Annotated in this window: 57 protein-coding genes and 1 pseudogene (2 of these 58 only partly in view); 28 read left to right on the forward strand and 30 right to left on the reverse strand. The window is 72.7% G+C overall.

Annotated features, from left to right (window positions below):
• On the forward strand, positions 1-269 hold the 3' portion of the coding sequence (locus ACZ3TI_RS23605) for a hypothetical protein (RefSeq protein ID WP_465729257.1). Its footprint begins 304 nt before the window's first position; only the last 269 of its 573 coding nucleotides appear in the window; its start codon lies beyond the left edge, outside the window; it ends in the stop codon at positions 267-269.
• The gene (locus ACZ3TI_RS23610; RefSeq protein ID WP_465729259.1) at positions 266-661 is read left to right on the forward strand and encodes a hypothetical protein; all 396 of its coding nucleotides are present in this window, start codon (positions 266-268) and stop codon (positions 659-661) included. Before ACZ3TI_RS23605 ends, ACZ3TI_RS23610 begins: the two co-directional genes overlap by 4 nt.
• A 2-nt stretch (positions 662-663) precedes the next feature.
• Here ACZ3TI_RS23610 and ACZ3TI_RS23615 read toward each other — a convergent pair whose 3' ends face one another.
• Positions 664-1,575 carry a helix-turn-helix transcriptional regulator gene (locus ACZ3TI_RS23615; protein ID WP_465729261.1) on the reverse strand — a complete coding sequence of 304 codons (912 nt, stop codon included), beginning with the start codon at positions 1,573-1,575 and terminating at the stop codon, positions 664-666.
• Between the two features lie 102 nt (positions 1,576-1,677).
• Here ACZ3TI_RS23615 and ACZ3TI_RS23620 point away from each other — a divergent pair, with 102 nt between their 5' ends.
• Positions 1,678-3,147, forward strand: coding sequence for an MFS transporter (locus ACZ3TI_RS23620; RefSeq protein WP_465729263.1), 1,470 nt, complete (start codon positions 1,678-1,680; stop codon positions 3,145-3,147).
• Between the two features lie 99 nt (positions 3,148-3,246).
• Here ACZ3TI_RS23620 and ACZ3TI_RS23625 read toward each other — a convergent pair whose 3' ends face one another.
• Complete coding sequence (locus tag ACZ3TI_RS23625; protein ID WP_465729264.1) at positions 3,247-3,843, reverse strand: alpha/beta hydrolase; 597 nt, start codon at positions 3,841-3,843, stop codon at positions 3,247-3,249.
• 107 nt (positions 3,844-3,950) lie between these two features.
• On the opposite strand from ACZ3TI_RS23625, the gene ACZ3TI_RS23630 reads away from it, so the two are divergent.
• Positions 3,951-4,433 carry a MarR family winged helix-turn-helix transcriptional regulator gene (locus tag ACZ3TI_RS23630; RefSeq protein WP_465729266.1) on the forward strand — a complete coding sequence of 161 codons (483 nt, stop codon included), beginning with the start codon at positions 3,951-3,953 and terminating at the stop codon, positions 4,431-4,433.
• Positions 4,430-4,873 carry a MarR family transcriptional regulator gene (locus ACZ3TI_RS23635; protein WP_465729268.1) on the forward strand — a complete coding sequence of 148 codons (444 nt, stop codon included), beginning with the start codon at positions 4,430-4,432 and terminating at the stop codon, positions 4,871-4,873. The genes ACZ3TI_RS23630 and ACZ3TI_RS23635 overlap by 4 nt, the downstream gene beginning before the upstream one ends.
• Positions 4,874-4,917: 44 nt before the next feature.
• Here the strand turns inward: ACZ3TI_RS23635 and ACZ3TI_RS23640 are convergent.
• Positions 4,918-5,779: pseudogene (locus tag ACZ3TI_RS23640) on the reverse strand (phosphotransferase).
• Between ACZ3TI_RS23640 and ACZ3TI_RS23645 the strand changes: the two are divergent.
• Positions 5,702-5,860 carry a hypothetical protein gene (locus ACZ3TI_RS23645; protein ID WP_465729505.1) on the forward strand — a complete coding sequence of 53 codons (159 nt, stop codon included), beginning with the start codon at positions 5,702-5,704 and terminating at the stop codon, positions 5,858-5,860. The pseudogene ACZ3TI_RS23640 and the gene ACZ3TI_RS23645 overlap by 78 nt on opposite strands.
• Positions 5,861-5,902: 42 nt before the next feature.
• The gene (locus ACZ3TI_RS23650) at positions 5,903-6,136 is read left to right on the forward strand and encodes a hypothetical protein (RefSeq protein WP_465729270.1); all 234 of its coding nucleotides are present in this window, start codon (positions 5,903-5,905) and stop codon (positions 6,134-6,136) included.
• A 42-nt stretch (positions 6,137-6,178) separates the two neighbouring features.
• Here the strand turns inward: ACZ3TI_RS23650 and ACZ3TI_RS23655 are convergent, their stop codons facing one another.
• Positions 6,179-6,625: an Lrp/AsnC family transcriptional regulator gene (locus ACZ3TI_RS23655; RefSeq protein WP_465729272.1), complete on the reverse strand. Its 447-nt coding sequence runs from the start codon at positions 6,623-6,625 to the stop codon at positions 6,179-6,181.
• 93 nt (positions 6,626-6,718) lie between these two features.
• On the opposite strand from ACZ3TI_RS23655, the gene ACZ3TI_RS23660 reads away from it, so the two are divergent.
• From ACZ3TI_RS23660 to ACZ3TI_RS23675, 4 genes are all read left to right on the forward strand, one after another.
• Entirely contained in the window at positions 6,719-7,528 is an 810-nt protein-coding gene (locus ACZ3TI_RS23660; RefSeq protein WP_465729274.1) for an LLM class flavin-dependent oxidoreductase, read from the forward strand.
• Positions 7,525-7,989, forward strand: coding sequence for a nucleoside deaminase (locus ACZ3TI_RS23665; protein WP_465729276.1), 465 nt, complete (start codon positions 7,525-7,527; stop codon positions 7,987-7,989). The genes ACZ3TI_RS23660 and ACZ3TI_RS23665 overlap by 4 nt, the downstream gene beginning before the upstream one ends.
• 124 nt (positions 7,990-8,113) lie before the next feature.
• A complete protein-coding gene (locus tag ACZ3TI_RS23670) occupies positions 8,114-8,695 on the forward strand; it encodes an NADAR family protein (protein ID WP_465729278.1) in 582 nt (193 codons plus the stop codon).
• A 244-nt stretch (positions 8,696-8,939) separates the two neighbouring features.
• Positions 8,940-10,100 (forward strand): hypothetical protein, encoded by a 1,161-nt coding sequence (locus tag ACZ3TI_RS23675; protein ID WP_465729280.1) that lies wholly within the window; start codon positions 8,940-8,942, stop codon positions 10,098-10,100.
• A 93-nt stretch (positions 10,101-10,193) separates the two neighbouring features.
• Here the strand turns inward: ACZ3TI_RS23675 and ACZ3TI_RS23680 are convergent, their stop codons facing one another.
• Positions 10,194-11,576, reverse strand: coding sequence for a glycine--tRNA ligase (locus ACZ3TI_RS23680; protein WP_465729282.1), 1,383 nt, complete (start codon positions 11,574-11,576; stop codon positions 10,194-10,196).
• Positions 11,577-11,767: 191 nt separating this feature from the next.
• Here ACZ3TI_RS23680 and ACZ3TI_RS23685 point away from each other — a divergent pair, with 191 nt between their 5' ends.
• The 4 genes from ACZ3TI_RS23685 (at position 11,768) to ACZ3TI_RS23700 (ending at position 14,937) form a co-directional block, all read left to right on the forward strand.
• The gene (locus ACZ3TI_RS23685) at positions 11,768-12,784 is read left to right on the forward strand and encodes a metal ABC transporter substrate-binding protein (protein ID WP_465729284.1); all 1,017 of its coding nucleotides are present in this window, start codon (positions 11,768-11,770) and stop codon (positions 12,782-12,784) included.
• A gap of 14 nt (positions 12,785-12,798) precedes the next feature.
• Entirely contained in the window at positions 12,799-13,563 is a 765-nt protein-coding gene (locus tag ACZ3TI_RS23690) for a metal ABC transporter ATP-binding protein (RefSeq protein ID WP_465729286.1), read from the forward strand.
• Positions 13,560-14,456, forward strand: a complete 897-nt coding sequence (locus tag ACZ3TI_RS23695; protein WP_465729288.1) for a metal ABC transporter permease — start codon at positions 13,560-13,562, stop codon at positions 14,454-14,456. The genes ACZ3TI_RS23690 and ACZ3TI_RS23695 overlap by 4 nt, the downstream gene beginning before the upstream one ends.
• A gap of 70 nt (positions 14,457-14,526) precedes the next feature.
• A complete protein-coding gene (locus ACZ3TI_RS23700) occupies positions 14,527-14,937 on the forward strand; it encodes a Fur family transcriptional regulator (RefSeq protein ID WP_465729290.1) in 411 nt (136 codons plus the stop codon).
• A gap of 76 nt (positions 14,938-15,013) precedes the next feature.
• On the opposite strand, the gene ACZ3TI_RS23705 is transcribed toward ACZ3TI_RS23700, so the two are convergent.
• The 4 genes from ACZ3TI_RS23705 to leuA form a co-directional block, all read right to left on the reverse strand.
• Positions 15,014-15,847 carry an isoprenyl transferase gene (locus ACZ3TI_RS23705; protein ID WP_465729292.1) on the reverse strand — a complete coding sequence of 278 codons (834 nt, stop codon included), beginning with the start codon at positions 15,845-15,847 and terminating at the stop codon, positions 15,014-15,016.
• Positions 15,848-15,851: 4 nt separating this feature from the next.
• The gene (gene recO, locus ACZ3TI_RS23710) at positions 15,852-16,598 is read right to left on the reverse strand and encodes a DNA repair protein RecO (protein WP_387624323.1); all 747 of its coding nucleotides are present in this window, start codon (positions 16,596-16,598) and stop codon (positions 15,852-15,854) included.
• Between the two features lie 252 nt (positions 16,599-16,850).
• Positions 16,851-17,546, reverse strand: coding sequence for a TerB family tellurite resistance protein (locus ACZ3TI_RS23715; RefSeq protein ID WP_465729294.1), 696 nt, complete (start codon positions 17,544-17,546; stop codon positions 16,851-16,853).
• Between the two features lie 238 nt (positions 17,547-17,784).
• A complete protein-coding gene (gene leuA, locus ACZ3TI_RS23720; protein WP_465729296.1) occupies positions 17,785-19,581 on the reverse strand; it encodes a 2-isopropylmalate synthase in 1,797 nt (598 codons plus the stop codon).
• A gap of 334 nt (positions 19,582-19,915) precedes the next feature.
• Here leuA and ACZ3TI_RS23725 point away from each other — a divergent pair, with 334 nt between their 5' ends.
• Positions 19,916-20,935: a M4 family metallopeptidase gene (locus ACZ3TI_RS23725; protein WP_465729298.1), complete on the forward strand. Its 1,020-nt coding sequence runs from the start codon at positions 19,916-19,918 to the stop codon at positions 20,933-20,935.
• 109 nt (positions 20,936-21,044) lie between these two features.
• Entirely contained in the window at positions 21,045-21,311 is a 267-nt protein-coding gene (locus ACZ3TI_RS23730) for a protealysin inhibitor emfourin (protein ID WP_465729300.1), read from the forward strand.
• A 109-nt stretch (positions 21,312-21,420) separates the two neighbouring features.
• Here the strand turns inward: ACZ3TI_RS23730 and era are convergent, their stop codons facing one another.
• The 15 genes from era to hrcA all read right to left on the reverse strand — a co-directional run bounded on the left by era (position 21,421) and on the right by hrcA (position 35,650).
• Positions 21,421-22,350: a GTPase Era gene (era, locus tag ACZ3TI_RS23735; RefSeq protein WP_270147040.1), complete on the reverse strand. Its 930-nt coding sequence runs from the start codon at positions 22,348-22,350 to the stop codon at positions 21,421-21,423.
• A 64-nt stretch (positions 22,351-22,414) separates the two neighbouring features.
• The gene (locus tag ACZ3TI_RS23740; RefSeq protein ID WP_465729302.1) at positions 22,415-22,576 is read right to left on the reverse strand and encodes a hypothetical protein; all 162 of its coding nucleotides are present in this window, start codon (positions 22,574-22,576) and stop codon (positions 22,415-22,417) included.
• A 115-nt stretch (positions 22,577-22,691) separates the two neighbouring features.
• Complete coding sequence (locus ACZ3TI_RS23745; protein ID WP_465729304.1) at positions 22,692-23,045, reverse strand: cytidine deaminase; 354 nt, start codon at positions 23,043-23,045, stop codon at positions 22,692-22,694.
• Between the two features lie 23 nt (positions 23,046-23,068).
• Entirely contained in the window at positions 23,069-23,614 is a 546-nt protein-coding gene (locus tag ACZ3TI_RS23750; RefSeq protein ID WP_465729306.1) for a DUF4383 domain-containing protein, read from the reverse strand.
• Between the two features lie 26 nt (positions 23,615-23,640).
• Positions 23,641-23,877, reverse strand: a complete 237-nt coding sequence (locus ACZ3TI_RS23755) for a hypothetical protein (protein ID WP_030061264.1) — start codon at positions 23,875-23,877, stop codon at positions 23,641-23,643.
• 33 nt (positions 23,878-23,910) lie between these two features.
• Positions 23,911-25,236 (reverse strand): hemolysin family protein, encoded by a 1,326-nt coding sequence (locus tag ACZ3TI_RS23760; protein WP_465729308.1) that lies wholly within the window; start codon positions 25,234-25,236, stop codon positions 23,911-23,913.
• Positions 25,237-25,255: 19 nt separating this feature from the next.
• Entirely contained in the window at positions 25,256-25,750 is a 495-nt protein-coding gene (gene ybeY, locus ACZ3TI_RS23765) for an rRNA maturation RNase YbeY (protein WP_030061268.1), read from the reverse strand.
• Positions 25,751-25,764: 14 nt separating this feature from the next.
• Complete coding sequence (locus ACZ3TI_RS23770) at positions 25,765-26,796, reverse strand: PhoH family protein (protein ID WP_465729495.1); 1,032 nt, start codon at positions 26,794-26,796, stop codon at positions 25,765-25,767.
• A 287-nt stretch (positions 26,797-27,083) separates the two neighbouring features.
• Entirely contained in the window at positions 27,084-28,007 is a 924-nt protein-coding gene (locus ACZ3TI_RS23775) for a ribonuclease Z (RefSeq protein ID WP_465729310.1), read from the reverse strand.
• Between the two features lie 6 nt (positions 28,008-28,013).
• A complete protein-coding gene (locus ACZ3TI_RS23780) occupies positions 28,014-28,367 on the reverse strand; it encodes a histidine triad nucleotide-binding protein (protein WP_465729312.1) in 354 nt (117 codons plus the stop codon).
• A gap of 57 nt (positions 28,368-28,424) precedes the next feature.
• Positions 28,425-29,108, reverse strand: coding sequence for an RDD family protein (locus tag ACZ3TI_RS23785; RefSeq protein WP_465729314.1), 684 nt, complete (start codon positions 29,106-29,108; stop codon positions 28,425-28,427).
• Positions 29,109-29,220: 112 nt separating this feature from the next.
• A complete protein-coding gene (locus ACZ3TI_RS23790) occupies positions 29,221-32,454 on the reverse strand; it encodes a S41 family peptidase (RefSeq protein ID WP_465729316.1) in 3,234 nt (1,077 codons plus the stop codon).
• Between the two features lie 117 nt (positions 32,455-32,571).
• Positions 32,572-33,321: a 16S rRNA (uracil(1498)-N(3))-methyltransferase gene (locus ACZ3TI_RS23795; protein ID WP_465729318.1), complete on the reverse strand. Its 750-nt coding sequence runs from the start codon at positions 33,319-33,321 to the stop codon at positions 32,572-32,574.
• A gap of 78 nt (positions 33,322-33,399) precedes the next feature.
• On the reverse strand, positions 33,400-34,542 hold the full coding sequence (gene dnaJ, locus ACZ3TI_RS23800) for a molecular chaperone DnaJ (protein WP_465729320.1): 1,143 nt from the start codon (positions 34,540-34,542) through the stop codon (positions 33,400-33,402).
• A 73-nt stretch (positions 34,543-34,615) separates the two neighbouring features.
• On the reverse strand, positions 34,616-35,650 hold the full coding sequence (gene hrcA, locus ACZ3TI_RS23805) for a heat-inducible transcriptional repressor HrcA (RefSeq protein WP_465729322.1): 1,035 nt from the start codon (positions 35,648-35,650) through the stop codon (positions 34,616-34,618).
• Positions 35,651-35,963: 313 nt separating this feature from the next.
• On the opposite strand from hrcA, the gene htpX reads away from it, so the two are divergent.
• From htpX to ACZ3TI_RS23820, 3 genes are read left to right on the forward strand one after another with little or no spacing between them, the layout of a single operon-like run.
• Positions 35,964-36,881, forward strand: coding sequence for a zinc metalloprotease HtpX (gene htpX / locus ACZ3TI_RS23810; protein ID WP_465729324.1), 918 nt, complete (start codon positions 35,964-35,966; stop codon positions 36,879-36,881).
• A gap of 26 nt (positions 36,882-36,907) precedes the next feature.
• Positions 36,908-37,492 (forward strand): PspA-associated protein PspAB, encoded by a 585-nt coding sequence (gene pspAB / locus ACZ3TI_RS23815; protein WP_465729326.1) that lies wholly within the window; start codon positions 36,908-36,910, stop codon positions 37,490-37,492.
• A gap of 31 nt (positions 37,493-37,523) precedes the next feature.
• Positions 37,524-38,357, forward strand: a complete 834-nt coding sequence (locus ACZ3TI_RS23820) for a DUF3097 domain-containing protein (protein ID WP_465729328.1) — start codon at positions 37,524-37,526, stop codon at positions 38,355-38,357.
• On the opposite strand, the gene ACZ3TI_RS23825 is transcribed toward ACZ3TI_RS23820, so the two are convergent.
• The 3 genes from ACZ3TI_RS23825 to ACZ3TI_RS23835 are packed head-to-tail and all read right to left on the reverse strand — an operon-like array spanning position 38,348 to position 42,156.
• Positions 38,348-38,905 carry a Uma2 family endonuclease gene (locus ACZ3TI_RS23825; RefSeq protein WP_465729330.1) on the reverse strand — a complete coding sequence of 186 codons (558 nt, stop codon included), beginning with the start codon at positions 38,903-38,905 and terminating at the stop codon, positions 38,348-38,350. The genes ACZ3TI_RS23820 and ACZ3TI_RS23825 overlap by 10 nt on opposite strands.
• Positions 38,906-38,945: 40 nt before the next feature.
• Positions 38,946-40,175 carry a radical SAM family heme chaperone HemW gene (gene hemW, locus ACZ3TI_RS23830; protein ID WP_465729332.1) on the reverse strand — a complete coding sequence of 410 codons (1,230 nt, stop codon included), beginning with the start codon at positions 40,173-40,175 and terminating at the stop codon, positions 38,946-38,948.
• A 58-nt stretch (positions 40,176-40,233) separates the two neighbouring features.
• The gene (locus tag ACZ3TI_RS23835) at positions 40,234-42,156 is read right to left on the reverse strand and encodes an AMP-dependent synthetase/ligase (protein ID WP_465729334.1); all 1,923 of its coding nucleotides are present in this window, start codon (positions 42,154-42,156) and stop codon (positions 40,234-40,236) included.
• Between the two features lie 356 nt (positions 42,157-42,512).
• Between ACZ3TI_RS23835 and ACZ3TI_RS23840 the strand changes: the two genes are divergently transcribed.
• The 4 genes from ACZ3TI_RS23840 (at position 42,513) to ACZ3TI_RS23855 (ending at position 48,584) form a co-directional block, all read left to right on the forward strand.
• Positions 42,513-44,246, forward strand: a complete 1,734-nt coding sequence (locus ACZ3TI_RS23840; protein WP_465729336.1) for an ABC transporter ATP-binding protein — start codon at positions 42,513-42,515, stop codon at positions 44,244-44,246.
• Positions 44,243-46,258 carry an ABC transporter ATP-binding protein gene (locus ACZ3TI_RS23845; protein ID WP_465729339.1) on the forward strand — a complete coding sequence of 672 codons (2,016 nt, stop codon included), beginning with the start codon at positions 44,243-44,245 and terminating at the stop codon, positions 46,256-46,258. Before ACZ3TI_RS23840 ends, ACZ3TI_RS23845 begins: the two co-directional genes overlap by 4 nt.
• Positions 46,259-46,488: 230 nt before the next feature.
• Positions 46,489-47,397: an RNA polymerase sigma factor SigJ gene (gene sigJ, locus ACZ3TI_RS23850; protein WP_465729341.1), complete on the forward strand. Its 909-nt coding sequence runs from the start codon at positions 46,489-46,491 to the stop codon at positions 47,395-47,397.
• 107 nt (positions 47,398-47,504) lie between these two features.
• Entirely contained in the window at positions 47,505-48,584 is a 1,080-nt protein-coding gene (locus ACZ3TI_RS23855) for an NAD(P)/FAD-dependent oxidoreductase (protein WP_465729343.1), read from the forward strand.
• Between the two features lie 108 nt (positions 48,585-48,692).
• Here the strand turns inward: ACZ3TI_RS23855 and lepA are convergent, their stop codons facing one another.
• The gene (gene lepA, locus ACZ3TI_RS23860) at positions 48,693-50,561 is read right to left on the reverse strand and encodes a translation elongation factor 4 (protein WP_465729345.1); all 1,869 of its coding nucleotides are present in this window, start codon (positions 50,559-50,561) and stop codon (positions 48,693-48,695) included.
• Positions 50,562-50,796: 235 nt separating this feature from the next.
• On the opposite strand from lepA, the gene ACZ3TI_RS23865 reads away from it, so the two are divergent.
• From ACZ3TI_RS23865 to ACZ3TI_RS23875, 3 genes are all read left to right on the forward strand, one after another.
• Positions 50,797-51,102 (forward strand): antibiotic biosynthesis monooxygenase family protein, encoded by a 306-nt coding sequence (locus ACZ3TI_RS23865; protein WP_465729347.1) that lies wholly within the window; start codon positions 50,797-50,799, stop codon positions 51,100-51,102.
• A 201-nt stretch (positions 51,103-51,303) separates the two neighbouring features.
• A complete protein-coding gene (gene rpsT / locus ACZ3TI_RS23870) occupies positions 51,304-51,573 on the forward strand; it encodes a 30S ribosomal protein S20 (RefSeq protein ID WP_097237977.1) in 270 nt (89 codons plus the stop codon).
• 264 nt (positions 51,574-51,837) lie between these two features.
• Complete coding sequence (locus tag ACZ3TI_RS23875; RefSeq protein WP_465729349.1) at positions 51,838-52,707, forward strand: hypothetical protein; 870 nt, start codon at positions 51,838-51,840, stop codon at positions 52,705-52,707.
• Between the two features lie 101 nt (positions 52,708-52,808).
• Here the strand turns inward: ACZ3TI_RS23875 and holA are convergent, their stop codons facing one another.
• Positions 52,809-53,807 (reverse strand): DNA polymerase III subunit delta, encoded by a 999-nt coding sequence (gene holA, locus ACZ3TI_RS23880; RefSeq protein WP_465729351.1) that lies wholly within the window; start codon positions 53,805-53,807, stop codon positions 52,809-52,811.
• 135 nt (positions 53,808-53,942) lie between these two features.
• Here holA and ACZ3TI_RS23885 point away from each other — a divergent pair, with 135 nt between their 5' ends.
• Entirely contained in the window at positions 53,943-54,179 is a 237-nt protein-coding gene (locus ACZ3TI_RS23885; protein WP_465729497.1) for a hypothetical protein, read from the forward strand.
• Between the two features lie 392 nt (positions 54,180-54,571).
• Here ACZ3TI_RS23885 and ACZ3TI_RS23890 read toward each other — a convergent pair whose 3' ends face one another.
• Positions 54,572-55,521, reverse strand: the 3' end of a protein-coding gene (locus tag ACZ3TI_RS23890; protein WP_465729353.1) for a ComEC/Rec2 family competence protein. The gene runs 1,684 nt beyond the window's last position; only the last 950 of its 2,634 coding nucleotides appear in the window; its start codon lies beyond the right edge, outside the window; it ends in the stop codon at positions 54,572-54,574.

A 55,521-nucleotide genomic window follows, 5' to 3' on the forward strand; every position in this document is an offset into this window, starting at 1 on the left:
GGCGGGCCTGGCACGTGCTCGCCTGGGGCCGGCTGGCGGGGGACGGCGCGGCGCCCTCGGTGCTGTTCGCGCGGCAGCGGGCGTTCCGGCCGTTCCGGGCGGCCCGGTCCGGCGTCGCGGCCGAGGTGGTCACCGTCGCCGGTCGGTTCTGGCTCGCCTGGGCCGAGGGGCCGTTCGACGCGGTGCTGGTCGAGCACCCGGCGGGCGGGCCCACCGAGCGGCTGCCGCTGCAGCGGGTCCCGGCACCCCGGGTCGGGGGTGCGGCATGAGCACCGCCGTCCTCTCCTCCCGGTCCGTCCCGTCCGCACCCTCGTTCGTCCTGCCCGAGCGCTTCGCCCGGGTGCCCGCCATGGCCGCCGTCGCGCTGCTGCCCTGGCTGACGGTCCTCGCCGTCTGCCACGAGACCGCGTGGGTCGTGCTCGACCTGCTGGAGTTCTCCGCCCTGCTCTCGCTGGCGGCGCTGCTGCGCCGGCGCAGCCCCGCCGCGCTGTGGGCGGGCGCCGCGGTGGCCCTGCTGCTCACCGGGGACGCGCTGGCCGACATCGCCTGCGCCGGGCCGGGGCACGCGGTGCTCGCGGCGCTGGTGATGGCGGGCTGCATAGAGCTGCCGCTCGCGGTGGTCTGCCTGCTGCTCGGGCGGGACGCGGCAGCCCGGGCCTGACGTCAGGCCTCGGTGGGGAGCAGGTCCATCAGCGCACGGGTCCGGTCGTCCAGCGGGGTGTAGGTGATGATCCGGGTGCCGAGCCGGGGGCCGAGCCAGAAGTTGGTGTACTCGCAGCTGAGCAGTCCGACGTCGGGCACCCGGAAGCGCTTGATGCCGTTGCTCGGCCGCATCACGTCGTGCCGCTGCCAGACCTCCGCGAAGTCCGGCGAGGCCTTGAGCAGCCGGGCCAGCAGCGCCTTCCAGGCCGGCTCCGAGCTGTGGTCGGCCATCGCCGAGCGGAACCGGGCCACCATGCCGAGCCGCTCGGTGCGGTAGTCGATCAGTACGTCGCGGAACCGCGAGGGCGTGAACGCCATCCACATCAGGTTGCGGTCCTCCGGCGGCAGGGCGGCGAGGTCGCCGACGATCCCGGTGTACTGCGCGTTGTACGCCAGCACGTCGTAGCGGGTGTTGACCGCCAGGGCGGGGTACGGCGCCAGCTGATCCAGCACCAGCCGCACGCTCGGCGTCACGGACGGACACTCCGTCACCGGCGCCGGGTCGTCCGCGGCGGCCAGGGTGAACAGGTGCGCGCGCTCGCTCGGGTCCAGCAGCAGTGCCCGGGCCACCGCGTCCAGCACCTGGGTGGACACCTGGATGTCCCGCCCCTGCTCCAGCCACGTGTACCAGGTCACCCCGACCGCGGCGAGCTGCGCGACCTCCTCCCGGCGCAGCCCCGGCGTCCGACGGCGGCCGGTCATCGGCAGGCCCACTTGCTCGGGCGCGATCCGCTCGCGGCGGCTGCGCAGGAACGCGGCCAGCTCGTGCCGTCGGGCGTCGCCGGCGCCGACCGGGCCGAGCGGGCGCGGCCTGGTGGCCGCGGACGAGGCGGGGGCCGTACGGGCTTGTGCGGCAGGGGTCGTGAGGCTCATGCTCCCCAGCATGCGGCAGCCGCCGACCTGTTGCCAGGTACTTCTTATACCTGGATAACCACACTCTGGTACCAGGGTACGGAGCGGCGGATCGTATGACCCGTGACCCAACAACTCGCCGTCGCCCCCGCCCCGAAGCGCACCGCCACCACCCCCGGCACCGCGGCCCCCGGAGCCCCCGCCTCCGCAAACCCCGCCCTCGGCACCGCCGGGCTGGTCACCGTCCTGCTCGGGGCCTTCCTGCCGATGCTCGACTTCTTCATCGTCAACGTCGCCCTGCCCACCATCGACAAGGACCTGGCCGCCGGGCCCGCCGTCCTCGAACTGGTCGCCGCCGGCTACGGCATCGCCTTCGCCGTGCTGCTCGTCCTCGGCGGGCGCCTCGGCGACATCTTCGGCCGCCGCCGGCTCTTCGTCGTCGGCGCCCTCGCCTTCGCCCTCACCTCGCTGGCCTGCGGCCTAGCCCCCGACGCGTGGTCCCTGGTCGCAGCCCGGGCCGCCCAGGGCGCCTCGGCCGCGCTGCTGATCCCGCAGGTGCTCGGCACCATCACCGCCGCCACCGAAGGCGCCCGGCGCGGCCGTGCGCTCAGCGTGTACGGCGCGGTCGGCGGGATCTCGGTGGTCATCGGGCAGGTGCTCGGCGGGATGCTGGTCGCCGCCGACCTGTTCGGCACCGGCTGGCGCTCGGTGTTCCTGCTGAACGTGCCCTTCGCACTGCTCGCCGTCCTGCTCGCGGTCCGCTACGTCCCGGAGAGCAAGGCCGCCCGGGCCGCCCGGGTCGACGTGCCCGGCACCGTCCTGCTCACCGGCACCCTGCTCGTCCTGCTCATCCCGCTGATGGAGGGCCGGGCCGCCGGCTGGCCGCTCTGGTCGTGGGTGCTGCTCGCGCTGTTCCCCGTCCTGGCCGCCGCCTTCGCCCTGGTCGAGCGCCGCGCCGAGCGGCGCGGGGACACCCCGCTGGTGCCGCCGACCCTGCTGCGCATCCCCGAGATGCGGCGCGGGCTCGGCATCGCGCTCCCCTACTTCGCGGGCTTCGGCGGCTTCATGTTCGTCATCGCGGTCGCCCTCCAGCAGGGCCTGCAGCTCGGACCGGTCGCGGCCGGGTGGGCGCTCGTCCCGATGGCGGTCGGCTACTTCAGCGCCTCGCTCGCCGGCCCGCGCCTGATCGGCCGCTGGGGCAGCCGGGTGCTCAGCGCCGGCGCCGTCATCCAGGCCACCGGCCTCGCCACCCTCGCCCTGACCGTCCTCGCCGACTGGTCGCACTTCTCCCCGCTGCGGATGGCCCCGGGCGTCGCCCTCGCGGGCATCGGGCAGGGCCTGATCGGTACCCCGCTGTTCCGGGTCGTCCTCTCCAAGGTTCCCGCCGCCCGGGCCGGCGTCGGCAGCGGCGTCCTGGCCACCGGCCAGCAGTCCAGCCTCGCCCTCGGCGTCGCCACCCTCGGCACCCTGTACCTGTCGCTCTCCCCCAGCCTCGGCATGGGCCGCACGCTCGCCCTCTGCCTGGGCATCCAGCTCCTCGGCTCGTTCACCATCCTCTACCTGACCACCCGTCTCCCCCGGTCCATCGGCTGAACCCGCAGGGCCCGCGGGCCCTCGGGCGGCGGCGGACGGCCCCGCGATCGCACGTCGATCGCGGGGCCGTCGGCGTTCCGGCCCACCGGTTCGGCACGGCTACCGTCCCGCGCCCAGGGCGGCGACGAAACGGTCCAGGCGGGCGGTGGCCTGGCGCAGGACGTCGATCGAGCCCAGCGGGTCGTCCGGCAGTTCCAGGCCGTGGTCCGCAGCGGGCACTTCCAGGACCTCGTGTCCGGTCGATTCGGCGATCCGGCGGTCCCACATCCGGTCGGCACTGCCGCCGACGAGGAGGGTCGGGGCCCGGGTGCGGTGGAGGGCGCGAGCGACCGGCTCGGTGGTCAGGACGGGGGTCAGCCAGGCTGCCGCGAGGTTGCGGTCGGCGGCGACGCCGCAGGCGAGGGAGGCCAGGGACTTGCCGACGAGCAGGCGGCAGGCGCCGCGCTCGGCGTCGACGGCCTCGGCGACCTGCCGCTCGACCCAGGCGATCCTGTCCTCCGGTGCGAACGCGGGGAATTCGTCCGGGACTTGCCACCACAGCTCCTGGACCGTCCAGCCGTGCCGGAGGAGTACGGAGCCGGCGAAGTGGAGCAGCGGCCGGGCGGGCGTGTACCCGCTGCCCGGGACGACGAGCGCGACACGGTCGGGATCGCCGTCGAAGCGGGTGGGGGGCGCGAGCGGAGAGGGATCCGGCATGGCTGCAGGCTATCCGGACGGCCTCTGCCGCGTACTGCCCTCCCTGATCACCGTCGGGCGCCGGAAAATAGTAGCCATGGACATAGTAGCCATGTACTGTATCCAGCGTGAGTTCAACAGCTGAGGGCGCAACGGCGGGGTACCTGGTCTGGCGCCTGTCGATGAAGTGGCGGGTGGCCGTCGACCGGGCGGTCGCACCGCTGGGCCTGACCCACGCGCAGTACGTGGTGCTGGCGTCGCTGTACGGCATGGCGCGCTCCGGGCTGCGGCCCAGCCAGCGCCGGCTCGCCGACCGCACGGGGCTGGAGGCACTGTACGTCTCCAAGCTCGCCCGAGCCCTGGAGGCCGGCGGGCTCGTCGCCCGCACCCGGGACCCGGACGACCCGCGCGCCATGCAGCTGTCGCTCACCGAGCAGGGGGAGGACGTCACCCGCCGAGCGATCACGGTGGTCCAGGGCCTCCTGGACCGGCTGCTGGAGCCGCTCGGCGGCCAGGACAGCCCGCGCACACGGCAGTTCACGAGCGAACTGGCCGCCCTGCTCGACGCACCTCTTGATCCGCCCACCGAGAACGACGAGGAGCAACCATGACCACCACCGCAACCGTGAACGGCCGGGTCGTCGCCCTGGCGCACAACGCGGCCCGCGCCCTTCTGGAGGGCGTACTGGACCGCCACGGCATCACGTTCCGGCAGAGCGTGACGCTCCGGGTCGTCGTGGTCGAGGGCGGTTCGATCGCCCCGGACGCGCTCGTCCGCGACGTCACCGGCTCGCTGAAGGTCGAGGAGTCCGTCGTGCACGGCGTGGTCGAGGAACTGACCACCGCACGGCTGCTGGAGGAGGACCCGGTGGAGGTGGGCCTGCTGCGGCTCACCGACGCCGGACGCGAGCTGTACGAGCGCACCACCGCCGAGAGCGCCGAGATCACCGCGCGCCTCTACGCCGGCATCCCGACCGAGGACCTCGCCGTCGCGGGCCGGGTGCTGACCCTGGTCACCGAGCGCGCGAACGCCGAACTGGCCGGCGCCTGAAGGTCCGACGTCCCGGCCGGCCCCCGACCGTGGGGCGCCGGCGGTCAGCGGTACCCGGCCAGGCCGTCCGCCAGTTCCTCCGCGTCCCCGTCGCGGCGGGCGTGGAGGGCCTGCTGCAGCGCGAACGTCCCCCGGATCGCGGCGATCCGAGCGCCCAGCCCCGCGCCCGCCGACCCGCCCAGGGCGAGCACCCGCTCCAGCAGGTCGCCGCCGTGCCCGACGCCCACGGCGGCGAGGTCCTCGGCGGGATCGGCGAGTGAGACGTCGTCCCAGTCGAGCACCCCGGCGAGGTACGGCAGTTCGCCGTCCCACTCCCCAGGACGTTCTCCGGGCCGAGGTCGCCGTGCACCACCGCGCCGGTGAGGTGCGGCAGGCCCTCGACCGCCGCGAGCTCCCGCCCGGCCCGCTGCCGTCCGCCCTCCGACATGAGGGCGAACAGCTCCGCCCGCACCGCCGCCGCGAGCCGCCGCCACCGCCCCTCCGCCGCCACCGCCCCTCCGGCGCCGGCGCCAGCACGGCCCGGACCGCCGCATCACCGCCCGCCCGGGCCAACCCGGCCAGCAGGGCGGCGTACTGGGCCGCCACGGCCTCGGCCACCCGGGCATCGCCGAGCGCGCCCGCCGCGAGCGGCTCGCCAGGGACGCGGCTCAGCACGAGGAACGGCACCTCGCCGCGCTCCCCACGGCCGCGGAGCAGCGGCTCGGGCGTACGGAAGCCCAGGTCCAGCCCCGCGAGCGCGCCCAGCGCGGCTGCCCGCGCGGGCAGCCGGTCGGCCGCCGCCGGCGTCCGGGGCAGGCACACCACCCGTTCCGCACCCAGGACCACGTGGTGGAACTGCCCCTGGCGTACGGCGAGGCCCGCCGGATCGTCGTCGGGCAGCAGGCGGTGCAGAAGCGCCGCGTGCACCGTGCGGACGTCCGTACGGTGCGCGTTCCGACCAACGTTCCGATCCGCGTTCCGGTCCGTGTTCCGATCTGCGTTCCGTGACACGTCGGACTCCTTCACGGGCGGGGAGGGAATGATGGCTCCATGACGCTCGTCCTGGTGTTCCTGCTCGCTCTCGTCGCCGCGGTCGTCGGCATCACCCTGCACCTGGTGCTCCGGGAACGGGCGCGGCGGCTCCACTCGGACGACGGGGAAGGGGCGCTGATCGAGCAGCAGCGGACCGCCCAGGCCGCGTCCATGCGGACGACCTATTCGAGCCAGTCCGTCCACAACGGCCCCGGCCTGGTGACCGACGAGGTGCACCGGTACCGCTCCTGACATCCGACGGGCCATCCGGCCGGGGGCGTTCGCCCCTGCCGGTCAGGGCCGGGCGGGGCCGCGCAGGGGCAGTGTCCGGCTGTAGACGACGCTCGTGGTGGTGCTGCCGAAGCCGGCCAGCTCGTCGACCAGGGTCTCCAGGTGCTCCATGGAGGTCGCCGCGACCTTCAGGGTGTAGCAGTCGTCGCCGGTGGTGCGCAGGCACTCCAGGAGCTCGCGCCGCTCGGCGAGCAGGCGGCGCAGCGGCTCGTGCCGGTTGCCCGGGTACTTCAGCCGGACGACGGCGAGGACGGGGTAGCCGACCTGCGCCAGGTCCACCGAGGCGTGGTAGCCGGTGATGACGCCCAGCGACTCCAGGTTCCGGACGCGTTCGGTGGTGGCGGACGGGCTGAGGCTCACCCGCCGTCCCAGCTCGCTGAGGGAGATCCGGGCCTCGCGCTGCAGCTGCTCGATGATCGCCCAGTCGGTATCGTCAAGATTCACGGCCATGCGGCGAATCTACCGGGAGAACCACGGCTGCGAGCGGCCAGGACCGGGAGGATTCCGTTCCGCATCCCATGATCACGGGGATAGCCTCGGAGCATGCAACTTGGCGTCAACGTACCGAACTTCGGCCCGGGGACCGACCCCGGCGTGCTGCGCGAATGGGCGCGGACCGCCGAGGGCCTCGGCTTCGACCTCCTCATGGTGTCGGACCACGTGGCGGTCACCCCGGACGTGGCCGAGCGGTACCCGGAGCCGTTCTACGAGCCGTTCACCACGCTGTCCTGGCTGGCCGGGACCACCACCGGCCTGCGACTGGGCACGACCGTGCTCGTCCTGCCCTACCGCAACCCGCTGCTGGTGGCGCGCATGGCCGGCACCCTCGAGCGGCTCAGCGGCGGCCGGTTCGTCCTCGGGGTGGGGGTCGGCTGGGCGCGCCGGGAGTTCGACGCGCTCGGCGTGCCGTTCACCGCGCGCGGCCGGCTGACCGACGAGTACCTGGGCTCGCTGCGCGACGCCTGGGGCGAGCAGGGCGGGTCCGTACCGGTCTGGGTCGGCGGCCACAGCGGCGCGGCGCTCCGCCGGACGGTCCGGTACGGCGACGCCTGGCACCCGCTGCGACTGCCGCTGGACCGGATGCGGGCGGTGCTCGCCGAGCACCCGATGCCGGGCTTCGCGCCCCGGATCGCCCTGCGGCTGACCACCGAGGCGGTCAAGGATCCCGAGCGCCCGGCCGGAGTCGGCACCGTGGAGCAAGTCCTGGACGACCTACGGCAGTTGAGCCAGCTCGGAGCGCAGACCGTCGTCCTCGACCCCTACCAGGGGGACCCGGAGGAGACCCGCCGCCCGCAGACCGCCTGGCAGGACCTCACCACCGTCACCACCCACTGGAAGGCAGCGACCGCGTGATCACCGAAGCCGACGAGACCCTCCTGCGCCGCGCCGTCGCCGTCGCCGCCCACGCCGTCACCCTGGGCGACGCCCCGTACGGCTCCCTGCTGGCCGGCCCCGACGGAGAGATCCTCGCCGAGGCCCACAACACCGTACGGCGCGACGACGACATCACCGCCCACCCGGAACTCAAGCTCGCCCGCTGGGCCGCCCGCGAACTCGACCCGGACACGGCCGCCCGCACCACGCTCTACACCAGCTGCCAGCCCTGCGGGATGTGCCACGGCGGCATCGTCCGGTCCGGCATCGGCCGGGTCGTGTACGCGCTGTCGACGGAGCAACTCGTCGCCCTCAACCCGGAGTCGGGCGCCTGGCCGGTGGTGCCGCAGGACGGCCCGGCCCTCCACGAGGAGGCCCGGGCACCGATCGAGACGCACTACCGGCCGACCGGCTCAACCAGCCCGACCCCGCCGGCCTGACGGAGGGGATCTTCCCAGGTGCCCGGGCGGGGGCTGCGCCCGGGTGCCGGGCCATCGCCGTGCGGGCGGTACGCCGCCGTCAAACGGTTCGCGGGCGACGACCCCTTTGTGTCACTATGACGATATGAGCGAGATGTGCGTGGGGGACCCTGCCGCCGTCCGCAGCCGCGAGGAGCTGGCTGCCCTGATGGCCGACGGGGTGCACCCGAAGTGGGTGATGTTCTGGGGGCACACGGCCCGCAGGGGCGGCGGCGGCACCCGGCAGGAGTGCCTGAGCCAGTGGTGGCCCGGGGAGTTCACCGTCGACGGGGTGACGTACGCGTCCGCCGAGCACTGGATGATGGCCGGAAAGGCCCGGATGTTCGGGGACGGCGCCATCGAGGAGCAGGTGCTGGCGGCGCGGACGCCCGCCGAGGCCAAGAAGCTTGGGCGGCTGGTCAGGGACTTCGACGACGAGACCTGGGTGGCCGGGCGGTTCGAGCTGGTCGTGGCGGGCAACGTCGCCAAGTTCGGGCAGGACGAGTCGCTGCGCGCGTACCTGCTGGGCACCGGCGGCCGGGTGCTGGTGGAGGCCAGCCCGGTGGACCGGATCTGGGGCATCGGGCTGACGACCGACGACATCCGGGCGCAGCAGCCCGCCGAGTGGCGCGGTCTGAACCTCCTCGGGTTCGCACTGATGGAGGCGCGGGCGCGGCTCGCCACATGAGGACGGTCGCCCCGCTGCCGGACGGGACGGTGGCGGTCCCGGCCTCCGCCGCCCTCCTCCCCGGCCCCTACGACGAGGCGCCCCTCCTCCGGAGCGCGACCGGCGCACTTCTTGCCGCGACCGCCCTCTGCGCGCTCCCTGACACCACTTGGGCACGACTGGTCGTGCGCTCTTAACTCCCCCGCCACATACCGACACCAGGATGTCCTGCAGTCAGGGTCTGGATGGACAGGTTGGGGCGATCATGCGCATGCGGCCGACGGAACAACCCGCAGGCCAGCAGCTGGATGGCGAGCAACAAGCCGCCGAACTCCGCACAGAGCTGGACGAGTTACTCCGCGCGAGCCGCTACGCGAGCCAGCGTGAACGGAGACTGAACGAGGCGATCCGGGCGGCCCCGGGGCGCCGGCGACCGGACGGCGACCTGCTGCGGCAGCTCGCCCAGGCCCGCACCCTCCGCGAGGGACTGGGCGCCCGCTGCCTCCAACTCAGCGACCAGCTGGAGGCTTTGGAGATCCACCTGAGACACCGGCAGCAGCAACCCCCGCAGCCCCGGCAACACCAGCAACACCAGCAACAGGAACCCCGACAGCCTCCGGCCCCCGCACCCGCACCCGCACCCGCACCCGCACCGCACGAGGCCCCGCCGCCCCCCGCCCGCCCCGACATCGGCGCGCTCACCGAGCGGGTCACCGCCCTCCACCGCGCCGGCGCCCACACCGAGGCCGCGGAGCTGCTCGACCAGGCCGCCGCCCACCTCGCCCCCGCCGACTCCGCGCTGCTGGCCGGCATGCTCGCTCGGTACGGCCCGACGGGCGCCTCCCGCCACCTCGCCCGCGGCACCGCCCGGCTCGCCCCGGAACACGCCGTCGCCGTCCTGACGGAGCTGCGCGAACTGGGCCTGGCCGAGGAGGCCGCCGAACTGTTCCACGCCTTCTGGGCCTACCCGGCCGCTTCCGTCCCGGGGCTGCTCTCGGCGCTGGAGCGGGCCGGGCAGAACGCCGACGGCGCGACGCTCCTGTGGGAGTGGGGCTCGGCGCCGACGCCGGAGCTGACCTCCCTCGCCGCCTGCCTGCAGCAGCACGGCCGCCGCGGCGACGTCCGGACCCTGCTGCGCCAGGCCGCCGGCCGCTCCACCGCGGACCTCGCCGCCCTCGCCGCCGAGCTGCCGCCCGCGCTCGCCACCGCCCTGCTGCAGGAACTGGTGGCACTCCGCCCGCCCGTCGAACTCGCCCGCCTGGCAGCCGCGTTGGACGGCGCGGGCAGCCGGGAGCTGTACGGGCAGCTGCTGGGCGCGCTGCTCGCCGACGGCCCCCGCCACCGCACCACCCTCGCCGCCCTCCGCGCGGCCGGCCTGCCGACCACCCCGCCGGCGGCCCCCCGCTCCCGCTGGGGGCGGAAGTAGCCGGCCCCCGAAACGGCAAGGAGCCCCCGCCCACCCCCAACAGGGCGGACGGGGGCTCCCCGGACCGGGGTCACCCGAGCGGGAGGACCCGACCTAGCAGCCGATCAGGCGCGCACCCAGGTACGCCTTGACCTGGTCCAGCGACACGCGCTCCTGCGACATGGTGTCGCGGTCGCGGACGGTCACCGCGTTGTCCTCGAGGGTGTCGAAGTCGACGGTGACGCAGAACGGCGTGCCGATCTCGTCCTGGCGGCGGTAGCGCTTGCCGATGGCGCCGGCGTCGTCGAACTCGACGTTCCACGCGGTGCGCAGGTCGGCGGCCAGGCCGCGGGCCTTCGGGGACAGCTCGGCGTTGCGCGACAGCGGCAGGACGGCGACCTTGACCGGGGCCAGGCGCGGGTCGAGCCGCATGCCGACGCGCTTCTCCATGACGCCCTTGGCGTTCGGCGCCTCGTCCTCGAAGTAGGCGTCGATCAGGAAGGCCAGCATGGCGCGGTTGAGGCCGGCCGCCGGCTCGATGACGTACGGGAAGTACCGCTCGCCGCTTTCCTGGTCGAAGTACTTGAGGTCCCGGCCGGACGCCTCGCTGTGCACCCGCAGGTCGTAGTCGGTGCGGTTGGCCACACCCTCCAGCTCGGAGAACTCGGAGCCGCCGAAGTTGAAGCGGTACTCGATGTCCACGGTGCGCTTGGCGTAGTGGGACAGCTTCTCCTTCGGGTGCTCGAAGAAGCGCATGTTCTCGGTGCGCAGGCCGAGGTCGACGTACCAGTCCCAGCGCTGCTGCAGCCAGTACTCGTGCCACTGCTCGTCATCGCCCGGCTTGACGAAGAACTCCATCTCCATCTGCTCGAACTCGCGGGTCCGGAAGATGAAGTTGCCGGGGGTGATCTCGTTGCGGAAGCTCTTGCCGGTCTGGGCGATGCCGAACGGCGGCTTCTTGCGCGAAGTGGTCTGGACGGCACTGAAGTTGGTGAAGATGCCCTGGGCGGTCTCCGGGCGCAGGTACGCCAGGCCGCTCGCCTCCTCGGTGACACCGAGGTGGGTCTTCAGCATGCCCGAGAAGTCCTTGGGCTCGGTGAACTGGCCCTTGGTGCCGCAGTCGGGGCAGTTGACGTCCTTGAGGCCGTTCGGCGGCGGGAAGCCGTGCTTGGCCTCGTACTTCTCCTCCAGGTGGTCGGCCCGGTGGCGCTTGTGGCAGGACGTGCACTCGGTCAGCGGGTCGTTGAAGGTGGCGACGTGGCCGGAGGCCTCCCAGACCTCGCGGGCCAGGATCACCGACGAGTCGAGGCCGACGACGTCCTCGCGGGCCTGGACCATCGCGCGCCACCACTGGCGCTTGATGTTCTCCTTGAGCTCGACACCCAGCGGCCCGTAGTCCCAGGCGGCACGGGTGCCGCCGTAGATCTCGCTGCAGGGGTAGACGAAGCCACGGCGCTTGCTCAGGCTGACGATCGTGTCGATCTTGTCGGCGGCCACAGTGCTCTCTTCAGTACGTACGGCACGGTCAGGGCACGGCTGGTTGCGCGTACCCGAATACCTCAGGTTACCGGCCATATGGGTACGTGATTCAAATCGGTATCGTCCGGCCGCCCCCACCCACCGACACCTGCCGTTCACCCGTCCGAGTGAGTTGACAATCATTTCCATCTGAGATGAGAATGATTGTCATGATGATCGGACTTCCTCGACGCCGAACCCGCCGCTCCATAGCCGTCGCCGCCACCGCCCTCGCCTCCTCCCTCTTCCTCTCCGCCTGCGGTGGCACCAGCAGCGCGGACAGCGGCAACGGCAAGCTGAAGGTCGTCGCGTCCTTCTACCCGATGGAGTTCCTCGCCCGGCAGATCGGCAAGGAGCACGTCGCGGTCACCGATCTCACCGCCGCCGGCGTCGAGCCGCACGACCTGGAGCTCACCGCCAAGCAGGTCGGCAGCGTCCAGAAGGCCGACGCGATCGTCTACCTCAAGGGCCTGCAGCCCACCGTCGACCAGGCCGTCGCGCAGTCGTCGAGCAAGCACAAGATCGACGCCACCGCCGCCGGCCCGCTGGTCGACCACCACCTCGACGAGGGGGCCGAGGAGGGGAACGGCCACAAGCACGAGGGCCCGGCCGGCGACCCGCACGTCTGGCTCGACCCGACCCGCTACGCGGCGATCGCCAAGAGCGTCGGCGACGAGTTCGCCAAGGCCGACCCGGCCCACGCCGAGGACTACCGGAAGAACACCGACGAGCTGGTCACCCGGCTCACCGCGCTCGACCAGGAGTTCCGCACCGGGCTGCAGGACGCCAAGACCAAGACCTTCGTCACCAGCCACGCCGCCTTCGGCTACCTCGCCGACCGCTACGGCCTCACCCAGGTCGCCATCAACGGCGTCGACCCGGAGTCCGAGCCCACCCCGGCCCGCCTCGCCGCCGTGCAGAAGGCCGCCAAGGACAACGGCGTCACCACGGTCTTCTTCGAGACCCTGGTCAGCCCCAAGCTCGCCGACACCGTCGCCAAGGACCTCGGCCTCAAGACCGCCGTCCTGGACCCGCTGGAAGGCGTCAAGGACCCGTCCAAGGACGACTATCTCACCGTCATGAAGCAGAACCTGGCCAACCTCCGGGCCGCCCTCGGCTCCCCCTCCGCCGCGGACGCCACGGCCCCGGCCACCCCGGACGCCACCACCCCTGCCGCCACCAGCTGACGGGACGGAACACCATGACCCACCCGACACCCCCGGCCGTCCGCCTCCGTGACGCCGTCGCCTCGCGCGGCGGCCGGCCGGTGCTGCGCGGCGTCGACCTCACCGTCCGGCCCGGCGAGGTCGTCGCCCTGCTCGGCGCCAACGGCTCCGGCAAGTCGACCACCGTCAAGACCGTGATCGGCTCCGTCCCGCTGGAGCACGGCACCCTGGAGCTGTTCGGCACCCCGTACGGCTCGTTCCGCGCCTGGCACCGCATCGGGTACGTCCCGCAGCGCACCACCGCCGCCTCCGGCGTCCCGGCCACCGTGCGCGAGGTGGTCTCCACCGGACGGCTGCCGCAGCACCGGCTGCTGCCGTTCCGCCGCAAGGACCGCGACGCGGTGGACCGCGCGCTGGACGCCGTCGGCATGCTGGAGCGGGCCGGGGACGGCGTGGCCGACCTGTCCGGCGGCCAGCAGCAGCGGGTGCTGATCGCCCGCGCCCTGGTCGGCTCCCCCGACCTGCTGATCATGGACGAGCCGATGGCCGGCGTGGACGCCGCCAGCCAGCAGGTGCTCGCCGACACCCTTCGCACCGAGGTCGCCCGTGGCTCCGCCGTCCTCCTCGTGCTGCACGAACTCGGGCCGCTGGAGCCACTGATCGACCGCACCGTCGTCCTGCGGGACGGCTGCGTCGCCCACGACGGCCCGCCCGTGCCCAACACCGGACTGCACGCGCTGCCCGGCCACGACCACGTCCACCCGCACGCCGACCTGACCCCGCCGAGGCTGCTCGCATGACCGAGATGCTGTCCTACGACTTCATGCAGCGCGCCCTGCTCGCCGCCGTCCTGGTCGGGATCACCGCCCCGGCCGTCGGCATCTACCTGGTGCAGCGCCGCCAGGCCCTGATGGGCGACGGCATGGGCCACGTCGCGATGACCGGCGTCGGCCTCGGCTTCATCTTCCAGACCAGCCCGGTCTGGATGGCCGTGCTGGTCTGCGTGCTCGGCGCCGTCACCATGGAGCTGGTCCGCTCCCGCGGCAACCAGCGCGGCGACATCGCCCTCGCGATGCTCTTCTACGGCGGCATGGCCTGCGGCAAGCTGCTCGTCTCGCTCTCCGCCGAGGCCGGCGCCGGCTCGCTGGAGAGCTACCTGTGGGGCTCGATCCTCACCGTCGCCCCCGGCGACCTGGCCGCCATCGCGGTGCTCGGCGCGGTGGTCATCGCGGTCACCGTCGGCCTGCGCCGCCAGCTCTTCGCGATCTGCCAGGACGAGGACTTCGCCCGGGTCACCGGACTGCCGGTGCGCGCCCTCAACCTGCTGCTCGCCGTGATGGCCGCGGTCACCGTCACCGTCGCCATGCGGGTGGTCGGACTGCTGCTGGTGAGCGCCCTGATGGTGGTCCCGGTGGTCGCCGCCCAGCAGCTCACCCGCTCCTTCGCCGCGACCCAGGCCGCCTCGATCGCGCTCGGCGTGGTGGTCTCGCTGGCCGGCGTCACCGGCTCCTACCACCTCGACGTGCCCTCCGGCCCCGCCATCGTGCTGCTCGCCATCGCGGTCTTCGCGGTGTTCAGCGCGCTCGCCGCGCCGCTCGCCCGGCGCCGCCACCGCGGCGACACCGACCACGGACCGAAGGTCTGCGACGTCCAACTGCCTGCCCAGACGCCCGAGCGGACTTCCTCGACGTGACCACACCAGAGCGGCGGGCCGGGCTGGCACAATGATGTGCGAGACGCCCACGACCCCAGGAGGACCCACGGTGACCACCGCAGGCCCGTCGCCGCGCGCCCGCTCGACCCGGCAGCGTGCCGCCGTCTCGGCGGCCCTGGACGAGATCGCGGACTTCCGCAGCGCGCAGGAGCTCCACGACCTGCTCAAGCACCGCGGGGACTCCGTCGGTCTGACCACGGTCTACCGCACCCTGCAGTCGCTCGCGGACGCCGGTGAGGTGGACGTGCTGCGCACCGCCGACGGCGAGGCCGTCTACCGCCGGTGCAGCAGCGGGCACCACCACCACCTGGTCTGCCGGCACTGCGGTGCCACCGTCGAGGTGGAGGGCCCCGCCGTGGAGCGCTGGGCCAACTCGGTCGCCGCCGAGCACAGCTTCAGCGACATCGCGCACACGCTGGAGATCTTCGGCACCTGCGCGGAGTGCGCCAAGAAGGCCTGAGCCCCCAGGGCACGGCAACGGGAAGGACCCACCGGGAGCTGCCCGGTGGGTCCTTTCCGTTGCCGTGCGGTGGGCGTCAGCCGTGGGCCGGCCGCGGCGCGGGCAGCTCGTTGGGGATCGCCCCGCCGAAGCGCCGGTCGCGCCGCGCGTACTGCTCGCAGGCGCGCCACAGGTCGCGGCGGTCGAAGTCCGGCCAGAGCACGTCCTGGAACACGAACTCGGCGTAAGCCGACTGCCAGAGCAGGAAGTTGGAGGTGCGCTGCTCACCGCTGGGGCGCAGGAAGAGGTCCACGTCCGGCATGTCCGGGTGGTACATGTACTTGGAGAGGGTCTTCTCGTTGACCTTCTTCGGGTCCAGCTTCCCGGCCGCGACGTCCCGCGCGATCGCCTGCGCCGCGTCCGCCAGCTCGGCCCGGCCGCCGTAGTTGACGCACATGTAGAGCGTGACGGCGTCGTTGTCCTTGGTGTGCTCCTCGGCGACCTGCAGCTCCTGGACGACGCTCTTCCACAGCTTCGGCATCCGGCCGGCCCAGCGGATCCGCACGCCCATCGCGCCCATCTCCTCACGGCGGCGGGCGATGACGTCCCGGTTGAAGTTCATCAGGAACTTCACCTCGTCGGGCGAGCGCTTCCAGTTCTCGGTGGAGAAGGCGTACAGCGAGATGTTCTTGACCCCGAGCTCGATGGCGCCCGCGAGGACGTCCAGCACCACCGACTCGCCGACCTTGTGGCCCTCGGTGCGGGGCAGCCCGCGCTCCTTGGCCCAGCGGCCGTTGCCGTCCATCACGATGGCGACGTGCTCGGGCACCAGCTCGCCGGGGATCTTCGGGGGCTGTGCACCGCTGGGGTGCGGGGTCGGGGGCGCGTACGCCCGCTGCTTGCCGCCGCCGAAGAGCCGTCGCGCTGCCATGTGCTCACTTCTCCACGTATCTCATCGAGCGGATGCCCCGCTCCAGGTGCCACTGCAGATAGGCCGCGACCAGGCCGCTGCCCTCCCGCCAGTACCGCGGCTCGCAGGCGTCGGCCGTCTGCCAGTCCCCTGACAGCAGCGCCCCGAGCAGTACCAGTGTCTCAGGGGAGGGTACGGCACATCCGGGCACTCGGCAGTCCGGGCAGAGCACCCCGCCCGCAGGGAGCGAGAAGAAACGGTTCGGCCCCTCCAGGCCGCACTTGGCGCAGTCGGTGAAGCTCGCGCCGTACCCGTTCACCGCGAGCGAGCGCAGCAGGAAGGCGTCCAGCACCAGGTGCGACTCGTGCAGCCCCGCCGCCAGCGTCCGCAGTCCGCCCACCAGCAGCAGGTACTGCTGGACGGCGGGCTCGCCCTCGTTCTCGGCGAAGCGCTCGGCCGTCTCCAGCATCGCGGTGCCCGCGGTGTAGCGGCCGTAGTCGGTGACGATCGAACCGCCGTACGGCGCGATGGTCTCCACCTGGGTGCAGAGCGGCAACCCCCGGCCGACCAGCTCACTCCCCCGGCTGAAGAACTGCACGTCCACGTGCGAGAACGGCTCCAGGCGGGCGCCGAACTTGGACTTGGTCTTCCGTACCCCGCGCGCCACCGCCCGCACCTTGCCGTGCTGGCGGGTCAGCAGGGTGATGATCCGATCGGCCTCGCCGAGCTTCTGCGCCCGCAGCACGACGCCGTCGTCCCGGAAAAGACTCATGCGGTCCATTCTCCCCCAGCGACCGACAGTCGCGGACGGCCACCGACGGCCGCGAACAGCTGCCGAAGGCCGCGGACGGGCCCGGACGGCTCGGCCGACACAGGGCAGCCGTGTGGCCCGCACCGGGGCCGTGGGGGCGGACCACTGTGGTGCGGGGCACGGCGGGCCGGGGGTGGGGGACCAGGGCCCGTTTTGTGGGGGATTCCGGAGGTGGTCTACGGGTGGCGGTGACGACGGGGGCCCGAGGGCCGACTACTTGTACGGCGTGCGGGTCGCCGCCTCCAGCAGCGCCCCGACCCGCGCCTGCGGCAGGTCCAGGCAGCGCCCGACCGCGGCCAGCGCCTCGCGCTCCTGCGGCAGGTAGCGTCCGTCGGCCAGCGCGATCGCCGCGCCCTGCAGCAGCAGCCGTTCGCGGCCCTGGTGGGCGAGGTGCGGGGTGAGCGGTTCGAGCACCGCGTGCAGTTCCACGGCGAGACCGCCCGCCTCCCCCAGCCCCCGGCTGGGAGGTGCCCCCAGTTCGTGGGCGTCGTGGAGTTCGCCGCCGAGCCCGGAGAGCGCGGCGAGCGCGGCCAGCACCTGGGCCTCGCCGCAGTCCTCGAACCCGGCTTCGCGCACCGCGGTGCAGGCCGCGTCGCGGGCCGCCCGGTGGGCGGTGCCACCGGCCGCGAGCAGGGCCAGTGCGATGGTGTACTGGGCGTCCCGCAGCATCGCGCCGAGGCGTACGCAGGTCGGCTGTTCGAGGCTCTCGACGCCGTACCGGCCGTGGCAGCCGGTGCACTGCACGCTGCCGATCACCGGTCCGAGCGGGAGCACCGGCGTCCCCAGCAACCGCAGCCACCGCCGGCCGTGCTGCCGGCGGTAGTTGCGGTCCCCGCCGCAGCCCGGACAGAAGAAGTCACCGAGAACGTCAGTCCGCCACCGCGGGCGAACACCCCACAACCTGGTCACGGCGCCACTCCCCAGACATGGCAGGCGGCCTGCTCGACAATGGGCAGGTCACGCGACCGGACACCGAGCCGTCCCACCGACCCGGCCTTCCGGTGGATCGATGTTGCCATGGTTACCGGCACGTGTCAGTACCTCGAACGGCTTCCGATCCCAAAAAATGTGGCGCAGGACACAGCGCACGGCGCACACGGCGAAGGGCCGTCCCGCGGAACGGCCCTTCGCCTACCACCCGTACGAATTACCCGCGCTGCGACCGGTTGACGGCGCTGATCATCGCCTTCAGCGAGGCCAGCACGGTGTTGCCGTCGATGCCCACGCCCCACAGCACCTTGCCGTCCACCGCGCACTCGACGTACGCGGCGGCCTGGGCGTCGCCGCCCTCGCTCAGCGCGTGCTCGGCGTAGTCCAGGACGCGGACGTCGAAGCCGATCCGGGCCAGCGCGTCCGCGAAGGCCGAGACCGGGCCGTTGCCGGTACCGGTCAGGGACAGCGGCGCGCCGTCCACCACGGCCTCGGCGGTCAGCGCGTCCCGGCCGTCCTCGGTGGTCAGGGTGCGCGAGCCGCTCAGCGACAGCCGGCCCCACTTGTTGTCGGTGGTCGGCAGGTACTCGTCCTCGAAGACCCGCCAGATCTCCGCCGGGGTGACCTCGCCGCCCTCGGCGTCGGTCTTGGCCTGGATGATCCGGGAGAACTCGATCTGCATCCGGCGCGGCAGGTCCAGCTTGTGGTCGTTCTTCAGGACGTACGCGACACCGCCCTTGCCGGACTGGCTGTTGACCCGGATGACCGCCTCGTAGGTGCGGCCGACGTCCTTCGGGTCGATCGGCAGGTACGGCACGCCCCAGGTGTGCTCGTCCACCGGCACGCCCGCCGCCTTCGCGTCCGCCTCCAGGGCGTCGAAGCCCTTCTTGATGGCGTCCTGGTGCGAGCCGGAGAAGGAGGTGTACACCAGGTCGCCGGCGTACGGGTGGCGCGGGTGCACCTCCATCTGGTTGCAGTACTCGGCGGTGCGGCGCACCTCGTCGATGTCGGAGAAGTCGATCTGCGGGTCGATGCCCTGCGAGAACAGGTTCATCCCCAGCGTCACCAGGTCGACGTTGCCGGTCCGCTCGCCCTGCCCGAACAGGCACCCCTCGATGCGGTCCGCGCCCGCCATGTAGGCCAGTTCGGCGGAGGCGACGGCGGTGCCGCGGTCGTTGTGCGGGTGCACCGACAGGCAGACGAACTCGCGGCGCGACAGGTTGCGCGACATCCACTCGAACTGGTCGGCCTGGACGTTCGGGGTGGCCCGCTCGATAGTGGCCGGCAGGTTCAGGATGATCTCGCGGCCCTCGCCCGGCTGCCAGACGTCCATGACCGCCTCGCAGACCTCCAGCGCGAAGTCCAGCTCGGTGTCGACGAAGATCTCCGGCGAGTACTGGTAGCCGAAGACGGTGTCCTCGCCCAGCAGCTTCTCGGCGTACTCCATCACCAGCCGGGTGCCGTCGGTGGCGATCGCCTTGGTGGCCGCCTTGTCGTTGCGGAACACCACCCGGCGGAACAGCGGCGCGGTCGCGTTGTACAGGTGGACGGTCGCGCGCGGGGCGCCGACCAGCGACTCGACGGTCTTCTCGATCAGCTCCTCGCGGGCCTGCGTCAGCACCGAGATGGTGACGTCCTCGGGGATCGCCCCCTCCTCGATCAGCGACCGTACGAAGGCGTGGTCGGTGGCGCCGGAGGACGGGAAGCCGACCTCGATCTCCTTGTAGCCCATGGCGACCAGCAGGTCGAACATCTTGCGCTTGCGGGCCGGGGACATCGGGTCGATCAGCGCCTGGTTGCCGTCCCGCAGGTCGGTCGAGAGCCAGCGCGGCGCCTTGGTGATCACGGCGTCCGGCCAGGTGCGGTCCGGCAGGTCGACGGCGCCGAACGGCAGGTAGCGCCCGTACCGCATGCCGGAGGGCTGCTGGCGCACGGAGGCGGCGGTGATCGGGGTGGGCCGGTCGACGAAGGCGCGAGCGGCGGGGACGGACGCGGCGGAGCTCTGCTCGGTCATGGAGGTGACTCTCGGCTTCCTGTGGATGCGTGATGCGGGCGGTCGGGAGGGATCAACACCGACTGGCCGGCCTCGGCTGCCGCTCGCGACCCGCCATTGGATCGCCGAATTCGCGCACAGCTCGTTCCCCGCGGCGAGGGAGCCGGCCCCAGTGGACTACAGGCCCTCGACGCGGCAGCTAAGAAGAAGCAGCCCGTTGCGCATGATGGAACCCAGCGTAACCCAGCGCCGCGCGCCCCCGAAGTGATCCGGGCTCCCGTTCCACCCCTTGAGACGCCGACTGGTCACGCCCGAGGTGGTGACATGTGGTCACCGAGGCCTCACTCTGGGCCACATGACTGCAGCAGTACCGATCTGCTCGATCGTCCCGCCGTACGTCCTGGACCGCCTCGCCGAGGCCGGTCACGAGCCCGCCGTCCACTCCCTCGCGCTCGACGCCGCGCACCGCGCGGCCCGCCTCTCCCCGCCCCCGCCCACCGCCGCCACGGGCCTGAACCGGGTGGTCTGCGACGCCGGCCACGGCCACCGCCTGCCCGGCCGCACCGTGCGCACCGAGGGCCGGCCGCCGGTCGCCGACGCCTCCGTCAACCAGGCCTACGACGGCCTCGGCGCCACCTTCGCGCTCTACGCCGACGCCTTCGGCCGGCACTCCGTCGACGACCACGGCCTGCGGCTGGACGCCAGCGTCCACTACGGCCGCGACTACGACAACGCCTTCTGGAACGGCCGGCAGATGGTCTTCGGCGACGGCGACGGCGAGGTCTTCGGCGACTTCACCGCCTGCGTCGACATCATCGGCCACGAACTCACCCACGGTGTCACCCAGTTCAGCGCCGGACTGGACTACCGGGACCAGCCCGGCGCGCTCAACGAGTCGCTCTCCGACGTCTTCGGCTCGCTGGTCAAGCAGTACGCGCTGCACCAGAGCGCCGCCGACGCGGACTGGCTGATCGGCGCCGGACTGCTCGCCCCCGGCGTCCAGGGCGTGGCGCTGCGCTCGATGAAGGCGCCCGGCACCGCCTACGACGACCCCCGGCTCGGCAAGGACCCGCAGCCCGCGCACATGCGGGACTACGTGAACACCGCCGAGGACCACGGCGGGGTGCACATCAACTCCGGCATCCCCAACCACGCGTTCTACCTGCTGGCCACCGCGCTCGGCGGCTCGTCCTGGGAGTGTGCCGGGCGGATCTGGTACGACGCGCTGACCGGGCGCACGCTGCCCGCCGACGCCGACTTCACCGCCTTCGCCCGGGCCACGGTGGCCGCCGCCAAGGCCCGTCACCCCGACCGCCCGTCGATCGCGGACACCGTGACGGCCTCCTGGGCGCAGGTCGGCATCAGCCCCGGGTGAGCCGGCGCCCGCGAGCCCGACAGCGGTTGAGACCGGGTTGAGGCGGGCTTAAGGTCACGGTCCGGGAAAAGCGCCGCAAAAGCCGTCCCCGCGTACCACCATGGACACCATGCGTATCCAGGTGACCCGGACCGGCGGCTTCGCGGGAATCGTCCGCCACGCGGAGCTCGACACCGCCGAGCGCACGGACGCCCCGCACGTCCACGCGCTCGCCCGCGAAGCCGTCGCGGGCGGGCTGCGCGCCCCGTCGTACGGCGTGCCGGACGGCTTCCACTACGAGATCACCGTCGACGGCCGGACGGTGTTCTGCGCCGACCCGAAGCTCACCGACTCGCAGCGGGAGCTGGTCTCGCTGGTGCTGCGCGAGGGCGCGTAGCGCCGGCCGCGGGCACCGGAGAACGGCGAGGGCCCGTCCGGACGCACCGCGTCCGGACGGGCCCTCGGTCGTCCCGTTCGCACCGGACTCCCCTCCGGGGAGCCCCGGTTCAGAAGCCGAGCTTGCGCAGCTGCTTGGGGTCGCGCTGCCAGTCCTTGGCGACCTTGACGTGCAGGTCGAGGTAGACCGGCGTACCGAGCAGCGCCTCGATGTGCTTGCGGGCGGTGGTGCCGACGTGCTTGAGCCGCGAGCCCTTGGCGCCGATCACGATCGCCTTCTGGCTCTGCCGCTCGATGTAGACGTTGGCGTGGATGTCCAGCAGCGGGCGGTCCGCCGGGCGGCCCTCGCGCGGGAGCATCTCCTCGACCACGACGGCCAGCGAGTGCGGCAGTTCGTCCCGCACGCCCTCGAGCGCGGCCTCACGGATCAGCTCGGCGACCATGATCTGCTCGGGCTCGTCGGTGAGGTCGCCGTCCGGGTAGAGCTGGTCGCCCTCCGGCAGCAGCTTGGTGAGCAGGTCCGCGACCAGCTCGACCTGCTTGTCGCCGACCGCGGAGACCGGGATGATCTCGGCCCACTCGAAGCCCAGCTCGACGCCGAGCTGCTGGATGGCGATCAGCTGCTCGGCCAGGCGCTTGGAGTCGACCAGGTCGGTCTTGGTGACGATGGCGACCTTCGGGGTCTTCTTGATCCCGGCGATCTCCTTGGCGATGAACTTGTCGCCGGGGCCGATCTTCTGGTCGGCGGGCAGGCAGAACCCGATCACGTCGACCTCGGCCCAGGTGGTGCGGACCAGGTCGTTGAGGCGCTCGCCGAGCAGCGTGCGCGGCTTGTGCAGACCGGGGGTGTCGACCAGCACGAGCTGGGCGTCCGGGCGGTGGACGATGCCGCGGACGGTGTGCCGGGTGGTCTGCGGGCGGTCGGAGGTGATCGCGACCTTCGTCCCCACCAGGGCGTTGGTCAGGGTCGACTTGCCCGCGTTGGGCCGGCCGACGAAGCACGCGAACCCGGAGCGGTACGAGGAGGAAGGGGCATTCATGGGCTCCATTCTCCCTGATCACCGGAGCCCCGCCGTCCGGGGTCCGCGCACCGGGCGCCGGGGCCTACTTCCCGCCCTTGCCGTCGGTGGGGATCAGCGAGACGACCACCAGCACCAGCAGGAAGCCCAGCGAGCCGAACAGCCAGACCTGCGAGCCGGTCTCCTGCCACTTGCCCAGCCCCATCACGAACAGCAGCAGCCCGGCGAAGAACGCCACCGCCCCCATGCCCCAGCCCCCTCACCGCATCCACTCCCCCGGTGAGATTATCTGCAGAACCCATGGGAGCGACACGCCGGGTCACCAACCGCAGAAGCCCTCCGCGAGGCCTCCGCAAGGCCCGTCAGCGCGCCTCGGCGGACACCCGCAGCACCCCGTCCGGACCGGCCAGAAGCACCGGCGTCCCGGCCCCGCCCAGGTCCCGCACGGCCGCCAGGTCCGCCTCGGCCGGCTGCTCCGCCTCGCTCACCACGGCCGCCGCCTCCAGCGACGTGGCGCCGCTGGCCACCGCCATCGCCACCGCGGTCTGCAGCGCGCTCAGCCGCAGCGACTCCAGCGCGACCGTCCCGGCCACGTAGGTGCGTCCGGTCTCGTCACGCACCGCGGCCCCCTCGGGGACGCCGTTGCGGGCGCGGGCCGAGCGGGCCAGGGTGATGATCTTCTTGTCTTCGGGGTCGAGCTCGACGATGTCACTCATGCCGCCGAGCATAGGCACCCTTCTCAGTGGCCGACGGGGCGGGTGCGGCCCGGGTTCGGGTTCATGACCTTGACGAAGGTCTTCGGCCCGGACGGCATCGGCTCCTCACGCTCGGTGCGGTGGCGCCAGTACGGGTTGTCGTGCGGCAGGTGGCTGCTCACCCTGCCGTACATGCCGAAGGTCGTGAGGACGATCCCGAAGATGAACGCGAACAGCACGTTCGACATCCGGAAGTTGAGGATGTTGGCGTCCGGCCGCCCGAGCACCGTCAGGCCGTAGAAGCCGGACAGGACGAACAGCACGCCCACCGCCATGTTCAGGTTGGCCGCGAAGTTCCCGCCGATCACCGCCCCGAGCACCAGGACCGCGCCCGCCACGATGGACAGGACGGCCAGCGCGCCGTTGGTCGACAGCCCGGCCACCTCGTCACCCTTGGTGTCCAGGAACCCCGGGTGGTCGGCGAGCCCGAGGCACCCGAACACGATCAGGAAGACTCCTCCGAGCCCCGCCCCGATCCGCCAGACCATGAGGAGCTTGTGGTCCACGGGCAGTTCGTCTTGCAGCTTCATGGCGACCTCCAAGGCTCGACCACGGCCTAGCTGTAGGGATGGCTCCCCTGCATGTGGGGCGTCTCGTGCATGTAGAGCGAACCGCACTGCTGGCAGCAGCGCAGCCCGGTGCCCCACTCCTGCTCGGGCCGCGTCTCGGCGTCGTCGGGCATGGTCCGGCCGCAGAGGGCCGTCGACGGGTCCTCGTCCCGCACCACGTGCCAGGACTTGACTCCGCCGGCCGCCCCCTGCGGGCCGTACTCCGCGCGAAGTTTGTGCGTCATGCCCTCCATGGTCGCTCCGCGGCCGCCCACCCGCTACTCGCCCGCGGACTCCTCGGACCCGTCACCGCCGCGGACCGGCGAGGCGACCATCGAGCCGATCCGGTTGCGGCGGCCCGCCGAGGACTCGGCGGTCAGCAGGATGCCGGACAGGCCGTCCTCGACCGGCTCCGGCAGCGGGATCTCGCAGGAGGAGCCGGGGATCGGCACCCGGCCGAGGTGCTTGGCCAGCAGCCCGCCGACGGTCTCGACGTCCTCGTCCTCCAGCTCGATGCCGAACAGCTCGCCCAGGTCCTCCACCAGCAGACGGGCGGTGATCCGGTACGAGCCGTCGCCGAGGTCCTCCACCGGCGCGATCTCCCGGTCGTACTCGTCGGTGATCTCGCCGACGATCTCCTCCAGGATGTCCTCGATGGTGACCAGGCCCGCCGTGCCGCCGTACTCGTCGATCACGATCGCCACGTGCGAGCGGCGCTGCTGCATCTCGCGCAGCAGGTCGCCGGCCGGCTTGGAGTCCGGCACGAAGACGGCCGGTCGCATCACCGCGCCGACCTCCTCGGCCTCCGCCTCCCGGTTGATGTGGGTGCGCCGCACCAGGTCCTTGAGGTAGACGATGCCGACCACGTCGTCCTCGTTGTCGCCGACCACCGGGATCCGCGAGAAGCCCGAGCGCAGCGCCAGGGTGAGCGCCTGCCGGACGGTCTTGTGCCGCTCGATCATCACCAGGTCGGTGCGCGGCACCATCACCTCGCGCACGATGGTGTCGCCGAGCTCGAAGACCGAGTGCACCATCCGGCGCTCCTCGTCCTCGATCAGGTCGTCCTTCTCGGCGAGGTCCACCAGGGCCCGCAGCTCCGCCTCGGAGGCGAACGGACCCTCCCGGTAGCCCTTGCCCGGGGTCAGCGCGTTGCCGAGCAGGATCAGCAGCCGCGGGATCGGGCCGAGCACCGCGGCCAGCGGCAGCAGCACGTAGGAGGCCGCGGTCGAGGTGGTGAGCGGGTGCTGGCGTCCGATCGTGCGCGGCGAGACCCCCACCGCGACGAAGGACACCAGCACCATCACGCCGAACGCCAGCAGGACGGCCTGCCAGGTCGGCGTCACGTTGCGCACGCACACCACGGTGACCAGGACGGCCGCCGCCATCTCGCTGGCCACCCGGATCAGGGTCGCCAGGTTGAGGTAGCGGATCGGGTCGGAGGCCAGGGTCAGCAGCCGCGCGGAGCCGCGCCGGCCGACCCGCACGGCCTCCTCCGCCCGGAACCGGGAGACCCGGGAGATGCCCGCCTCCGCGCACGCGGCCAGCCAGCCGAGCACGACGAGCAGCACGGCACCCAGGATGAAGCTCGTACTCTCACCACTCACAGGGGTTCGGGCTCCGCGCTCAGTGGGTGGTGGGGGCCGGGGAGATGCCGCCGAGGCCGCGGCCCGCCCGCCAGTCGTCCAGGATGCGCTTCTGGAGGGCGAACATCTCCTCCTCCTCCTCGGGCTCCTCGTGGTCGTAGCCGAGGACGTGCAGCACCCCGTGGACGGTGAGCAGCTGCAGCTCCTCGTCCATCGAGTGCTTCGAGGGGGCGGCCTTGCCCTGCTGCTCGGCGACCTCGGGGCAGAGCACGATGTCGCCGAGCAGGCCCTGCGGCAGCTCCTCGCCCTCCTTGCCGGGCCGCAGCTCGTCCATCGGGAAGGACATCACGTCGGTGGGTCCGGGCAGGTCCATCCACTGGATGTGCAGCTCCTCCATCGCCGCACCGTCCACCAGGATCACGGACAGTTCGGACTGCGGGTGGATCCGCATCTTGTCCAGGGCGAAGCGGGCGACGTCGAGGATGGCTTCCTCGTCGGCGTCCCAACCGGACTCGTTGGCGATGTCGATCGACATGACGGGCTGTGTGCTCAGCTTTCGGTGCGATGGGACTGTCGGGGTGCGCGGGGCGCGGTCGTCTTGCCCGGGCGCCGCTGCGCGGGCTTGCGGGCCGCCGGAGAGGGCTCGTCGCCCTCCTGACGGGCGTCCCAGCGCTCGTAGGCGTCCACGATCCGGCCGACCAGCTTGTGGCGGACCACGTCGGTGCTGGTGAGGACGGAGAAGTGGATGTCGGGCACGTCGGCCAGGATCTCCTGGACGACCTTCAGGCCGCTCCTGGTACCGCCCGGGAGGTCGATCTGGCTGGTGTCGCCGGTGACGACCACCCGGGAGTTGAACCCGAGGCGGGTGAGGAACATCTTCATCTGCTCGGGCGAGGTGTTCTGGGCCTCGTCCAGGATGATGAAGGCGTCGTTGAGGGTGCGGCCGCGCATGTACGCGAGCGGCGCGACCTCGATGGTGCCGGCCGCCATCAGGCGGGGGATGGAGTCCGGGTCCATCATGTCGTGCAGCGCGTCGTACAGCGGGCGCAGGTACGGGTCGATCTTCTCGTAGAGGGTGCCGGGCAGGAAGCCCAGCCGCTCCCCCGCCTCGACCGCCGGGCGGGTGAGGATGATCCGGTTGACCTCCTTGGCTTGCAGGGCCTGCACGGCCTTGGCCATCGCCAGGTAGGTCTTGCCGGTACCGGCCGGGCCGAGGCCGAACACGATCGTGTGCTTGTCGATCGCATCGACGTAGCGCTGCTGGTTGAGGGTCTTGGGGCGGATCGTGCGGCCCCGGTTGGACAGGATGTTCGCGGTGAACACCTGGGAGGGCGCCGGGCTGTCCGGGTCCTGCTCCTGGCTGCGGAGCATGGCGATGGAGCGCTCCACGGAGTCCTCCGTCAGGGGCTGGCCGGTGCGCAGCACCAGCATCATCTCGTTGAAGAGCTTCTTGACGAGGGCGACCTCGGCGTTCGACCCGGTGGCCGTCACCTCGTTGCCCCGGACGTGGATGTCGGCGGCGGGGAAGCCCTGCTCGATCACGCGCAGCAGCGAGTCCGCCGTGCCGAGCAGGGTGACCATCGGGTGCTTCTCGGGGATGACGATCCGGGCGCTGACGCGGCCGTCGTCGGCCGGTTCGGGGCGCGACTGTCCGTTGGTACGGGTCTGCGATGTGTCACTCATGGGTCGGCGCTGGGGCCTGCCTCATCCCATCCGTGGTGTCGTGTGCCGCTCGGTCTCTCCGGGGCACCAGGGTACGCCGCGAGCGTGATCGCTGCGGCGGGCGGCGGGGCCGCACCCGTCGATGCTGCGGCAGTTCGGGGAACGGCGCGAGCCCTTTTTTCCCCGGGCACCCGGGAGGGGCGGGGTCACGACTGGCGGCGGGCGGGGACGGGCACCCGGGCGAGGTCGGCGGCCAGCACCAGCTCCCCGTCGAAGTGCTTGCGGGCGTCGGCCAGGTGCTGGCCGAGGTCCGGGTAGCGCTGGGAGAAGTGGGTCAGCACCAGGGTGCGCGCGCCGGCCTCGGCGGCGACCTTGGCGGCCTGCCCGGCGGTGAGGTGGCCGTGCTCCTCGGCGAGCCGGGCGTCCGCGTCGGTGAAGGTCGCCTCGACCACCAGCAGGTCGGCGCCCTCGGCGAGCGCGTGCACGCCCTCGCAGAGCCGGGTGTCCATCACGAAGGCGAACCGCTGGCCCGGCCGGGGCTCGCTGACCTCGTCCAGGGTGACCCGGCGGCCGTCCACCTCGATCGCGCCCTCGTGCTGCAGCCGGCCCACCGCCGGGCCACCGACGCCCAGCGCGGCCAGCCGCTCCGGCACCAGCCGGCGGCCGTCCGGCTCGGACAGCCGGTAGCCGAAGGACTCCACGGGGTGGTCCAGCCGCACCGCGTCCAGCGCGAAACGGGCGCCGGGCGCGGGCAGCGGGCCCGGCTCGTCGATCGGCCGGGGCCGCAGCACCGCCGTCTCGTGGTACGCGGTGGCGTGCCGCAGCCGCTCGAAATAGACCTCGCCGGAGGCCGGGAAGTAGACGTCCACCGGATGCGGGACCCGGTCCAGGTTGATCCGCTGGATCACCCCCGCGAGGCCCAGGCAGTGGTCGCCGTGGAAGTGGGTCACCGCGATCCGGGTGATCTGGGTGGCCGTGACCCCGGCGTGCAGCATCTGGCGCTGGGTGCCCTCGCCGGGGTCGAACAGCAGTCCCTCGCCGTCCCAGCGCAGCAGGTAGCCGTTGTGGTTCCGGTGCCGGGTCGGCACCTGGCTGGCGGTGCCGAGGACGACGAGTTCGCGCTGGGACACCTGGGATCAGACCATGCTCTCGGTCATGTGCGTACCGCCGAGCACGTGCACGTGGGCGTGGAAAACGGTCTGCCCCGCGCCCGCACCGGTGTTGAAGATCAGCCGGTAGTCCGCGATGCCCTCGTCCTCGGCCACCCGGCCCGCCTCGGCGAGCAGCTCACCGGCGATCTCCGGCTCGGCGGCGGCCAGCGCGGCGGCGTTCGGGTAGTGGACGTGCGGAATCACCAGGACGTGCACCGGGGCCTTGGGCGCGATGTCGCGGAAGGCGAGGGTGCGCTCGGTCTTGCGCACCACCGTCGCCGGGATCTCGCCCGCCACGATCTTGCAGAACAGGCAGTCGGGCTGCGGCTCGCCGGCCATCGGCTACTCCTCGGGATCGGTACGTCGGGTCGGGTCGTGGGGCCGTACGGGCGCAGCCTAGCCGAGCCCGGCCACGGCCTGCTGGTACTCCTGCAGGTGCTTCCAGCGCACCGCGCGCATGCCGACGATGTCGCCGTCGTCCAGCTCGAAGTCCTCGGAGATGATCGTCACCGCGAGGAACACGAAGCCGAGCAGCCACCGCCTGGTCAGCCGCCAGGTGTTCGGCCGCATCACCCGCTTGCTGCGCACCACCCGCATCGCCAGGACCGCCTTGCCGACGCTGAAGCCGGTGAGGCGGGCGAGCACCACCTGGTTCAGGAAGGACGCGGCGAGGCCGACGACGACCAGCGCCACGAAGTACGGCACCGCCGGGCCGCCGCTCTGCACGGTGTGGCCGGCCACGTGCCGGACCTTCGGCCGGCTCGCGGCGTTGGCGGCGACGAAGCCGAGGCCGACGGCGAGGCAGAAGTCGAGCACGATCGCCAGGAAGCGCCGGCTGCCGGCCGCCTCCTTCGGGCACGGCGGCAGCGCGGCGGCGGGCCGCGGCTGCTGCGCGTACTGCGACTGCTGCGGATAGGGGTTCGGGTACGGATCCGGCCCGCCGTACTGCTGCGGCGGCTGCTGCGCGTACCCCTGCGGCGGGTACGGCTGCGGCGGGTACGGCTGCGGCGGGTACGGCTGCGGTTGTGGTTGTCCGTACGGGTTCTGGCCGTACTGCGGCGGCGGGTAGCCCTGCGCCATGGTGGTTCCCCCGTGAGCTGCGATCAAGAAACAGCCCCGCATCCTACCCACGCCCGGGAGCGGGAAGTCGGCCCCGCCGACCTCCCGCTCCCGGACCGGCTCGGGCGCGCCGCTACTGCCCCGGCAGTGGCGGCGCCGTACGGGCCGGGGCGTCGGCGAGGGCTGCCAGGGCGATCCGGACGCCCTCGGCCAGTTGCGGGTCCTCTCCGGCCGCCCAGTGGTGCGGGGCGATCGGCACCTCGACGTCCGGGTCGACGCCGTGGTTCTCCACGCCCCAGCCGTAGTTCTCCAGCCAGATCGCGTACTTGGGCTGGGTGACCAGGGTGCCGTCGACCAGCCGGTAGCGACTGTCGATGCCGATCACCCCGCCCCAGGTGCGGGTGCCGACCACCGGGCCGATCCCGAGCGCCTGGATGACGGCGTTGACGACGTCGCCGTCCGAGCCGGAGTCCTGGTCGGCGAGCGCGACGACCGGCCCGCGCGGGGCGTCACTGGGGTACGGCACCGCGCTGTCGGTGTCCCGGCTGACGTTCCAGCCCACGATCCGGCGGGCCAGCTTCTCGATCACCAGCTGCGAGGTGTGGCCGCCGCGGTTCTCCCGGATGTCGACGATCACACCCTCCTTGGCCATCTCCGAGCGCAGGTCGCGGTGGATCTGGGCCCAGCCGGTGGTCTGCATGTCGGGGATGTGCAGGTAGCCGAGCCGGCCGCCGGACAGCTCGCGCACCGCGGCCCGCCGCCCGGCCACCCAGTCGTGGTAGCGCAGCGCCTCGTCGTCGGCGAGCGGGACGACCACCGGGTAACGCCGGTCGGTGCCGTCCTTGCCGGCCACGGTCAGCTCGACCGGCTGCCCGGCGGTGCCGGCCAGCAGCGGCGCCGGGCCGGTGACCGGATCCACCGGGCGGCCGTTGACGGCCAGCACCGCGTCGCCCGGGCGGATCGCGGCGCCGGGCGCGGCCAGCGGCGAGCGGGCCCGCGGGTCGGAGGACTCGCCGGGCAGGATCCGGGCGATCAGCCACTGGCCGCCCTCCTTGACGAGGTCCGCGCCGAGCAGGCCCTGGCGGCGGGCGGGCTCGGTGTGCGGGCCGTACGGGACGACGTAGGCGTGCGAGGTGCCGAGTTCGCCGTGCACCTCCCACAGCAGGTCGATCAGGTCGTCGTGCGAGCCGACCCGCTCCACCAGCGGCCGGTAGCGCTCCAGGACGCCGGCCCAGTCGACGCCGGAGAGGTCGGGGCGCCAGAAGTTGTCGCGCATCAGCCGACCGTTCTCGGCGTACATCTGCCGCCACTCGGCGGCCGGGTCGACGGTGACCCGCAGCCGGGCGAGGTCCACGACGGTCTCGTCGTCCTCGCCGCCCGCCTTGTGGTCGGCCGGGACGATCCGCAGCTCGCCCTGGTCCAGCACGGCGACCCGGCTGCCGTCCCCGCTGACCGCGAAGCCGTCGACGTCGTGCACCAGCTGCTCGACCCGGCGCTTCCTCAGGTCGAAGCGCTCCAGCACCGGCCGGGGCCGCTCGTCCTCCAGGGAGGCGGCCTCGTCGCCGAGTTCGCCGAGCAGCGGGACCCTGGTCCACAGCACGCCGTCCTTGGCGGCCCGCAGGGTGCCGAACAGTCCGCCCTCGACCGGGAACGGGACGATCCGGTCGGCGATGCCGTCCAGGTCCACCCTGGTGACCGGCGCGGCGTCGCCGCCCTCCTCGCCGTCCGCCTTCTTGGCCCGCGGCTCGTCCTCCTCCCCGCCGAGCGGGCGCCCGGCGCGCTGCGGCCCGAACGGGGACGGGGTGTCGGCGGCCAGCGTGATCAGGTACGGGCGGCAGCCGTTGGGGAAGGACAGGTCGAAGACGTGCGAGTCGTAGACCGGGTCGAAGTTGCGCACCGACAGGAACGCCAGGTAGCGGCCGTCCGCGGTGAAGGCGGGCGAGGTGTCGATGAAGCGCTGCTGGGTGGCCTCGCTCACGGTGCGGGTGGCCAGGTTGGCGAGCACGATCTGGCGCAGCGAGTACGGGCCCAGCCCGGGCACCGGCCGCGACCAGGCCAGCCAGGCCGAGTCCGGGCTGAAGACCAGGCCGCTGACCTCGCCGTCGGTGCTGCGGGCCAGCTCGTGCACGGTGCCGTCGGCGAGCGCGACCAGCAGCACCCGGCCGTCGTGCACGCCGAGGGCGGCCTGCTTGCCGTCCGGGGAGACGGCCAGCGAGTTGACCCGGCCGAGCTGCCCGGCGGCCAGCCGGCGGCGCTCGGCGCCGTGCACGGCGGGCGCGAACTCCAGGGCGTCCTCGCCCTCGGCGTCGGACACCCAGAGCACGCCCTGGGCGCCGTCCTCGCCCGGCACCACCCGGGCCAGGCGCCCGCGCACGCCCGGCGTCTCGTCCAGCACCCGGGCCGGTCCCTCCCGGTGGGTCAGCCAGTGCACGCTGCCGCGCACCACGACGGCGCCGGCCCGGCCGGTGCGGTCGGGAGCGACCGTCTCCAGCCAGTGCGCGGCGTGCACCGGGCGGGGGCGGCGGCCGCCGCGCGGGCCGGCCAGCCGGATGTCCAGGCGGCGCTGCTCGGCGCCCGCCAGGTCGTCCAGCAGCCAGAGGTCGCCGGCCCGGTGGAACACCACCCGGGTGCCGTCGGTGGCGGCGCCCCGGGCGTAGAAGCCGTCCTCGCCGCCGGTGTGGCGGCGCAGGTCGGACCCGTCCGGGAGGCTGGACCACAGCTCGGCGACACCCTCGTGGTCCGACAGGAAGGCGATCCTCTCCCCCACCCACAGCGGCGAGGACAGCTGCCCGTCCAGCTCCTCGTGGATCCGCGTGAACTCGTCCCGGCCCAGCCACAGCTTCCCGGCCCGGCCGCCCCGGTAGCGCTTCCACCAGGCCGGTTCGCGGGCCGCGGCGCTCGCCAGCAGCACGCGGTCCCCGCCCGGCTCGAAGGCGATCCCGCCGATCGGCCCGTACGGCAGCCTGACCGGCTCCCCGCCGTCCAGCGGCACGGCGTGCGCCCAGGTGCGGCGCGGGGTGGCCTGGCCGGCGGCGGTGGTGGCGATCGGGCGGCCGTCGGCCGTCCAGCCCTGCACCCGGGTCTGGCCGCTGCCCCAGTGGGTGAGCCGGCGCGACGGACCGCCGTCCGTCGGCACCACGTGCACCTCGGGCGAGCCGTCCCGGGTGGTGGTGAAGGCGATGTGCCGCCCGTCCGGGGAGAACCGGGGGTCGTGGACCGGCAGGTGGTCGGCCGTCAGCCGCCAGGCCCTGCCGCCCTCCAGCGGGGCGAGCCAGAGGTCGTTCTCGGCGACGAAGGCGACCAGGTCGCCGTGCAGGTGGGGGTGGCGCAGGTAGGCGCCCGCGGAGGTGCTCACGGAGTCCGTCACGCCGCCAGCGTAAGCACGTACGCGGACGAGCCGCCGGGCTTTTCGGCAGAGTCGGGCCGCCCGGGCGAGCCCGCTGGACCCCGCCGCGGGGTCGTAGTACGGGTGCCGGGCGCGGGGCTACGCCCAGCGGCCGGTACGTCCCAGCAGCAGCGCGCCGGCGGCCACCCCGGCGGTGGAGGTGCGCAGCACCGAGGGGCCCAGCCGGTACGGCTTCGCGCCGGCCTCGGCGAAGGCGGCCAGCTCCTCCGGGGAGACCCCGCCCTCCGGGCCGACCACGAGCACGAGGTCCCCGCCCTCGGGCAGCGCGGCGTGCGCCAGCGGCTCGGCGCCCTCCTCGTGCAGCACGGCGGCGAACGCGGCCTGCGCCAGCACGGGCGCCAGCTGCCTGGTGGTCATCGGGTCGCGCACCTCGGGGAAGCGCAGCCGCCGGGACTGCTTGCCCGCCTCGCGGGCGGTGGCCCGCCACTTGGCGAGCGCCTTGGCGCCGCGCTCGCCCTTCCACTGCGTGATGCAGCGGGAGGCCGCCCACGGGATCACCACGTCCACGCCGACCTCGGTCATGGTCTCCACCGCCAGTTCGCCGCGGTCGCCCTTGGGCAGCGCCTGGACGACGACGATCCGCGGCGCGGGCTCCGGCTCGCGGCGCACGGCGGCGACCGCCACGTCGATCGCGTCCTTGCCGAGCACCTCGGCGACCGTGCCGTCCACACCGAGGCCCAGCCCGTCGGCGAGGGTCACCGCCTCGCCGGCCGTCAGCCGCTTCACCGCGGCCGCGTGCCGCCCCTCCGGGCCGTCCAGGCGCACCACGGTGCCGGGCGCGGCGGCGGCGATCCGCCCGGTGTCGACGACGAAGACGGGCGCGGTCATGCGGGGGACCTCCAGGAGGGGGTGGGACGGGAACGCGAAAGGGGTGCCGGGCAGGCCCCGGCACCCCCTCCCGGACGGCTACCGGCCGTTGAAGGCGTCCTTCAGGCGGGAGAACAGGCCCTGCTGGCCCGGCGCGAACTGGCCGGAGGGCCGCTCCTCGCCGCGCAGCACCGCGAGGCGGCGCAGCAGGTCCTCCTGCTCGGCGTCGAGCTTGGTGGGCGTCTTCACCTCGACGTGCACTATCAGGTCGCCCCGGCCGCCCCCGCGCAGGTGGGTGATGCCCCGGCCGTGCAGCGGGATCGACTGGCCGGACTGGGTGCCGGGCCGGATGTCGACCTCCTCCAGCCCGTCCAGGGTCTGCAGTGGCACCTGGGTGCCGAGCGCGGCCGCCGTCATCGGGATGGTGACGGTGCAGTGCAGGTCGTCCCCGCGCCGCTGGAAGATGGCGTGGGTGGTCTCGGCGATCTCGACGTACAGGTCGCCGGCCGGGCCGCCGCCGGGGCCGACCTCGCCCTCGCCGGCCAGCTGGATCCGGGTGCCGTTGTCGACACCGGCCGGGATCTTGACGGTCAGGGTGCGGCGGGCGCGGACCCGGCCGTCGCCGGCGCACTCCGGGCACGGGGTCGGCACGACGGTGCCGAAGCCCTGGCACTGCGGGCAGGGGCGGGAGGTCATGACCTGGCCCAGGAAGGACCGGGTGACCTGGGAGACCTCGCCCTTGCCGCGGCACATGTCGCAGGTCTGCGCGGAGGTGCCGGGGGCCGCGCCCTCGCCGCTGCAGGTGGTGCAGGTGACGGCGGTGTCGACCTGGAGCTCCTTGGTGGTGCCGAACGCGGCCTCCTCCAGGGTGATCTCCAGCCGGATCATGGCGTCCTGGCCGCGGCGGGTGCGCGAGCGCGGCCCGCGCTGGCCGGCCGCGGCGCCGAAGAAGGCGTCCATGATGTCGGAGAAGCCGAAGCCCGCCGCGCCGGCCCCGAAGCCGCCCGCACCGCCGCCGCCGCCCGGGGACAGCGGGTCCCCGCCGAGGTCGTAGACCTGGCGCTTCTGCGGGTCGGAGAGCACCTCGTAGGCGGCGTTGATCTCCTTGAACCGCTCCTGCGTCTTCGGGTCCGGGTTGACGTCCGGGTGCAGTTCGCGTGCCAGGCGCCGGAACGCCTTCTTGATCTCGTCCTGCCCCGCATCCCGTCGGACGCCGAGTACCGCGTAGTAGTCCGTGGCCACCAAATGCTCCGCTTGTTCCGCCTGTAGTAGTGCTGCGACTGGACGCCGTCAGGTATCTGACAGCGGCTGATTGCTACGACTCGGCCAGGATCTGACCCACGTACCGTGCCACCGCCCGCACCGCCCCCATTGTGCCCGGGTAGTCCATCCGGGTCGGACCGATCACACCCAGTTTGGCCACGCTCTCGTCGCCCGAACCGTAACCGACCGACACGACCGAGGTGGAATTCAGCCCTTCGTAGGCGTTCTCCCGCCCGATCCGGACCGTCATCGCGGCGTCATTGGTCTCACCCAGGAGGCGGAGCAGGATGACCTGCTCCTCCAGGGCCTCCAGCACCGGCTGGATGGTGAGGGGGAAGTCGTGCCCGAAGCGGGTCAGGTTGGCCGTGCCGGCCAGCATGATCCGCTCCTCGTTCTGTTCGGCGAGCGTCTCGAACAGCGTCGCCAGGACCGTGCTGACGGTCGGCCGGTCGGCCTGCTCGAACATCGCCGGGAGCTCCTCCAGCAGCCCCGGCACCTCCGGGAGGCGCCGGCCGGCCGCCCTGCCGTTGATCACGCTCCGCAGGTCCGCCAGGACCGTCTCGCCGACCGGGCCCGGGCAGTCGACCATCCGCTGCTCGACCCGGCCGGTGTTGGTGATCAGCACCAGCATCACCTTCGCCGGGGCCAGCGCCACCAGCTCGATGTGCCGCACCGTGGAGCGCGTCAGGGACGGGTACTGGACCACCGCGACCTGCCTGGTCAGCTGGGCGAGCAGCCGCACGGTGCGCGCGACCACGTCGTCCAGGTCGACCGCGCCGTCCAGGAAGTGCCGGATGGCCCGGCGCTCGGGGGCGCTCATCGGCTTGATCTCGGCGAGCTTGTCGACGAAGAGGCGGTACCCCTTGTCGGTCGGGATGCGGCCGGCGCTGGTGTGCGGCTGGTGGATGTAGCCCTCCTCCTCCAGCGCCGCCATGTCGTTGCGGACGGTCGCCGGCGAGACCCCGAGGTTGTGCCGCTCCACCAGGGCCTTGGAGCCGACCGGCTCCTCGGTGCCCACGTAGTCCTGCACGATCGCGCGGAGCACGGCGAGCTTGCGGTCGTCCAGCTGGCGGACCTCACCGGCCATGGGGCACGCACCTCCGTCTTCGCACGTTGTCCGTCTGTTGTCCCTGTATGTCCCTGTGTGCTGCTGCGGGCCGCTCCGGGAGACCCCGGCCTTGGCACTCTGAACACCCGAGTGCCAAAACCGTACCTGCCAGTGTACGGCCCGGGTCCTACGGCAGGAACGGCCCGACCGGGGTGATCCTCCCCGCAGTTCCTGGTGCCACCCGCCGCACCGCCCCCGCACCGGGACCGTCCGCGGTTCCCGGCGCGGGGGTGGTGCCCCGGGGCCGTCCGGGTGGCAGCATCGAAAGCGACGGCGAATGGAGGAGCAAGCGATGTCGAGCTCGGGCCAGCACACCCGTTTCGCGCCCGACCGCGGCCTGACCGGCCGCATGGTCGTGACGATGTTCGTGATCGGGCTGCTGTACGTCGGTTTCACCGGCCTGCTGATCGCGCTGCTGCGCGGCGCCTGGCCGCTGATCGTCCTGATCTCCGGCGGGCTGTTCGTGGCCCAGTTCTGGTTCAGCGACAAGATCACCGAACGGGCGATGGGCGCCCACCGGGTGTCCCCGGAGGAGTTCCCCCAGCTGCACGGCACGATCGACCGGCTCTGCGCCCTGGCCGACATGCCCAAACCCCGCGTGGCGGTCGCCGACAACGACATGCCCAACGCCTTCGCCACCGGCCGCAACCCGCAGAACACGGTGGTCTGCGTGACCACCGGCCTGCTGCGCCGGCTGGAGCCGGAGGAGCTGGAGGGCGTCCTCGCGCACGAGCTGTCCCACGTCGCCCACCGGGACGTCGCGGTGATGACCATCGCCGGCTTCCTCGGTGTGCTCGCCGGCGCGATGACCCGGATCGCCATGTACGGCGGCTTCCTCGGCGGCCGCAACAACAACGACCAGAACGCGGCCATCGTGGCCCTGGTCATCCCGCTGGTCTCGATGGTCGTCTACGCGATCAGCTTCCTGCTCACCCGGCTGCTCTCCCGCTACCGCGAACTCGCCGCCGACCGCGCCGCCGCCCAGCTCACCGGCCGGCCCAGCGCCCTCGCCTCGGCCCTCACCAAGGTGACCGGGCAGATCGCGGCCATCCCCAGCAAGGACCTGCGCCAGGCGCAGCCGTACAACGCCTTCTACTTCGCCCCCGCGCTGAGCGCCCGGGAGACCGCCTCCCAGCTGTTCTCCACCCACCCGACGCTGGAGAAGCGACTGGCGCAGCTGGCGAGGATCTCCGAGCAGCTCGGCCGCTGAACCCCTCGTCACGCGAAAGGACCGCCGTGGGAATCCTGGACGCCCTGTTCGGCCGCACCAAGCCCGTCAAGCCCGACCTCGACCAGCTGTTCGGCGTGCCGTCCGCCGCGCTCACCCTGGAGGCCGGCGCCGGGTTCCTCCCCACCGGGCTCGGCTCGGTCTGCTTCGCCGCCGTCGAGGGCGCGGCCTTCGTCCAGGTCGAACAGCAGGTACGGGCGCTGCTGGACGCCGACACCGAGCGCGGCGGCGTCCCGGTGGAGGCCTCCAAGGACGGCTACGGCTACTCCTGGCTGCTCGCCCGGCACCGGCCCGAGGAGCTGCCGGAGCTGGTCAACGACCTGCACGCGGTCAACAGCGAGCTGGAGGCGAACGGCTTCGGGCCGCAGCTGCTCTGCTCGCTGGTCGCCTTCCGCAACGCGCAGGGGCAGTCGCTGGCCCTGGTCTACCTCTACAAGCGCGGCACCTTCTACCCCTTCGCCCCGATGCCCGGCGGCGGCGAGAAGCGCAACAGCCCGCTGGAGCTCCAGGTCAACGCGATGCTGGGCAACGACCTGCGGCTGGAGAAGGACCTCAGCCGCTGGTTCCCGGTGTGGGGCGCGCCGGGCCTCTGACGGCCCGTCCGCCGTCCCTATGATCACCCGTATGCGCAGCCGCCAGTACGGACCCGACCTGACCCCGCCGTGGAAGAAGCAGACCCCCGCCCCGGAGGTGCCCGCCGAGCGGGACCTGGTGGTCGAGGAGGCGGTGACTGGCTACTGCGGCGCGGTGGTGCGCTGCGAGAAGACCGCCGAGGGGTTCACCGTCACCCTGGAGGACCGCTTCGGCAAGCACCGGGTCTTCCCGCTCGTCCCGCGCGGCTTCCTGCTGGAGGGCGAGGTCGTCACCCTGGTCCGCCCGGCCGGCCCGGCGGCGGCGAAGGCGCCCGGGCGCACCGCCTCCGGCTCCGTCGCCGTCCCCGGCGCCCGCGCCCGGGTCGCCCGCGAGTCGCGGATCTACGTCGAGGGCCGCCACGACGCCGAGCTGGTCGAACGGGTCTGGGGCGACGACCTGCGCATCGAGGGCGTCGTCGTCGAGTACCTGCGCGGCATCGACGACCTGCCCGCGATCGTCGCCGACTTCGCCCCCGGCCCCGGCCGCCGCCTCGGCGTCCTGGTCGACCACCTGCTCCCCGGCACCAAGGAGCACCGCATCGCCGCCGAGGTCACCGGCGACTCGGTCCTGGTCGTCGGCCACCCCTACATCGACGTCTGGCAGGCCGTGAAGCCCGCCTCCGTCGGCATCCCCGCCTGGCCGGCGGTGCCGCGCGGCGAGGACTGGAAGGAGGGCACCTGCCGCCGCCTCGGCTGGCCCGCCGACACCCCGGCGGCCTGGAAGCACATCCTGTCGAAGGTGAACTCCTACAAGGACCTTGAGCCGGAACTCCTCGGCCGCGTGGAGGAATTGATCGACTTCGTGACACTGCCGGATCAGGCGTAGGTCTGGAACTCCGAGGTGTCGAGCGTGATGCCGAGCAGGTCGACCTCGATCGGATCACCGAATTTGGTGGTCCGCTCAGCCCAGTACACCGGGGCTCCGGAAGCCGTGTCGGTGGTCAGATCCGTGAGGAGCACGCACACGCCCTTGAGCGGGTCGACGATGAGGTACGCCGGAATCCCGCCCTGGGCGTACATCTCGCGCTTGGTCCGGTAGTCCCGGTGCACGCTGGTCTTGGAAACCACCTCGACCACCAGGGTCACCGCGGAGGCGGACAGCAAACGGCCCGCCTCCGGGACGACACCTCGCTCGAAGACGACCAGATCCGGCTGGGGTTCGCTGGCCTCGCCGGAGATGATCAGATCCTGGGTCTGAAGCGCCCGCCACCGGGCGTAGGGGGTCTGGTGCTGAATCGCGGAGACGATGAGGTTGTGGACCATGTCCGGCCCGGCCATCATCACGATTTCCCCCCTGATGAGTTCGGCCTTGATGCCTTCCGGAACCTCCAGATTCTCGAAGATCCCCATCATCCGGTCATCGATGGCGGTCACTGCGCGCTCCCTCCGACGGCTGACACCACGTTAACGAACGTCAGTCCACCAGGTCACGCACGACCGCGTCGGCCAGCAGCCTCCCCTGGAGGGTCAGGGCGGCGCGGCCGTCGGCGTACGGGCCGGGGGCGAGCAGGCCGTCGGCGAGGGCCCGGGCGGCCGCCTCGCGGCCGGTGCCGGTCAGCAGGTCCAGGGAGACGCCCTCCACCAGGCGCAGTTCCAGCAGGATGCGCTCGACGCGGCGGTCCTCCTCGGCCAGGACCTCGCGGCCCAGCGCCGGGGTGCGGGACTCGGCGAGGGCCCGGGCGTAGGCGGCGGGGTGCTTGGCGTTCCACCAGCGGACGCCGCCGACGTGGCTGTGGGCGCCGGGGCCGGCGCCCCACCAGTCGGCGCCGGTCCAGTAGAGCTCGTTGTGGCGGCAGCGCCCCTCGGGGGTGGTGGCCCAGTTGGAGACCTCGTACCAGGAGTAGCCCGCCGCGCCGAGCGCCTCCTCGGCGATGAGGTAGCGGTCGGCGTGCACGTCGTCGTCGATCATCGGCAGTTCGCCGCGCTTGACCCGGGCGGCGAGCCGGGTGCCCTCCTCGACGATCAGGGAGTACGCGGAGACGTGGTCGGGCCCGGCGCCGATCGCGGCGTCCAGGGAGGCCCGCCAGTCGTCGTCGGACTCGCCGGGGGTGCCGTAGATCAGGTCCAGGTTGACGTGGTCGAACCCGGCCGCGCGGGCCTCGGCGACGCAGGCCTCGGGGCGGCCCGGGGTGTGGTGGCGGTCGAGCAGCTGCAGCACGTGCGGCCGGGCGCTCTGCATGCCGAAGGAGATCCGGTTGTAGCCGCCCTCGCGCAGCTCGGCCAGGTACGCCGGGTCGACGGACTCCGGATTGGCCTCCGTGGTGACCTCGGCGTCGTCGGCGAGCCCGAACTCCTCGCGGATCGCGGCGAGCATCTTCACCAGGTCACGGGCGGGCAGCAGGGTGGGGGTGCCGCCGCCGAGGAAGACGGTCCGCACCGGCAGCTCGGCGTCGCCCAGCACCTTCCGGGCCAGCCGGATCTCGGCGACCACGTTGTCCGCGTACGTCTCCTGCGAGGCGACCGCCCCGGAGGAGCGCAGCTCGGTGGCGGTGTACGTGTTGAAGTCGCAGTAGCCGCAGCGGCTGGCGCAGTACGGCACGTGCAGGTAGAAGCCGAACGGCCGCCGGCCGAGCCCGTCGAGGGCGTGCGCGGGCAGGGAACCGTCGGACGGCACGGGTTCGCCGTCGGGGAGTGCGGAGGGCATGCCCCCATTGTCCCGTACGGTCCGCGAAGCCTGCGCGGACCGTACGGGACGGGGTCGATCAGGCCTCGTTGGCGCCCTCGTACATCGCGGTCACCGCGTCCGCGTAGGTCCGCTCGACCACCGGGCGCTTGATCTTCAGGCTCGGGGTGAGCTCGCCGTGCTCGACGTCCAGGTCGCGCGGCAGCAGGTGGAACTTCTTGATCGTCTGCCAGCGCTGCAGCCCGCCGTTGAGCCGCTTCACGAAGCCCTCGATCAGCTCGTGGACGGCCGGCTCCACGGCCAGCTCGGCGTACGACTTGCCGGCCAGGCCGTGCTCGGCGGCCCACGGCATCAGGACCGCCTCGTCCAGGCCGATCAGCGCCGTGCAGTAGTTGCGGCCGTTGCCGATCACCAGGATGTTGCTGACGAACGGGCAGACCGCCTTGAACTTGCCCTCGACCTCGCTGGGCGCCACGTACTTGCCGCCGGAGGTCTTGAACAGGTCCTTCTTGCGGTCGGTGATCCGCAGGAAGCCGTCCGGGCTGAGCTCGCCGATGTCCTCGGTGTGGAACCAGCCGTCCGGCTCCAGCACCTCGGCGGTCTTCTCCGGCAGGTTGTGGTAGCCGCGCATGATGCCCGGACCGCGCAGCAGGATCTCGCCGTCCTCGGCGATCCGCACCTCGGTGCCCGGCAGCGGGCGGCCCACCGTGCCGATCCGCACGTCCTCCTCGCGGTTCACGCAGGAGCCGGCGCTGGTCTCGCTCAGGCCGTAGCCCTCCAGGATCGGCACCCCGGCGCCCAGGAAGAAGTAGCCGATCTCCGGGGCCAGCGCGGCACTGCCGGAGACCGCGCCGCGCAGCCTCCCGCCGAACGCCGCCCGGATCTTCGCGTACACCAGCTTGTCCGCCAGCGCGTGCTGCGCCCGCAGGCCCAGCGGGGCGGTACCGGAACCGGTGGCGACCCGGCTCTCCTGGACCGCCCGGGCGTGCTCGCGGGCGACCTTGGCGGCCCACATGAAGATCTTGTACTTGGCGCCGCCCTCGGCCCGGGCCTTGCCCGCGATGCCGTTGTAGACCTTCTCGAAGATGCGCGGCGCCGAGGCCATGATGGTCGGCCGGATCACCGGCAGGTTGTGGATGATCCGGTCCACCCGGCCGTCCAACGCCATCACGTGCCCGGTGGCGATCTGCCCGGAGATCAGCGTCTTGCCGAACACGTGCGACAGCGGCAGCCACATGAACTGCACGTCGTCGGAGCGCAGCAGCCCGCTCGCCTCCTGCGCCCGGCCCTCGTACGCCCAGCAGTCGTGCACCAGGCGCACGCCCTTGGGGCGGCCGGTGGTGCCCGAGGTGTAGATCAGGGTGGCCAGCTGCTCCTTGTCGAGCCCGGCGACGGCCTTCTCCACCGCGTCCGGGTGCTGCTCCAGGTACGCGGCGCCGCGCTGCTCCAGCTCGGCGAGGGTCAGCACCTCGAGGCCGGGCGCCTGCGGGGCCTCGTCGGGGGCGTCGAAGAGGATCACCGTGCGCAGCTCGGGCAGCTGCTCGATCTGCGCGGCCGCCTTGGCCAGCTGGGCGGCGTTCTCCGCGAACAGCGCCCGGGAGCCCGAGTCGGAGAGGATGAACGCGGTCTCGTCCGCGTTGGTGCTCGGGTAGACCGTCGTGATCGCGGCACCCGCGCACATGGCGCCGAGGTCCGTGAGGACCCACTCGAGCCGGGTGGAGGACGCCAGGGCGACCCGGTCCTCCGGCTGGATGCCGAGCGCCATCAGACCGGCGGCCACTGCCTTCACCCGGGCCGCGGTCTGCGCCCAGGTCAGCGAGCGCCACTGCTCCGCGCCGGGCGCGCCGTCCGCGGCGTGCTCGTCGACCGGGGCCGGGTAGCGGTAGGCCTCGGCGTTCGGGGTCGCGGCGACCCGCTCCAGGAGCAGGTGCGCGACGGAGGCGGGACGCCCGGCGACGAGGTCGGGCCTACCGGAGTCGATCAGGGACTGCGCGGAACTCAACGAGGACCTCCGGGGGCGGGTGGCCGTCTGAGGGATGGTCGCGGCGGCCGTGGGGGCGGTCGCCGGGCCCCGGTTTCACCTGAGCGATACCGGTCGGTAACAAGGGGGCAACCAGCAGCCTAGGGGGAAACCGGTCATTCCGTAAGAGGGTCGCACCTCCTGGCACGCCCCCGCGGCACCGGTGACCGCGCCCCACCCGACACACCCGCCCCACCCGGAGACCGACCGGCGAACCGCCCACCGTTCGGCAAAGGCCCGGCAAATCCCCGGTTCCCACACGCCGAATGACCTGTACGACGCTACAGAACAACGAGAATCGGGATGCGAACCCGACCGGCGACGACAAGAGTGTGCTAGTGCTGATCAGACTGCTGCGGGCGTACCTGCGCCCCTACTCCCGACCGATCACCCTGCTGGTGGTCCTCCAACTGGTGTCCACCCTCGCGGCGCTCTACCTGCCGACACTCAACGCCGACATCATCGACGACGGCGTCGTCAAGGGCGACACCGGCTACATCCTGCGCGTCGGCGGGGTGATGATCGGCGTGACCATCCTCCAGGCGGCCTGCTCGATCGGCGCCGTCTTCATCGGCGCCCGCGTCGCCATGGCCTTCGGCCGGGACGTCCGCGCCGCCGTCTTCGACCGGGTCCAGAGCTTCTCCGCCCGCGAAGTCGGCCAGTTCGGCGCGCCCTCCCTGATCACCCGCACCACCAACGACGTCCAGCAGATCCAGATGCTCGCCCTGATGAGCTTCACGCTCATGGTCGCCGCACCCATCATGTGCGTCGGCGGCATCATCATGGCGCTCAACCAGGACGTCCCCCTGTCCGGCCTGCTGCTCGCCGTCATCCCCGCCCTCGCCGTCGTCGTCGTCCTCCTCGTCCGCGCGCTGCGCCCCCAGTTCCGCAGCATGCAGGAGCGGATCGACACCGTGAACCGGGTCCTGCGCGAACAGATCACCGGCATCCGGGTCATCCGCGCCTTCGTCAAGGACGACCAGGAACAGGCCCGCTTCGCCGCCGCCAACGAGGACCTCACCAGCGTCGCCCGCCACGTCGGCCGGCTGATGGCCGTCATGTTCCCCGCCGTCATGCTCGTCGTGAACGTCTCCAGCGTCGCCGTGCTCTGGTTCGGCGCCAAGCGCATCGACAGCGGCGCCATGGAGATCGGCGCCCTCACCGCCTTCCTCTCCTACCTCATGCAGATCCTGATGAGCGTCATGATGGCCACCTTCATGTTCATGATGGTGCCCCGCGCCGAGGTCTGCGCCGAGCGCGTCCAGGAGGTCCTCGGCACCGACTCCAGCGTCGTCCCGCCCGCCACGCCCGTCACCGAGGCCCCCCGCCGCGGCAACCTCGAACTGCGCGACGTCGACTTCCGCTACCCCGGCGCCGAAGCCTCCGTCCTGCGCGGCATCGACCTCACCGCCCGCCCCGGCCAGACCACCGCCATCATCGGCTCCACCGGCAGCGGCAAGTCCACCCTGCTCGGCCTCGTCCCCCGGCTCTTCGACGCCACCTCCGGACAGGTCCTGCTCGACGGCACCGACGTCCGCGAACTCGCCGCCGACGCGATCGCCGACAGCGTCGGCATCGTCCCCCAGAAGCCCTACCTGTTCACCGGCACCGTCGCCAGCAACCTCCGCTACGGGCGGCCCGACGCCACCGACGAGGAACTCTGGCACGCCCTGGAGATCGCCCAGGCCAAGGAGTTCGTCGAGAAGCTCCCCGAAGGCCTCGACGCCCCCATCGCCCAGGGCGGCAGCAACGTCTCCGGCGGCCAGCGCCAACGCCTCGCCATCGCCCGCGCCCTCGTCCGCAAACCCTCCGTCTACCTCTTCGACGACTCCTTCTCCGCGCTCGACTACGCCACCGACGCCAGACTGCGCAAAGCCCTCGCCCGCGAGACCTCCGACGCCACCGTCCTGATCGTCGCCCAGCGCGTCTCCACCATCCGCGACGCCGACCGCATCATCGTCCTCGACGAAGGCGCCGTCGTCGGCAGCGGCACCCACCACGAACTGATGGCCGACAACCCGACGTACCGGGAGATCGTGCTCTCCCAGCTCACCGAGCAGGAGGCGGCATGACCACCCCGGGAAAGCCCCCCGCACAGGACCTGCAGAAGAAGGCCCCCGCCGACCTGCCCAGCGACTCCCAGGCCGCCGCCGCCCGCCGCGGCCCCGCCGGACCCGGCCGCTTCATGGGCGGCCAGGGCACCGAGAAGTCCATGGACTTCAAGGGCTCCGGCAAACGCGTCCTCGGCCTGCTGCGCCCCGAACGCAAGATCCTCGTCGGCGTCCTGCTCCTCGGCGTGCTCGGCATCGGCTGCGCCGTCATCGGCCCCAAGATCCTCGGCGACGCCACCGACCTGATCTTCGCCGGCGTCGTCGGCGCCCGCTTCGACCCCGGCACCTCCAAGGCCCAGGTCATCGACGGGCTGCGCGCCCACGGCGACGGCGGCGTCGCCGACCTGCTCGCCGCCGTCGACTTCACCCCCGGCCAGGGCATGGACTTCGACGCCATCGGCTCCGTCCTGCTCTGGGTCCTCGGCATCTACGTCGCCTCCGCCGTCTTCGGCATCCTCCAGGGCCGACTCGCCACCACCGCCATCCAGCGCGCGAGCTACCGGCTGCGCCAGGACGTCGAGGCCAAGCTCGCCCGCCTGCCGCTCAGCTACTTCGACAAGCAGCCCCGCGGCGAAGTGCTCAGCCGGGTCACCAACGACATCGACAACATCGGCCAGTCCATGCAGCAGACCATGGGACAGGTCGTCAACTCGCTGCTCACCGTGGTCGGCGTGCTCGCGATGATGTTCTGGATCTCCCCGCTGCTCGCCCTGATCGCGCTGGTCTCGGTGCCGGTCTCGGTCGTCGTCGCCACCAAGGTCGGCAAGCGGGCCCAGCCCCAGTTCGTCCAGCAGTGGAAGTCCACCGGCCAACTCAACGCCCACATCGAGGAGATGTACACCGGCCACACCCTGGTCAAGGTGTTCGGCCGCCAACGCGAGGCCGCCGCGACCTTCCGCGAACACAACGAGGCACTGTACGAAGCCAGTTACAAGGCCCAGTTCATCTCCGGGATCATCCAGCCCGCGATGATGCTGATCGGCAACCTGCAGTACGTGCTGGTCGCCGTCGTCGGCGGCCTGCGGGTGGCCGCCGGCGCGCTGTCCATCGGCGACGTCCAGGCGTTCATCCAGTACTCCCGACAGTTCAGCCAGCCGCTCACCCAGGTCGCCAGCATGGCCAACCTGGTGCAGTCCGGCGTCGCCTCCGCCGAGCGCGTCTTCGAACTGCTCGACGCCCCCGAGCAGAGCGCCGAGCCGGCCATGCCCGAGAAGCCCGACGCCGTCCACGGGCGGGTCTCCTTCCAGGACGTCTCCTTCCGCTACGACCCCGACAAGCCGCTCATCGAGGACCTCTCCCTCAAGGTCGAACCCGGCCACACCGTCGCCATCGTCGGCCCCACCGGCGCCGGCAAGACCACCCTCGTCAACCTGCTGATGCGGTTCTACGAGGTCAGCTCCGGCCGGATCACCCTCGACGGGGTCGACATCTCCGCGATGTCCCGCGAGGACCTGCGCTCCGGCATCGGCATGGTCCTCCAGGACACCTGGCTGTTCGGCGGCACCATCGCCGACAACATCGCCTACGGCGCCCAGGGAGCCACCCGCGAACAGGTCGTCGAAGCCGCCAAGGCCGCCCACGTCGACCGCTTCGTACGCACCCTCCCCGACGGCTACGACACCGTCATCGACGACGAGGGCACCGGCGTCAGCGCCGGCGAGAAGCAGCTCATCACCATCGCCCGGGCCTTCCTCGCCCAGCCGTCCATCCTGGTCCTCGACGAGGCCACCAGCTCCGTCGACACCCGCACCGAGGTGCTGATCCAGCGGGCCATGGCCCGGCTGCGCACCGGCCGCACCAGCTTCGTGATCGCCCACCGGCTCTCCACCATCCGGGACGCCGACGTGATCCTGGTGATGGAGAACGGCTCGATCGTGGAGCAGGGCTCGCACGACGAGCTGATCGCCGCCGGCGGCGCCTACGCGCGGCTCTACCAGGCGCAGTTCGCGGAGGCCGTCGCCGAGGTGGACTGACCCGGCACCACCCGGCGCCACCCGGCGCCACCCCGCGGGCCGGGGCGGGACCACCCGCCCCGGCCCTTCGCGTCCCCGGTCTCCGCGCCCCGACCTTCGCGTCCCGACCTTCGCGTCCCGATCCTCGCGCCCTCGTCTTCGCGCCCTCGTCTTCGCGCCCCGACCTTCGCGTCCCCGGTCTCCGCGCCCTGGTCTTCGCAACGGGCGCCGGCGGGCGCTACCTTGGGCGGGTGATCGACGACCAGCTCCCGGCCGCCCCGGACGCCTTCGAGGCGAACCGCCGCTACCTGGGATCGGTCGCCTACCGGCTGCTCGGCTCCTTCACCGACGCCGAGGACGTCCTGCAGGACGCCTGGCTGCGCTGGCAGGCCGCCGACCGCACCGCCGTCGCCGACCCGCGCGCCTTCCTGACCACCGTCGTCACCCGGCTCTGCTACGACCAGCTCGGCTCCGCCCGCGCCCGCCGCGAGGCCTACTACGGCGAGTGGCTGCCCGAGCCCGCCGTCTCCTACGCGGACGGCCCCGACACCCCCGCCGAACTCGCCGAACGCGGCGAGTCCGTCTCGCTCGCCCTGCTCGCCGTCCTGGAGCAGCTCTCCCCCGCCGAGCGGGCCGCCTTCGTGCTGCACGACGTCTTCGCCGTCGGCTTCGAGGAGATCGGCGTCTCGCTGGACCGCTCCCCCGACGCCGCCCGCCAGCTCGCCTCCCGGGCCCGCCGCCGGGTCAAGGACGGCAGCCGCCGCGGCGGCGCCGACCCGGCCGAGCACCGCCAGGCCGTCGAGGCCTTCAACGCCGCCAGCACCCGCGGCGACATCCTCGCCCTGATGGAGATCCTCGACCCGGACGTCGTCTGGCACGCCGACGGCGGCGGCATCGTCCGCGCCGCCGCCCGCCCCGTCCGCGGCGCCGACAAGGTCGCCCGCCTGGTCGCCGGCCTGGTCGCCAAGTGGTTCACCCCCGACGTGGCGACCGGCCCCGCCGTGGTCAACGGCGAACCGGGGCTGATCTGGTACGAGCGCGCCACCGGCGCCGTCGGCGGCGTACTCGCCTTCACCGTGGCCGACGGGCGGATCACCGAGGCCTTCGTCGTGGTCAACCCCGAGAAGCTCGGCCGCATCAGCCCGGTCACCGCCCCCTGACCCGACCCCGCCGGCTGTGACGCGGGTCACGGTCACATCCCGACCGGCCGCCTCGTCCCCCTTCCGAACAGCGCTCCACCAGGGCGCACCGAACGGAGGCGGACGAGATGAGCAGCACCACCACCGGTAAGCGGATCGTCGTCCTGGGCGCCGGGTACGCCGGCCTCACCGCGGCCAAGGGCGCCGGACGCCACCACAGCGTCACCCTGGTCGCCCCCGAGGAGCGGCTCCTGCACCGCATCCGCCAGCACGAGGCGGCGGCCGGCCGCGGCCGCGACTGGCCCGCCATCGGCGAACTGGCCCGCGGCCGCAGGATCCACCACCGCCGGGCCCGCGCCGTCGAACTCGACCTCACCGGGCACAAGGTCCTGCTGGACGACGGCACCACCCTCGAGTACGACACCCTGGTCTACGCCCTCGGCAGCCGCACCGCCTGGCACGGCGTCCCCGGCGCCGTCGAGCACGCCCACCCCGTCGAGCGCGCCGCCGAGGTCCGGCGCCTGATCGGCGAGGCCGACCGCCCCGGCACCCTGGCCGTCGTCGGCGGCGGCGCCACCGGCATCGAACTCGCCACCGAACTCGCCGAGGCCCACCCCGACTGGCGGGTGCGGATCGTCGCCGCCGGCCGGGTCGGCGGCATCTACTCGCCCAAGGGCCGCGCCCACGTCCGGCGCGTCCTCGACCGGCTCGGCGTCGCCGTCCACGAGGACGCCACCGTCACCGAGGTCACCCCGGACGGGCTGCACACCACCGCCGGCCCGGTCGAGGCCGACCTCATGGTGTGGGCCGCCTCGATGGAACCGCACCCGCTGGCCGCCGAGGCCGGACTGACCGTGGACGAGCGCGGCCGCGCCCTGGTGGACGACCACCTCCGGTCGGTCTCGCACCCGGACGTCCACGTGGTCGGCGACGCCGCCGCCGTCACCGTCCCCGGCGTCGGCACCCTGCGGATGGGCTGCGCCACCGCGCTGCCGCAGGGCCAGTACGTCGGCAAACTGCTCGACGGGCGCACCGAGAAGCCGTTCTCGTTCCGGTACGTCGTCCAGTGCGTGAGCCTCGGCCGGCGGGACGGGCTGCTGCAGCTGGTCCACCCGGACGACTCGATGAAGCCCACCGTGTTCACCGGCACCGCGGGGCGGCTGGCCAAGGCCGGGATCGTCTCCGCCGTCCTCAGCGCGCTGAAGTAGCCACCGGAGCCCCGCGGGAACGCGAAAGGGCCCGGGCTGGTGCCCGGGCCCTTCGGCTCGCCTCGGCTGCTCCGCTCGCCTCGGCCGGAGGCTACTTCCTCGCCTCGGTCACTTCTTTTCCTTCGGCGCCTCGGCGTCGGTGGACAGCGCGGCGATGAAGGCCTCCTGCGGGACCTCCACGCGGCCGACCATCTTCATCCGCTTCTTGCCTTCCTTCTGCTTCTCCAGCAGCTTCCGCTTACGGGAGATGTCACCGCCGTAGCACTTGGCGAGGACGTCCTTGCGGATCGCGCGGACCGTCTCACGGGCGATCACCCGGGAGCCGATGGCGGCCTGGATCGGCACCTCGAACTGCTGGCGGGGGATGAGCTTCTGCAGCTTGCCCGCCATCATCACGCCGTAGCCGTAGGCCTTGTCCTTGTGGACGATCGCGGAGAAGGCGTCCACCGCGTCGCCGTGCAGCAGGATGTCGACCTTGACCAGGTCCGCGGTCTGCTCGCCGATGGGCTCGTAGTCGAGCGAGGCGTAGCCGCGGGTCTTGGACTTCAGCTGGTCGAAGAAGTCGAAGACGATCTCCGCGAGCGGCAGGGTGTAGCGCAGCTCGACCCGGTCCTCGGAGAGGTAGTCCATGCCCTGCAGGCTGCCGCGACGGGACTGGCAGAGCTCCATGATCGCGCCGACGAACTCGTTGGGCGCCAGGATGGTGCCGCGCACGACCGGCTCGTACACCTCGGCAATCTTGCCGGAGGGGAACTCGCTCGGGTTGGTGACGGTGTGCTCGGTGCCGTCCTCCATGATCACCCGGTAGACCACGTTGGGGGCGGTGGAGATCAGGTCGAGGTTGAACTCGCGCTCCAGGCGCTCCCGGATGATCTCCAGGTGCAGCAGTCCGAGGAAGCCGCAGCGGTAGCCGAAGCCGAGCGCGACCGAGGTCTCCGGCTCGTACACCAGCGCGGCGTCGTTCAGCCGCAGCTTGTCCAGGGCGTCGCGCAGCAGCGGGTAGTCCGAGCCGTCCAGCGGGTAGAGGCCGGAGAACACCATCGGACGCGGGTCCTTGTAGCCGCCGAGCGGCTCGGTGGCACCCTTGTGCATCGACGTGATGGTGTCACCGACCTTGGACTGCCGGACGTCCTTCACACCGGTGATGATGTAGCCCACCTCGCCGACGCCGAGGCCGTCGGCGACCTTCGGCTCAGGGGAGATGACACCGATCTCCAGCAGCTCGTGGGTGGCGCCGGTCGACATCATCGCGATGCGCTCGCGCTTGGTCAGCTGGCCGTCCACGACACGGACGTAGGTGACCACGCCGCGGTAGGAGTCGTACACCGAGTCGAAGATCATCGCGCGGGCCGGGGCGTCCTTGACGCCGACCGGGGCCGGGACGGTGTTGACGATGTGGTCCAGCAGGTCCTCGACGCCCAGACCGGTCTTGGCGCTGACCTTGAGCACGTCGCCCGGGTCGCAGCCGATGATGTGGGCGATCTCCTCGGCGTACTTCTCCGGCTGCGCGGCCGGCAGGTCGATCTTGTTGAGCACCGGGACGATCGTGAGGTCGTTCTCCAGCGCCAGGTACAGGTTGGCGAGGGTCTGCGCCTCGATGCCCTGGGCCGCGTCGACCACCAGGATGGTGCCCTCGCACGCGGCGAGGGAGCGGGACACCTCGTACGTGAAGTCCACGTGGCCGGGGGTGTCGATCATGTTGAGGATGTGCGTCGTCCCGGCATCCGGCCCGGTCTTCGGCGCCCACGGGAGGCGGACCGCCTGCGACTTGATGGTGATGCCGCGCTCACGCTCGATGTCCATGCGGTCGAGGTACTGGGCACGCATCTGCCGGGGGTCGACGACGCCGGTGATCTGCAGCATCCGGTCTGCGAGCGTCGACTTGCCGTGGTCGATGTGGGCGATGATGCAGAAGTTGCGGATCAGCGCCGGGTCGGTACGGCTGGGCTCTGGCACATTGCTGGGGGTCGCGGGCACCTTGGTCCGATTCTCCGTTGGTCCGGGGCCGGGGGTGTCCGGGTCATCGCTGACCGGTTTCCCGGGGACCGGACAGTCTCGTCCGATCGAAATAGTTCCTCCCATCTTCCCACGAGCGCGGGCCGAGCTGCCGTTCGGGCACCATCCGGCCCCTCCCCCTCCCCTTCGCCCACCCCTCCGCCCCGGGGGTCCCCGGCCTTCCTCCGCGCGTCCGCAGGCGGCAGGATGGCCTCCCGTGATCCTCGAAAGCGCCCTGCTCGACGTTCTGCCCGGCCGGGAGGAGGAGTTCCTCGCCGCCTTCGCCGAGGCCCGCCCGCTGATCAGCGTCCAACGGGGCTTCCGCTCCCTGGAGCTGCGGCGCTGCCTCGACGAGGGCCGCGGCTCGCGCTTCCTCCTCCAGGTCGGCTGGGACACCCTCGCCGACCACACCGAGGGCTTCCGCGCCTCCCCCGAGTACCGGCGCTGGCGCGCGCTGCTGCACCACTTCTACCGCCCGTTCCCGGAGGTCGAGCACTACGGCGAGCCCCTGCTCCGCGCGTAGCGGCCCCGGGCCCCGCGCGTGGCGGGCCAAGGCTCCGCGGGTACCGACCCCGGCGCTGTCCCCGGGGCGACCGGTTTGGGACGGGCGGTGGGCCCCTGGTAGCGTGGGCAGCTGCACCTGGCCTCGGCATGCCCTCTCAGCTGGACCGACGGCCGACCGGTGCGTCCCGTTCAGAACCTTTAGACAGACTGAGGCTCCTTCGTGGCGAACATCAAGTCCCAGATCAAGCGCAACAAGACCAACGAGAAGGCGCGCCTGCGCAACAAGGCCGTCAAGTCCTCGCTGAAGACCGCTCTGCGCAAGGCCCGTGAGGCCGCCGCCGCCGGCGAGACCGAGAAGGCCGTCGAGCTGGCCCGCGCCGCCTCCAAGGCGCTGGACAAGGCCGTGAGCAAGGGCGTCATCCACGCCAACCAGGCCGCCAACAAGAAGTCGGCCATCACCAAGCGCGTCAACACGGCCGTCCAGGCCTGACGCCCCCGGGGGCCTCTGGCCCCCACCGTCTCAGGACGCTCCGGCCCTCTACCCGGACCCTGAGGCGCGCGAGACTCGCACCGCACGCGGCCTGCGTTCGCCACGCGGGTGCGGTGCACGAAGCAGTTCGGCAGGCGTCGCAGTCGGCCTCCTCCCCGGAGACCACTGCGGCGCCTGTCGCGTTTCATGGCCCGGCCGCTATCGTCGGTCAGGTGCGATCGAGGCGCGGGGGAGCGCCCCGACGCCACGCCGAGGGGGGACTTCATGACCACGCCGCCACCACCCGCCCCGAACGGGCCGGGGTACGGATTCCCGCAGCAGCAGCAGACGCCGGGCGGCGCGGGGGCGCAGCCCGTACCGGGGGCGCGGCCCGCACCGGGTGCCTCGGGCTTCGGGCCGCCGCCCGGACTGCCCGCCTCACCCGGGATGCCCGCGGCGCCGGGGATACCTGCGGCGCCGGGGCTGCCGACGGTGCCCGGCGGCGGTGCGTCGGGCTCCGGCGGGAACCTGCGCCGCAACGCGATCTGGGCCTTCGTCGGCGCCATCCTCGCCTCGGCCGGCTGGACCGCCGCCGTGATGCTCGTCCCCGGCATGGTCAGCAGCGACTCCTCGCCGCGCAGCCTCGGCAGCTACCACCTCTCGGACGACTTCTGCACCACCGCGAAGCCCACCAAGCTGCTCCAGACGTACTCCGTCTCGGACACCTCCGCGCCGACCCACCACACCGACCGGCACCCGGCCCTGGACAGCATGAACTGCTCGATGAGCCTCAAGCGGACCGGCGGCAACAGCGACAGCGAGTACGCCTCGGTCTACCTGCGCGCCGACCTGCACAAGGCGGTCAACCCCGCGCCCGAGCTGCAGGCCAACAAGGAGCTCTACCGGGCCCGCGGCTACCAGGTCACCGACATCTCCGGGATCGGCGAGGAGGCGTACTTCCTGTACAAGGACGACGGCTCGGACAAATACCACAGCGTCTACGCCGAGCTGGACATCCGCGACGGCGGGATGACGTACTACATCAACTACTCGGCCAGCTACACCGAGGGGAAGGCCAAGCCGCCGTCCAAGGAGGACCTGCGCAGCGCCCTGCAGTCCGACGGCCAGGACGCCATCCGGGCCATGCGGAAGTAGCCCTCCGGGCCACCGCCACGACCCTGCGGCGGCCCGCGCCGGCCTGCGCGACGCGCGTCGGCCCGTGCGGCCCGTGCGGCCCGCGTCGGCCTGCCGCGCCGTCAGTAGGCGGGACGGGAGCCGGCCCGGGCGGCCCGGGCCACGGCGACCACCGCACGCTCCAGGGCGAAGGCCGGGTCGTCCGAGCCGCCCTTGACGGCGGCATCGGCCTGGGCGATCGCGGTCAGCGCGGTGGCCACCCCGTCGCCCGTCCAACCGCGCATCTGCTGGCGGACCCGGTCGACCTTCCACGGCGGCATGCCCAACTCGCGGGCCAGGTCCGCCGGGCGCATGTTCCGCCCGGTGGTCGCCAGCCGGCCGATGCTGCGCACACCGGAGGCCAGCGCGTACGTGATGCCGGTCGGCGGCTGGCCGACCGCCAGCGCCCAGCGCAGCCGCTCCAGCGCCTCCGCGGCCCGGCCGGTGACGGCCAGATCGGCCACCTCGAAGCCGGTCGCCTCGGCCCGTCCGCTGTAGTAGCGGGCCACCACCGTCTCGTCGATCGTGCCCTCGACGTCCGAGGTCAGCTGGTGGCAGGCCGCCGCCAGCTCGCGCAGATCGCTGCCCAGCGCGTCCAGCAGCGCCTGGCAGGCCTCCGGGGTCGCCGAGCGGCCGAGCGTGCGGAACTCGCCCTTGACGAAGGCCAGCCGCTCGCTCGCCTTGGCCAGCTTGGCGCAGGCCACCTCGCGGCCGCCCGCCTTGCGCCCGGCGTCCAGCAGGCCCTTGCCCTTGGCGCCACCGGCGTGCACCAGCACCATGATCACTTCGTCGGCCGGCGCCTCGATGTACGCCTTGACCTCCTTCACCGAGTCGGCGGAGAGGTCCTGCGCGGCCCGGACGACGATGACCTTGCGCTCGGCGAACAGCGACGGCGTGGTCAGCTCGGCCAGGCTCCCGGGCTGCAGCCCGCCGGGCGGCAGGTCCCGCACGTCGGTGTCCGGGTCCGCCGCCTTCGCCGCCGCCACCACCTGGGCGACCGCGCGGTCCAGCAGCAGCTCCTCCTGGCCGACCGCGAGGGTCAGCGGGGCGAGCAGGTCGTCGGGTGCACTCTTCCTGGCCATCGCGTACCAGCATCCCACGGGCCGCGGACACTCCCGCCCGCCCTCTCGGGCCGGCCGGGCGGCCTGGAGAATGGCCGGGTGACCGAGAACCGCACCACCGACCTCCCGGACGTCGACGACCCGCACGCCCGGCAGCTGCTCGTCCTGCCCGACCGCGACACCGCCGAAGAAGCCGCCGAGGAGCTCGCCGCCACCCAACCCGACCTCGGCGAGCTCGAGATCGTGCGCGACGCGCTCGCCGGCGAGGACGATGCCGAGGACGCCCAGTGGCTCGTCGTGGTCGAACCCCCGGACACCGGCTGGACCCCCGCCCTGCTGCATGCTCTCGACGCCTTCGCCGCCGACCACGAAGGCTGGCGCGAGGAGGCCTGACGCCGGGGGCGCGTCGCCGGCCGTTCCTTACGGCCCCCGGATGCGTCACAAGCTCGTCGGCGCTTCAGCGGGGCGGGGAGAGGCCTGGACCAATTTTGCTCCTGAGCTTGCCGGTGCGCTCCGGGCTCGACCCGGAGCGCACCGGAACCCTCTTCCCTCCGGCTCACCCGCTCTTCCGGCGTGACTTCACCCGCTCTTCCGGCGCCCCCACCTGAGAGTCGCCTTCCCCCTCCCCCCTGGCCTTCGGCAGTTCTCTTCGGCGCGCTCCGGGCATGCCCGGAGCGCGCCGAAACGTTTCTGCCCGGGCCCGCCCCGCCCCTCCCACTCCTCCCCCAACCCCAACCCCCATCCCTGCCCCACCTCATGGTTGGGAGGAGGAGAGCGGGCGGCGCTCACCCGGGCGGGGCCCGCGGTGCGCCCGGGCTCTGCCCGGGACGGGACAGAGCCGAGGAAGCAGCCTCCCCACGGGCGCGCGGCTTGTGAGCCGCGCGCCCGGGCTGCGGGTGGACGGACACGCCGAGCGTGGCCGGCGAATCGCCGGTCACCGCGATATCGCCCGCCCGGTCCGTCCGCAGGACCGTCGCCCCGAGCGCACGCAGCCGGTCGACCGTCTTCGGGGACGGATGACCGTACGCATTCCCCTCCCCGCAGGAGATGAGGGCCAGCCGCGGCTGCAGGACGCCGGCCAAGTCCCAGTCCTGGTGGGCCGAGCCGTGGTGCGCGACCTTCAGCACATCGACCCTCCCCAGCCGGCCCGACAGAGCCGACTGGGCCTGCGGTTCGAGATCTCCCAGCAGTGCCATGCGTAGTCCTCCTGTCAGCGACACCATCAATGCCACACTCGCGTTGTTCGCGCCGGGCGCCTCGACGCCCGCCCCGGGCACGGGCCACACCACGTCCCAGGCCAACTCCGCCCCGACCGACCGCCGTTCACCGCGCCCCGCCCTCAGCAACGGAACACCGGCCCCGGCAACCCACCCGGCGACCCGGGCCGCCTCTCCCGGCGGCTCGTCCAAGGTCGTGCCCTCGACCGCACCCACCGTGCGCCCCCGCAACACCCCCGGCACACCCTCCACGTGGTCGGCGTGGAAGTGCGTCAACAGCAGCAGGGGCACCCTCGTGATGCCCAGGTCCCGCAGGCACCTGTCCGCCGCGTCCGGATCCGGCCCGGCATCGATCACCACCGCGCTGTCCGACGCACCCGCCGCCAGGGCCAACATGTCTCCCTGGCCGACATCGCACATCGCCAGGCGCCACCCCGGTGGTGGCCAGCCGGTGGCGATCCGGGTGAGTTGCGGCGGGCGCAGCAGGACGGCCAGCAGGACCACCAGCAGCGCACCCG

It is taken from the genome of Kitasatospora sp. NPDC023120 (assembly GCF_055560835.1).

Coding starts and splice junctions, on each gene's coding strand:
- hemW (WP_465729332.1), bottom strand. CDS start 40,175: ATGCCCTCCGCACTCCCCGACGGCGAACCCGTGCCGTCCGACGGTTCC.
- ACZ3TI_RS23655 (WP_465729272.1), bottom strand. CDS start 6,625: ATGGCCGTGAATCTTGACGATACCGACTGGGCGATCATCGAGCAGCTG.
- ACZ3TI_RS23685 (WP_465729284.1), top strand. CDS start 11,768: ATGATGATCGGACTTCCTCGACGCCGAACCCGCCGCTCCATAGCCGTC.
- ACZ3TI_RS23740 (WP_465729302.1), bottom strand. CDS start 22,576: ATGGGGGCGGTGGCGTTCTTCGCCGGGCTGCTGCTGTTCGTGATGGGG.
- ACZ3TI_RS23770 (WP_465729495.1), bottom strand. CDS start 26,796: ATGGTCACCCTGCTCGGCACGGCGGACTCGCTGCTGCGCGTGATCGAG.
- ACZ3TI_RS23675 (WP_465729280.1), top strand. CDS start 8,940: ATGCGCATGCGGCCGACGGAACAACCCGCAGGCCAGCAGCTGGATGGC.
- ACZ3TI_RS23785 (WP_465729314.1), bottom strand. CDS start 29,108: ATGGCGCAGGGCTACCCGCCGCCGCAGTACGGCCAGAACCCGTACGGA.
- ACZ3TI_RS23795 (WP_465729318.1), bottom strand. CDS start 33,321: ATGACCGCGCCCGTCTTCGTCGTCGACACCGGGCGGATCGCCGCCGCC.
- ACZ3TI_RS23730 (WP_465729300.1), top strand. CDS start 21,045: ATGCGTATCCAGGTGACCCGGACCGGCGGCTTCGCGGGAATCGTCCGC.
- ACZ3TI_RS23820 (WP_465729328.1), top strand. CDS start 37,524: ATGCGCAGCCGCCAGTACGGACCCGACCTGACCCCGCCGTGGAAGAAG.
- recO (WP_387624323.1), bottom strand. CDS start 16,598: ATGAGTCTTTTCCGGGACGACGGCGTCGTGCTGCGGGCGCAGAAGCTC.
- ACZ3TI_RS23750 (WP_465729306.1), bottom strand. CDS start 23,614: ATGAAGCTGCAAGACGAACTGCCCGTGGACCACAAGCTCCTCATGGTC.
- ACZ3TI_RS23650 (WP_465729270.1), top strand. CDS start 5,903: ATGACGCTCGTCCTGGTGTTCCTGCTCGCTCTCGTCGCCGCGGTCGTC.
- hrcA (WP_465729322.1), bottom strand. CDS start 35,650: ATGGCCGGTGAGGTCCGCCAGCTGGACGACCGCAAGCTCGCCGTGCTC.
- ACZ3TI_RS23725 (WP_465729298.1), top strand. CDS start 19,916: ATGACTGCAGCAGTACCGATCTGCTCGATCGTCCCGCCGTACGTCCTG.
- ACZ3TI_RS23845 (WP_465729339.1), top strand. CDS start 44,243: ATGACCACCCCGGGAAAGCCCCCCGCACAGGACCTGCAGAAGAAGGCC.
- ACZ3TI_RS23610 (WP_465729259.1), top strand. CDS start 266: ATGAGCACCGCCGTCCTCTCCTCCCGGTCCGTCCCGTCCGCACCCTCG.
- ACZ3TI_RS23705 (WP_465729292.1), bottom strand. CDS start 15,847: ATGGCAGCGCGACGGCTCTTCGGCGGCGGCAAGCAGCGGGCGTACGCG.
- ACZ3TI_RS23755 (WP_030061264.1), bottom strand. CDS start 23,877: ATGACGCACAAACTTCGCGCGGAGTACGGCCCGCAGGGGGCGGCCGGC.
- ACZ3TI_RS23690 (WP_465729286.1), top strand. CDS start 12,799: ATGACCCACCCGACACCCCCGGCCGTCCGCCTCCGTGACGCCGTCGCC.
- ACZ3TI_RS23635 (WP_465729268.1), top strand. CDS start 4,430: ATGACCACCACCGCAACCGTGAACGGCCGGGTCGTCGCCCTGGCGCAC.
- htpX (WP_465729324.1), top strand. CDS start 35,964: ATGTCGAGCTCGGGCCAGCACACCCGTTTCGCGCCCGACCGCGGCCTG.
- ACZ3TI_RS23660 (WP_465729274.1), top strand. CDS start 6,719: ATGCAACTTGGCGTCAACGTACCGAACTTCGGCCCGGGGACCGACCCC.
- ACZ3TI_RS23670 (WP_465729278.1), top strand. CDS start 8,114: ATGAGCGAGATGTGCGTGGGGGACCCTGCCGCCGTCCGCAGCCGCGAG.
- ACZ3TI_RS23780 (WP_465729312.1), bottom strand. CDS start 28,367: ATGGCCGGCGAGCCGCAGCCCGACTGCCTGTTCTGCAAGATCGTGGCG.
- leuA (WP_465729296.1), bottom strand. CDS start 19,581: ATGACCGAGCAGAGCTCCGCCGCGTCCGTCCCCGCCGCTCGCGCCTTC.
- era (WP_270147040.1), bottom strand. CDS start 22,350: ATGAATGCCCCTTCCTCCTCGTACCGCTCCGGGTTCGCGTGCTTCGTC.
- ACZ3TI_RS23745 (WP_465729304.1), bottom strand. CDS start 23,045: ATGAGTGACATCGTCGAGCTCGACCCCGAAGACAAGAAGATCATCACC.
- ACZ3TI_RS23615 (WP_465729261.1), bottom strand. CDS start 1,575: ATGAGCCTCACGACCCCTGCCGCACAAGCCCGTACGGCCCCCGCCTCG.
- ybeY (WP_030061268.1), bottom strand. CDS start 25,750: ATGTCGATCGACATCGCCAACGAGTCCGGTTGGGACGCCGACGAGGAA.
- holA (WP_465729351.1), bottom strand. CDS start 53,807: ATGGCCAGGAAGAGTGCACCCGACGACCTGCTCGCCCCGCTGACCCTC.
- ACZ3TI_RS23875 (WP_465729349.1), top strand. CDS start 51,838: ATGACCACGCCGCCACCACCCGCCCCGAACGGGCCGGGGTACGGATTC.
- ACZ3TI_RS23625 (WP_465729264.1), bottom strand. CDS start 3,843: ATGCCGGATCCCTCTCCGCTCGCGCCCCCCACCCGCTTCGACGGCGAT.
- ACZ3TI_RS23695 (WP_465729288.1), top strand. CDS start 13,560: ATGACCGAGATGCTGTCCTACGACTTCATGCAGCGCGCCCTGCTCGCC.
- ACZ3TI_RS23855 (WP_465729343.1), top strand. CDS start 47,505: ATGAGCAGCACCACCACCGGTAAGCGGATCGTCGTCCTGGGCGCCGGG.